The organism is Pseudidiomarina atlantica (assembly GCF_000753735.1).
GTDB lineage: Bacteria > Pseudomonadota > Gammaproteobacteria > Enterobacterales > Alteromonadaceae > Pseudidiomarina > Pseudidiomarina atlantica.
In genome coordinates, this window is sequence record NZ_JPIN01000002.1 from 113,268 (window position 1) to 170,938 (window position 57,671).

General features: G+C 51.5%; 54 protein-coding genes (2 of these 54 cut by a window edge). 33 read left to right on the top strand and 21 right to left on the bottom strand.

Features of this window, described 5'->3' with window-relative positions; genetic code table 11:
* Positions 1-426 carry the 5' portion of a D-aminoacyl-tRNA deacylase gene (gene dtd, locus IDAT_RS03335; protein WP_034730484.1) on the bottom strand. The gene continues 21 nt to the left of window position 1, outside the view, so 426 of the gene's 447 nt are visible here — the first part of the coding sequence; its start codon is at positions 424-426; its stop codon lies beyond the left edge, outside the window.
* The gene (locus IDAT_RS03340; protein ID WP_051986568.1) at positions 386-1,267 is read right to left on the bottom strand and encodes a virulence factor BrkB family protein; all 882 of its coding nucleotides are present in this window, start codon (positions 1,265-1,267) and stop codon (positions 386-388) included. The genes dtd and IDAT_RS03340 overlap by 41 nt, the downstream gene beginning before the upstream one ends.
* Positions 1,268-1,378: 111 nt before the next feature.
* Between IDAT_RS03340 and IDAT_RS03345 the strand changes: the two genes are divergently transcribed.
* From IDAT_RS03345 to IDAT_RS03360, 4 genes are read left to right on the top strand one after another with little or no spacing between them, the layout of a single operon-like run.
* The gene (locus tag IDAT_RS03345; protein WP_034730487.1) at positions 1,379-2,089 is read left to right on the top strand and encodes an SDR family NAD(P)-dependent oxidoreductase; all 711 of its coding nucleotides are present in this window, start codon (positions 1,379-1,381) and stop codon (positions 2,087-2,089) included.
* A gap of 60 nt (positions 2,090-2,149) precedes the next feature.
* Positions 2,150-2,794 (top strand): DUF2959 domain-containing protein, encoded by a 645-nt coding sequence (locus tag IDAT_RS03350; RefSeq protein WP_034730489.1) that lies wholly within the window; start codon positions 2,150-2,152, stop codon positions 2,792-2,794.
* On the top strand, positions 2,791-3,303 hold the full coding sequence (locus IDAT_RS03355) for an NADPH-dependent FMN reductase (protein ID WP_034730490.1): 513 nt from the start codon (positions 2,791-2,793) through the stop codon (positions 3,301-3,303). Before IDAT_RS03350 ends, IDAT_RS03355 begins: the two co-directional genes overlap by 4 nt.
* 7 nt (positions 3,304-3,310) lie before the next feature.
* Positions 3,311-3,817, top strand: a complete 507-nt coding sequence (locus tag IDAT_RS03360; RefSeq protein WP_034730493.1) for an MgtC/SapB family protein — start codon at positions 3,311-3,313, stop codon at positions 3,815-3,817.
* Here IDAT_RS03360 and IDAT_RS03365 read toward each other — a convergent pair.
* The gene (locus tag IDAT_RS03365) at positions 3,814-4,440 is read right to left on the bottom strand and encodes a TetR family transcriptional regulator (protein WP_034730495.1); all 627 of its coding nucleotides are present in this window, start codon (positions 4,438-4,440) and stop codon (positions 3,814-3,816) included. The genes IDAT_RS03360 and IDAT_RS03365 overlap by 4 nt on opposite strands.
* 176 nt (positions 4,441-4,616) lie before the next feature.
* Between IDAT_RS03365 and IDAT_RS03370 the strand changes: the two genes are divergently transcribed.
* The 3 genes from IDAT_RS03370 to IDAT_RS03380 are packed head-to-tail and all read left to right on the top strand — an operon-like array spanning position 4,617 to position 7,977.
* Positions 4,617-4,913, top strand: a complete 297-nt coding sequence (locus IDAT_RS03370; protein ID WP_034730497.1) for a DUF3081 family protein — start codon at positions 4,617-4,619, stop codon at positions 4,911-4,913.
* Between the two features lie 11 nt (positions 4,914-4,924).
* Positions 4,925-5,581: a PAQR family membrane homeostasis protein TrhA gene (gene trhA, locus IDAT_RS03375; protein ID WP_034730499.1), complete on the top strand. Its 657-nt coding sequence runs from the start codon at positions 4,925-4,927 to the stop codon at positions 5,579-5,581.
* Positions 5,582-5,601: 20 nt separating this feature from the next.
* Entirely contained in the window at positions 5,602-7,977 is a 2,376-nt protein-coding gene (locus IDAT_RS03380; RefSeq protein WP_156099474.1) for a PAS domain-containing protein, read from the top strand.
* Positions 7,978-8,025: 48 nt separating this feature from the next.
* On the opposite strand, the gene typA is transcribed toward IDAT_RS03380, so the two are convergent.
* Entirely contained in the window at positions 8,026-9,864 is a 1,839-nt protein-coding gene (gene typA / locus IDAT_RS03385; protein ID WP_034730505.1) for a translational GTPase TypA, read from the bottom strand.
* A gap of 51 nt (positions 9,865-9,915) precedes the next feature.
* The gene (locus tag IDAT_RS12945) at positions 9,916-12,609 is read right to left on the bottom strand and encodes a putative bifunctional diguanylate cyclase/phosphodiesterase (RefSeq protein ID WP_051986545.1); all 2,694 of its coding nucleotides are present in this window, start codon (positions 12,607-12,609) and stop codon (positions 9,916-9,918) included.
* A gap of 165 nt (positions 12,610-12,774) precedes the next feature.
* Here IDAT_RS12945 and IDAT_RS03395 point away from each other — a divergent pair, with 165 nt between their 5' ends.
* From IDAT_RS03395 to IDAT_RS03435, 9 genes are all read left to right on the top strand, one after another.
* The gene (locus tag IDAT_RS03395; RefSeq protein ID WP_051986546.1) at positions 12,775-13,746 is read left to right on the top strand and encodes an efflux RND transporter periplasmic adaptor subunit; all 972 of its coding nucleotides are present in this window, start codon (positions 12,775-12,777) and stop codon (positions 13,744-13,746) included.
* The gene (locus IDAT_RS03400; protein WP_034730508.1) at positions 13,736-16,870 is read left to right on the top strand and encodes an efflux RND transporter permease subunit; all 3,135 of its coding nucleotides are present in this window, start codon (positions 13,736-13,738) and stop codon (positions 16,868-16,870) included. Before IDAT_RS03395 ends, IDAT_RS03400 begins: the two co-directional genes overlap by 11 nt.
* A gap of 254 nt (positions 16,871-17,124) precedes the next feature.
* On the top strand, positions 17,125-18,537 hold the full coding sequence (glnA, locus tag IDAT_RS03405; protein ID WP_211250575.1) for a glutamate--ammonia ligase: 1,413 nt from the start codon (positions 17,125-17,127) through the stop codon (positions 18,535-18,537).
* A 41-nt stretch (positions 18,538-18,578) separates the two neighbouring features.
* On the top strand, positions 18,579-19,163 hold the full coding sequence (locus IDAT_RS03410; RefSeq protein WP_034730511.1) for a DUF4124 domain-containing protein: 585 nt from the start codon (positions 18,579-18,581) through the stop codon (positions 19,161-19,163).
* Positions 19,150-20,232 carry a nitrogen regulation protein NR(II) gene (glnL, locus tag IDAT_RS03415; protein ID WP_244441592.1) on the top strand — a complete coding sequence of 361 codons (1,083 nt, stop codon included), beginning with the start codon at positions 19,150-19,152 and terminating at the stop codon, positions 20,230-20,232. Before IDAT_RS03410 ends, glnL begins: the two co-directional genes overlap by 14 nt.
* Positions 20,233-20,235: 3 nt before the next feature.
* The gene (gene ntrC, locus IDAT_RS03420) at positions 20,236-21,645 is read left to right on the top strand and encodes a nitrogen regulation protein NR(I) (RefSeq protein ID WP_034730515.1); all 1,410 of its coding nucleotides are present in this window, start codon (positions 20,236-20,238) and stop codon (positions 21,643-21,645) included.
* 78 nt (positions 21,646-21,723) lie between these two features.
* Positions 21,724-22,401 carry a response regulator transcription factor gene (locus IDAT_RS03425; protein WP_034730519.1) on the top strand — a complete coding sequence of 226 codons (678 nt, stop codon included), beginning with the start codon at positions 21,724-21,726 and terminating at the stop codon, positions 22,399-22,401.
* Positions 22,402-22,427: 26 nt separating this feature from the next.
* Positions 22,428-23,786: a sensor histidine kinase gene (locus tag IDAT_RS03430; RefSeq protein WP_034730521.1), complete on the top strand. Its 1,359-nt coding sequence runs from the start codon at positions 22,428-22,430 to the stop codon at positions 23,784-23,786.
* Between the two features lie 19 nt (positions 23,787-23,805).
* Entirely contained in the window at positions 23,806-24,849 is a 1,044-nt protein-coding gene (locus IDAT_RS03435; RefSeq protein ID WP_081909733.1) for an alpha/beta fold hydrolase, read from the top strand.
* On the opposite strand, the gene fieF is transcribed toward IDAT_RS03435, so the two are convergent.
* On the bottom strand, positions 24,785-25,708 hold the full coding sequence (gene fieF / locus IDAT_RS03440) for a cation efflux pump FieF (RefSeq protein WP_034730525.1): 924 nt from the start codon (positions 25,706-25,708) through the stop codon (positions 24,785-24,787). The genes IDAT_RS03435 and fieF overlap by 65 nt on opposite strands.
* A 58-nt stretch (positions 25,709-25,766) precedes the next feature.
* On the opposite strand from fieF, the gene IDAT_RS03445 reads away from it, so the two are divergent.
* Complete coding sequence (locus IDAT_RS03445; RefSeq protein ID WP_034730527.1) at positions 25,767-26,231, top strand: tRNA (cytidine(34)-2'-O)-methyltransferase; 465 nt, start codon at positions 25,767-25,769, stop codon at positions 26,229-26,231.
* Here IDAT_RS03445 and IDAT_RS03450 read toward each other — a convergent pair.
* A complete protein-coding gene (locus tag IDAT_RS03450; RefSeq protein WP_034730530.1) occupies positions 26,185-27,471 on the bottom strand; it encodes a winged helix-turn-helix domain-containing protein in 1,287 nt (428 codons plus the stop codon). The genes IDAT_RS03445 and IDAT_RS03450 overlap by 47 nt on opposite strands.
* A gap of 119 nt (positions 27,472-27,590) precedes the next feature.
* On the opposite strand from IDAT_RS03450, the gene IDAT_RS03455 reads away from it, so the two are divergent.
* On the top strand, positions 27,591-29,057 hold the full coding sequence (locus IDAT_RS03455) for a S41 family peptidase (protein ID WP_034730532.1): 1,467 nt from the start codon (positions 27,591-27,593) through the stop codon (positions 29,055-29,057).
* Here the strand turns inward: IDAT_RS03455 and IDAT_RS03460 are convergent.
* A complete protein-coding gene (locus IDAT_RS03460; RefSeq protein WP_034730534.1) occupies positions 29,035-30,501 on the bottom strand; it encodes a type 2 periplasmic-binding domain-containing protein in 1,467 nt (488 codons plus the stop codon). The genes IDAT_RS03455 and IDAT_RS03460 overlap by 23 nt on opposite strands.
* Positions 30,502-30,623: 122 nt before the next feature.
* On the opposite strand from IDAT_RS03460, the gene IDAT_RS03465 reads away from it, so the two are divergent.
* Entirely contained in the window at positions 30,624-32,285 is a 1,662-nt protein-coding gene (locus tag IDAT_RS03465; protein WP_034730536.1) for a type 1 glutamine amidotransferase family protein, read from the top strand.
* Positions 32,286-32,303: 18 nt separating this feature from the next.
* Here the strand turns inward: IDAT_RS03465 and pyrE are convergent, their stop codons facing one another.
* Together pyrE and rph are read right to left on the bottom strand one after the other, a co-directional pair.
* Positions 32,304-32,948: an orotate phosphoribosyltransferase gene (pyrE, locus tag IDAT_RS03470; protein WP_034730537.1), complete on the bottom strand. Its 645-nt coding sequence runs from the start codon at positions 32,946-32,948 to the stop codon at positions 32,304-32,306.
* Between the two features lie 94 nt (positions 32,949-33,042).
* A complete protein-coding gene (gene rph, locus IDAT_RS03475; RefSeq protein WP_034730541.1) occupies positions 33,043-33,756 on the bottom strand; it encodes a ribonuclease PH in 714 nt (237 codons plus the stop codon).
* Positions 33,757-33,918: 162 nt separating this feature from the next.
* On the opposite strand from rph, the gene IDAT_RS03480 reads away from it, so the two are divergent.
* The 4 genes from IDAT_RS03480 (at position 33,919) to IDAT_RS13580 (ending at position 36,837) form a co-directional block, all read left to right on the top strand.
* Positions 33,919-34,782, top strand: coding sequence for a YicC/YloC family endoribonuclease (locus tag IDAT_RS03480; RefSeq protein WP_034730543.1), 864 nt, complete (start codon positions 33,919-33,921; stop codon positions 34,780-34,782).
* 386 nt (positions 34,783-35,168) lie between these two features.
* On the top strand, positions 35,169-35,744 hold the full coding sequence (locus IDAT_RS13285; RefSeq protein WP_211250576.1) for a restriction endonuclease subunit S: 576 nt from the start codon (positions 35,169-35,171) through the stop codon (positions 35,742-35,744).
* A gap of 164 nt (positions 35,745-35,908) precedes the next feature.
* Positions 35,909-36,613, top strand: coding sequence for a virulence RhuM family protein (locus IDAT_RS03490; RefSeq protein WP_244441593.1), 705 nt, complete (start codon positions 35,909-35,911; stop codon positions 36,611-36,613).
* Complete coding sequence (locus IDAT_RS13580; RefSeq protein ID WP_244441594.1) at positions 36,610-36,837, top strand: Fic family protein; 228 nt, start codon at positions 36,610-36,612, stop codon at positions 36,835-36,837. The genes IDAT_RS03490 and IDAT_RS13580 overlap by 4 nt, the downstream gene beginning before the upstream one ends.
* Here IDAT_RS13580 and IDAT_RS13390 read toward each other — a convergent pair.
* From IDAT_RS13390 to IDAT_RS12960, 8 genes are all read right to left on the bottom strand, one after another.
* Positions 36,812-37,126 (bottom strand): class I SAM-dependent methyltransferase, encoded by a 315-nt coding sequence (locus tag IDAT_RS13390; RefSeq protein ID WP_051986549.1) that lies wholly within the window; start codon positions 37,124-37,126, stop codon positions 36,812-36,814. The two genes, IDAT_RS13580 and IDAT_RS13390, sit on opposite strands and share 26 nt — an antisense overlap.
* Positions 37,120-37,380, bottom strand: a complete 261-nt coding sequence (locus tag IDAT_RS13395) for a putative RNA methyltransferase (protein WP_051986550.1) — start codon at positions 37,378-37,380, stop codon at positions 37,120-37,122. The genes IDAT_RS13390 and IDAT_RS13395 overlap by 7 nt, the downstream gene beginning before the upstream one ends.
* Positions 37,377-38,498, bottom strand: coding sequence for a M14 family metallopeptidase (locus IDAT_RS03500; RefSeq protein ID WP_244441595.1), 1,122 nt, complete (start codon positions 38,496-38,498; stop codon positions 37,377-37,379). The genes IDAT_RS13395 and IDAT_RS03500 overlap by 4 nt, the downstream gene beginning before the upstream one ends.
* Positions 38,499-38,503: 5 nt before the next feature.
* Positions 38,504-39,292 (bottom strand): SGNH/GDSL hydrolase family protein, encoded by a 789-nt coding sequence (locus tag IDAT_RS03505; protein WP_034730546.1) that lies wholly within the window; start codon positions 39,290-39,292, stop codon positions 38,504-38,506.
* Positions 39,293-39,306: 14 nt separating this feature from the next.
* Positions 39,307-40,785 carry an SLC13 family permease gene (locus IDAT_RS03510; protein ID WP_034730549.1) on the bottom strand — a complete coding sequence of 493 codons (1,479 nt, stop codon included), beginning with the start codon at positions 40,783-40,785 and terminating at the stop codon, positions 39,307-39,309.
* A gap of 26 nt (positions 40,786-40,811) precedes the next feature.
* Positions 40,812-43,820, bottom strand: a complete 3,009-nt coding sequence (locus IDAT_RS03515; RefSeq protein WP_034730552.1) for a TonB-dependent receptor domain-containing protein — start codon at positions 43,818-43,820, stop codon at positions 40,812-40,814.
* 135 nt (positions 43,821-43,955) lie between these two features.
* Positions 43,956-44,375, bottom strand: coding sequence for a FecR/PupR family sigma factor regulator (locus IDAT_RS03520; RefSeq protein ID WP_034730555.1), 420 nt, complete (start codon positions 44,373-44,375; stop codon positions 43,956-43,958).
* Positions 44,366-44,950 carry an RNA polymerase sigma factor gene (locus IDAT_RS12960; RefSeq protein WP_051986551.1) on the bottom strand — a complete coding sequence of 195 codons (585 nt, stop codon included), beginning with the start codon at positions 44,948-44,950 and terminating at the stop codon, positions 44,366-44,368. Before IDAT_RS12960 ends, IDAT_RS03520 begins: the two co-directional genes overlap by 10 nt.
* Positions 44,951-45,106: 156 nt before the next feature.
* Between IDAT_RS12960 and IDAT_RS03530 the strand changes: the two genes are divergently transcribed.
* Positions 45,107-46,972 carry a DUF885 domain-containing protein gene (locus IDAT_RS03530; protein ID WP_034730558.1) on the top strand — a complete coding sequence of 622 codons (1,866 nt, stop codon included), beginning with the start codon at positions 45,107-45,109 and terminating at the stop codon, positions 46,970-46,972.
* 8 nt (positions 46,973-46,980) lie between these two features.
* Here the strand turns inward: IDAT_RS03530 and IDAT_RS03535 are convergent, their stop codons facing one another.
* Positions 46,981-47,781 carry an SDR family oxidoreductase gene (locus tag IDAT_RS03535; protein WP_034730561.1) on the bottom strand — a complete coding sequence of 267 codons (801 nt, stop codon included), beginning with the start codon at positions 47,779-47,781 and terminating at the stop codon, positions 46,981-46,983.
* Between the two features lie 174 nt (positions 47,782-47,955).
* Between IDAT_RS03535 and IDAT_RS03540 the strand changes: the two genes are divergently transcribed.
* The 7 genes from IDAT_RS03540 to IDAT_RS03570 all read left to right on the top strand — a co-directional run bounded on the left by IDAT_RS03540 (position 47,956) and on the right by IDAT_RS03570 (position 54,008).
* Positions 47,956-48,246 (top strand): helix-turn-helix domain-containing protein, encoded by a 291-nt coding sequence (locus IDAT_RS03540; protein WP_034730564.1) that lies wholly within the window; start codon positions 47,956-47,958, stop codon positions 48,244-48,246.
* Entirely contained in the window at positions 48,233-49,450 is a 1,218-nt protein-coding gene (locus IDAT_RS03545; protein ID WP_244441596.1) for a type II toxin-antitoxin system HipA family toxin, read from the top strand. The genes IDAT_RS03540 and IDAT_RS03545 overlap by 14 nt, the downstream gene beginning before the upstream one ends.
* 87 nt (positions 49,451-49,537) lie before the next feature.
* Positions 49,538-51,688: a TonB-dependent siderophore receptor gene (locus tag IDAT_RS03550; protein WP_034730829.1), complete on the top strand. Its 2,151-nt coding sequence runs from the start codon at positions 49,538-49,540 to the stop codon at positions 51,686-51,688.
* 16 nt (positions 51,689-51,704) lie between these two features.
* Positions 51,705-52,832 (top strand): PepSY-associated TM helix domain-containing protein, encoded by a 1,128-nt coding sequence (locus IDAT_RS03555; RefSeq protein WP_081909738.1) that lies wholly within the window; start codon positions 51,705-51,707, stop codon positions 52,830-52,832.
* A gap of 80 nt (positions 52,833-52,912) precedes the next feature.
* Positions 52,913-53,182 (top strand): type II toxin-antitoxin system Phd/YefM family antitoxin, encoded by a 270-nt coding sequence (locus IDAT_RS03560; RefSeq protein ID WP_034730567.1) that lies wholly within the window; start codon positions 52,913-52,915, stop codon positions 53,180-53,182.
* Positions 53,166-53,441, top strand: a complete 276-nt coding sequence (locus IDAT_RS03565; RefSeq protein WP_034730571.1) for a Txe/YoeB family addiction module toxin — start codon at positions 53,166-53,168, stop codon at positions 53,439-53,441. Before IDAT_RS03560 ends, IDAT_RS03565 begins: the two co-directional genes overlap by 17 nt.
* A 132-nt stretch (positions 53,442-53,573) precedes the next feature.
* Positions 53,574-54,008: a hypothetical protein gene (locus tag IDAT_RS03570; protein ID WP_034730573.1), complete on the top strand. Its 435-nt coding sequence runs from the start codon at positions 53,574-53,576 to the stop codon at positions 54,006-54,008.
* Between the two features lie 3 nt (positions 54,009-54,011).
* On the opposite strand, the gene IDAT_RS03575 is transcribed toward IDAT_RS03570, so the two are convergent.
* Complete coding sequence (locus IDAT_RS03575; protein WP_051986553.1) at positions 54,012-54,509, bottom strand: DUF4411 family protein; 498 nt, start codon at positions 54,507-54,509, stop codon at positions 54,012-54,014.
* A complete protein-coding gene (locus IDAT_RS03580; protein ID WP_034730576.1) occupies positions 54,506-55,651 on the bottom strand; it encodes an ImmA/IrrE family metallo-endopeptidase in 1,146 nt (381 codons plus the stop codon). The genes IDAT_RS03575 and IDAT_RS03580 overlap by 4 nt, the downstream gene beginning before the upstream one ends.
* A gap of 156 nt (positions 55,652-55,807) precedes the next feature.
* On the opposite strand from IDAT_RS03580, the gene IDAT_RS03585 reads away from it, so the two are divergent.
* Positions 55,808-56,179, top strand: a complete 372-nt coding sequence (locus IDAT_RS03585; RefSeq protein WP_034730577.1) for a VOC family protein — start codon at positions 55,808-55,810, stop codon at positions 56,177-56,179.
* A gap of 68 nt (positions 56,180-56,247) precedes the next feature.
* Positions 56,248-57,671: the 5' end (the start) of a DUF3427 domain-containing protein gene (locus IDAT_RS03590; protein ID WP_034730578.1), read on the top strand. It continues 1,693 nt past the right edge of the window; the window shows 1,424 of its 3,117 coding nt (coding positions 1-1,424); the start codon lies at positions 56,248-56,250; its stop codon lies off the right edge, out of view.

Genomic DNA, 57,671 nt, shown 5'->3' on the forward strand with positions numbered 1-57,671 from the left:
CAAGAAGGTGACAGGCCCGTCATTGGTAAGCGACACCTGCATGTCGGCACCAAACACTCCGGTTGCCACCGGCACGCCCAGCCGCTGCAATGCGGCAACGAAAGCCAAATAGAGCGGCTCAGCTAAATCCGGTGCTGCGGCACTGGAAAAACTCGGCCGCCGCCCACTATTGGTATCTGCCGCAAGGGTAAATTGCGAGACTACTAGGGCTGCGCCTTGGCAATCAAGTAAGCTCAGGTTCATTTTGTCTTCAGCGTCACTGAATAGTCGATAGTTAGCGACGCGTTCCGCCAGTTTTGCCGCCAGTTGCGGCGTATCCGACGGCGTGATCCCAAGGAGAATCAACAAGCCCTTGTCAATTTGTCCGACTGTGCTGCCGCTTACCTCAACTCGTGCTGTCGTCACTCGTTGCAACAGTGCCTTCATTTGTTTCCTCTTGCGATTGATCAAAAAATTCTTCGATACTGGCAGTTAACTCGGCCCCGATCAACACAATGGTCCACGACAAAAACACCCAAATCAACAAGATAGGAATCGCTGCCAAGGCGCCGTAAATAGCCTGATACGACGGGAACGCTGCAATATATGCGGCAAAGCCACTTTTGCTAATTTCAAACAGCACCGCTGCTAATAAGGCTCCCCAGAAGGCATGACTGACTTTTACCACGCGATTCGGCATTAACACGTACATCAACATAAAAGCGATCAGTGAGGTGATAATCGGCACCATTCCTAACATCGTGGTGCGCGCACCAGACACATAATCTTCAGCAAAAGCTGCCAACGAAATCAGATAGGAGCTAATCGCCATGCCAGAGCCCATTAACAGCGGGCCTAAGGTTAGAATCATCCAATACACTGCTAACGCCACGACAATACGGCGACGCTTGGTGTTGCGCCAAATGCGGTTCATGGTGGCGTCGATGGTCGAAATCAGATTGACCGCCACGACAATGACAAAAACTACACCGATGGCTGTCATTTCGGAGACGTTGCCAACAAATTCGTTCAGATACTGAGTGATTTCTTCACCCGAGGTCGGCAGCAAATTGGCGAATAAAAATTCTTCAATCTGCTTGCGCAGCTCTTCGAACATTGGGAACGCTGAGAAGATCGAAAATATAACCACCAGCAAGGGCACCAAAGCCAACATACTCACGAAAGTAAGATGGCCAGCAATAATGGTCACTTTGTCGTCAATGCAGCGCTTGCCAAAGTACTTAGCAAACGCGAGTGCACAACTGGCGCGCTCACGCCAAACGGACATTTCAGTCATCTTGAGTCTCTGTGGATAGCGTCATTTGCTGCTCACTATAATCCCAAACTGGAGAGATTGCGTAAAGTAAGGCTAGCATGAAGCACGTAACAAGAGGGAGTTATGCGTCAAACAATTCTGATTATAGGGGCTGGCGGCGGTCTTGGCACTGCCTTAACTGACCATTACTTAGCCGCAGGCTGGCAGGTCATCGGTTGGAGTCGTCAAGCGCCAGTGCGCACCGACAGTGCGTTGCAATGGCAGCAACTTGATGGCTATCAACCAGAGCAACTGCAAGATGCGCAAGCGGCACTCGAAGGTGTTGAGTTGTCAGGAGTGTTGTGCACCTTAGGCATGTTGCACACTGAGTCGCACATGCCAGAAAAGCATCTTGGTGCCTTGTCGGCGGAGCATCTGCGTGCATCCTTCGAGATCAACGCGATTCTACCCATTTTACTGTTGCAGCAATTGTTGCCGTTACTACCGAAAAAGCAGTCCTGCTTCTGGGTGCAGCTGAGCGCCAAAGTGGGCAGTATTACCGATAACTACTTGGGCGGTTGGTACAGTTACCGTGCCAGCAAAGCTGCCCTTAACATGCTATTGAAAACGGCATCTATAGAGCTTGGCCGCACGCACAAGAAACTGATCATTGCCGCAGTGCATCCTGGCACTACCGACACTGCCTTGTCTGAACCCTTTCAGCAACGTTTGCCCGCCGACAAGCTTTACTCACCGCAGCTTTCCGCGGAACGCATTGCGCAGGTGATAGAAAATTTAACTACGGCACAAAGCGGCAAACTGCTACACTGGGATGGAACTGAATTACCCTATTAATGCAAAATAAATCAAAGTAATTGGTGCGCGACGCTGGGGCGTTGCCAAGGAGGAACTCACATGCGATGGTTAGCAACAGCGGCAGTGGTGTTGGTCTTAACTGGTTGTCAGAGTGCCTATTACGGTGCGATGGAAAAAGTCGGCATTCACAAACGTGACATCTTGGTCGATCGAGTTGACGAGGCACGCGATGCCCAAGCGGATGCGCAAGAAGAATTCAAATCAGCACTCGAGCGTCTCGATGAGCTATTGCAATTCGACGGTGGCGAAATTGAAGCACGCTACAACGCCCTCAATGACGACTACGAGTCGAGTAAAGCTGCTGCTGAGCGCGTTTATGACCGCATCGAAGCGATCGATGATGTCGCACAAGATTTGTTCGATGAGTGGCAAGATGAATTAGGTGAATACAGTAATGATAGCTTACGCCGTCAGAGTGAACGCTCACTAAGAGATACTGAACGCCGCTACGCAGCACTGTTGCAAAGTATGGAGCGAGCGGCCGAAACTATGGACCCCGTGCTCGACAAGTTGCAAGACAATGTGCTGTATCTGAAACATAATTTAAATGCCGCTGCGGTAGATGCTATTCGTGGTGAATATCGTAGCCTACAGGCCGATGTGGCGGAGCTGATTGCTGAAATGGAAACGGCAATCGCTGAGTCAGATGCCTTTATCCAAGCCATGCAGGAGGGCAATCAATGAGTTTATTAATTATCGCCGGCAGTAGCCGTCAAGCCTCTATCAATCGTCGCTTACAAGAACGTCTTGCAGAAGTCGCTGAGGCCGATGGCCAACAGTGCTACGTCTATCCACCAGCAGAGCTCGACGCGCCGCTGTATCAAGGCGATTACGAAGATGAGCACGGCGTGCCAAGCAATATTCAAAAGTTGGCAACGGCGATCAATGAAGCTAGTAAAGTCATTGTTGTTACGCCCGAATACAATGCTTCAGTGCCACCATTATTGAAAAATGCCATCGATTGGAGTTCGCGCTTAAGCAAAAATCCGTGGACCGGTAAAACCGTCTTGTTAGCGGGGGCCTCTCCGGGGCAATTTGGCGCAGTGCGTTCGATGGGAGACTTACGCGCGATCTTGGCGAATCTTGGTGCTTGGGTGGCGCCGGCAGTCGCTAGTATTGCTAAAACCGATGCTGATAAGATTGCTGAACTTGATGGAGAGTTCTTACTGAAGTTTATGAGTCAAGGAAGCTAAAGAGTTCATGACGAATATCGATTGGCAGGCGTTTTTTTATATTGCGCCCTTCTCTTGGCAGGCCATAGGCACTGCAGTCCTGTGTGGTAGCTTGGTTGGCTTAGAACGGCAAATGCGCGGTAAGCCAGTTGGCATTCGCACCTCATCGCTAATCACACTTGGCACGTATTTGTTTGTGGTTGGCGCTAGTTCGGTGATGACCGAAGCCACCGATCCGTCTCGTATCATCGGTCAGGTGATTACCGGCATCGGCTTTCTCGGCGCTGGCGTCATGCTCGCGCGCGATGGCATTGTCGTGGGTGTGACCTCCGCCGCCACGATTTGGGTGTTAGCTTCTATCGGAGTGAGCATTGGCTTAGGTCATCTTGAAGTCGCTATCAAGCTGTCGTTTGTGGTGGTAGGCGTGTTGTTTGGCGTCGATTTGTTAGAGGATTACTTTCAATCGCTAACCCGCGGTGTGCACCGCAAATATAAAGGTTGGAAGCAAAGCTTTCGGCGTGATAAGCAGGGTTAATCACCCTGCCGCGTGACGAGCCCCGCCAGATAAATGTCTAGCGTCCGTTCTGCCGCCTCGGTTAAATCGAAATAGTCAGTGTCGAGCAGCCAGTTGTAAAAAAGCCCGTCAATCAAGGCAAAAATACCGACAATGGCGGTACGCGCATCGACATTGCTGCGCACTGAACCCACTTTCTTCGCGTCTTCTAACAGGTTCACGAACTCATCGATACATTCGTTGCGGCCGCGTAGGTGGCGCAAATGGATCGGTAGAGTATCTTCAACATACTCGCACTTGTGGCAGAGAATATTCACCAAGGCGCGCATGTGTGGATCGTTTTGCACTAAGTTGACAATATGCAGACAGCGCTGGCGCAATTGTTGTAATGGCGCGTTGGCGTGCTCTTTTCGCAATTCTTCACGCATTTCGTCAACTGGCAAGCTGACCCGTTCCATCATGGCGTAAATTAAATCGAGTTTGTTCTCAAAGTGGTGATAAATCGCGCCACGAGTGACGCCAGCCGCCTCAGCTACTTGCATCATCGATGTATTAGAAACACCGCGCTCGCTAAACAAACGTTCTGCCGCATCGAGCAGCTCATGACGCGTTGTCAAAGCATCTTGTTTGGTACGTCTTACCACTTTCTACCTCGAGTCAAAACAATTGGGCGCATTATACACGAAATTAAACAAACATTCATGTATGTATGTATAGTCAAGTGTCCTTTTTCTGGCAGCTTTACGTAACAGGGTTGAATGCTTAGTCATCAACCTCACATTAAGGCTATACTGATAAAAAATGAAAAAGGAGCGCATAGATGAAAAATGAGATTGATCAACGATTGGTGCTCGACGCTTATGAGAAAATCCATGAGCATGGCAAAGCCGAACAAGGCAAGCACACCCTCGAAGGAATTACTGCGTACACCGACCACGACGGTTACACGGTGTTTCTAGAAGGGCACAACGTGCAAATGCGATTGGAGTTTCACAATAAGTATCACTTTGATTATGCTAACGAGCGTGACTTTGATTTATTCATGCGTAAACTTGAACAAATCAGTCGTGATTACCATAAACCGGGACGCGAAGATCCGGACGAAAGCCATCATTAAGGACGTCATTTTTGGATAAAAAACACGCTTACAGTATTGCCGAAGAAGTTGCCCACGCGGTAACGCACGGTATTGGCGCCATCGCCAGTATTGTAGGTTTGGTATTTATGGTGGTTTGGGCGCTGGCCTACGGCGATGTGTTCGCTGTGGTCGCGGCCAGTGTCTATGGCGCATCTTTAATTCTGCTGTATTTGGCGTCAACGCTTTATCATGCGTTCCCTTGGCCTCGCCTGAAAAGCTTCTTTCAACACATGGACCATGCCGCAATTTACTTACTCATTGCCGGTACCTACACCCCCTTTGCCTTGATCAGCTTGCGTGGTCCTTGGGGTTGGACCCTACTGGGAGTGGTTTGGGGCATTGCAGTACTGGGCGTGATCTTGGAGCTGGCGTTTGAGAAACTTAAGAAATGGCTCTCCCTAACCCTTTATTTGGGTATGGGCTGGATGGCTATCGTGGCGATTAAGCCGATGCTTACGCACGTGTCCGAAGGCGGACTTTGGTTATTACTCGCCGGCGGTTTAGCTTACAGTCTTGGCGTTATTTTTTATGTTTGGAAATCCCTCAAATACCATCATGCTATTTGGCATGTATTTGTTTTAGCCGGCAGCGTGTTGCACTTTCTCTCGATTTTCTTTCACGTGTTGCCGCAGCCTGAGATGATCTAACCCACAAGGAGACACCGCGCGTGAAGCAACCAAGGAAGATGCGCGACTGGTTATGGCTTGCGTTCTCTCGGCACGCGCTGATTCCATTACTCGTGGTCGAAACGGTGTTAGTGCTCGCCTATTTGCTCAGTGCCAACACGGTCACCGACCGCAATAGTCGTTACCTGCAGTCCACCGCCTTGGAAGAATTAAGCTATAGCTCTGATAGCTATGCGGTGTACTTAAACGCCAAACTCACTAGTATTAACAATGACATTCGTGTGTTTGGCGACGCGGTCACCTATGCGTTAGAGAACACTCAGGGAGCGCAGGCGCAACTGCAGCTTGAGGATCTTCAGCTAAGTGCCGAAGGAGTGTTGCACAATCCTGTTGATCGCGGTGGCGCAGCGATTTTTTATCCACAGCCGCAGCCTGGGCAAGAGCGCTTGCTTGAACATGTAGAGCGAATTCAGGCGGTCGAGCCGTTAATGAAGTCATTGGTCAAACACAATGCCTTAGTCGAGCAGGTGTATTTTAATCAATATGATAGCTTTAATTTTATCTATCCCTACTTTGATGTTGTTGAGCAGTATCCACCTGATGTCGATGTCCAAGACTTTGCTTTTTTTTACCTTGCTGATCCGGAGCATAACCCGAGTCGTGGGGTGCAATGGACCCAAGTTTACTTGGATCCGGCCGGCAAAGGTTGGTTGACCACGGCGACCTATCCCATCTACGTAAAGGGTGAATTTATAGGTGCTGTGGGTTTTGACATTACCATTCGCGATTTGATCGCCGAAGTTGAATCGGTGCAGCTGCCGTGGGAAGGTTTTGCAATGCTCGTTGATGCGGAGCAAAACGTGATTGCCTTGTCAGAGGTCGGCTCTGAGAGGCTTGGTTTATCAGCCCTACCCACCGAGTTAACCGCTGGACCGGTGAGCCAAGAGCTCAATCAAGCGAGCCAACATAATTTGCAGTCCTATCCCAGTTTTCGCCCATTGGTGCGGGCTCTACAGGCGTATCAAGGTGTGCAGCAATATGACCTAAACCGAACGCCGATGATGGTCGGTTGGTCGACTATCGCGACCACGAAATGGAAGCTACTGACGCTCGTTGACGAAGCAACTTTGTTCGCACAAACCCAACGCCTTGATCGTGAAATGCTGAATGTTGTGTACTGGATGATTGCCGGTTTAGTGGTGTTTTATATCCTCTTCTTTATTTATATACGCCAACGCGCGCGAGCTTTCAGTGGCGTGCTGGAAGACGCTACACAACGGTTAAGCGAACGTATTCAGCAAATCGAGCGGGGCGACTATACAGCGAAGCCCAAGTTGGAAACAGAGCTCGATGAAGTCAATCATCTGGGCCAGCAGGTCGAATCGATGGCGAGCGTGCTCGAGGTCCTCGTCGAGCAATTAAGTACTAATGAGCAACGACTCTCTATTGCGTTGAAATCATACGGCGATCTAGTGCTCGACTACCGTGCGGATGACGCACGACTATGGCAACTCGAACCTTTGTGGAACTGGCTTGGTTACTCCGGTATGCCCGATCAACTGCGCGTGGTGGATTTTAGCAAGTATATCCATCCGGAAGACCTTCAACAGGTTAAATTGGCAGAGGTTTTGGACGCTGGACAAGGGTTTGATGTCGAATTTCGTATGCGTTGCCGCGATGAACGTTGGCTATGGTTGCATGTGCGCAGCAAAGGGGTGGTCGCTGATCATAATCAGGTACTCACCGTGTCAAATATCGAACAACGTAAGCAAAGTGAGCTGCACCTTCAGCGTGCCAAAGATACAGTTGAACAGGCGAGTCGCACCCAAACCCAATTTTTAGCGGCGGTAGTGAGTGAGTTACAACCACCGCTGGCAGCTATCGAGACCTTGGCTAAGCACTATCAACAACAAGAAATTGCGGTACGGAGTCAATTCTTGCAGCGCTTAATTGATCATATGTTGCAGCAAAGTGTCGTGGCTAACGATGAGCCACTAAGCGCAGTACAACGCATGAGTTTCACGCAAGTGGTCGAACCGGCTTTGCAGTGGGTAGCGCCATTAGCAGAGGACGCGAATTGTGAAATAAGCGTAGTTGAGGCGCAGTGCTCAGATTTCTACGCGGATGCCGAGTTGTTGGGGCAAGTGCTTACCCATGTTTTGTTCCATGCCATCAAATTTAGTCCTCAGCCCGCGCGCATGTACTTGTCCTGCAGTAACGAAGAAGATTCAGTGCAAATGGATATCCGCGTCGACAGTGCGACGGACCAAGGTGTTGAGTTTCAGGCGGTCGAATGGGAGGGGCGCTTGGGCGTTCAGCTATGTCGCAGATGGATGCAACTTATGCAGGGTGATCTGCTGGTCAGCAGCACTGTCGATCAAGGAGTAATGTTCACGCTGAAGTTGCAGCGCGCATAAAAAAGCCACTGAGGTTTCGCCTCAGTGGCTTTCAAGCTACAACAGCGCTTAGTCGTCTTTACTACGACTCGCACGCTTACGATCGTTTTCGGTTAGCAATCGCTTACGAATACGGATCGACTTCGGCGTGATTTCGACCAATTCATCGTCATCGATAAATTCTAGCGCTTGTTCAAGCGTCAAACGAATCGGTGGTGACAAGGTCAAGGCATCATCGGTACCCGATGCACGTACGTTAGTTAACTGCTTACCTTTCAAACAGTTGACTGTGAGGTCGTTGCTACGGTTGTGTACACCAATGATTTGGCCTTCGTACACTTCGTCACCGTGCGATGCCATCAACTTGCCGCGTTCTTGCAAGTTGAACAAAGCGTAGGTCAGCGCTTTACCGGTGGCGTTTGAAATCAACACACCGTTCATCCGTTGGCCGATACGTCCGCCTTTGTGCGGGCCATAATGGTCAAAGGTTTTGTACATTAAGCCAGTACCAGAGGTCAGCGTCATGAATTCAGTTTGGAAGCCAATCAAGCCACGGCTAGGAACAATAAAGTCGATACGCACACGGCCTTTGCCATCTGGGGTCATGTTGGTCATTTCGGCTTTACGTGTACCGAGTTTTTCCATGACTGGACCTTGACTGATTTCTTCAATGTCGACGGTTAAGTTTTCAAACGGCTCTTCTTTCACGCCGTTTACTTCGCGAGTAATAACTTCAGGACGTGATACCGCCAGCTCGAAGCCTTCGCGGCGCATGTTTTCGATCAACACACCTAAGTGCAATTCGCCGCGACCTGAAACACGGAAGCGGTCAGGGTTGTCGGTCTCTTCAACGCGCAACGCTACGTTGTGCTTAAGTTCTTGCTGCAGACGCTCAAGAATTTGACGCGAGGTAACGAATTTACCTTCTTTACCGGCGAACGGTGACGTATTGACCTGGAAGGTCATGGTCACGGTTGGTTCGTCGACACTTAGCGCAGGCAGAGCTTCAGCATGGCCTGCAGCACAAATAGTGTCAGAGATTTTTAGCTCACCTAAACCAGTGAAGGCAACGATGTCGCCGGCACTCGCTTTGTCGGTTTCGATGCGGTCGAGGCCAAGATAGCCAAAGATTTGCCCGACTTTACCGTTACGCTGTGAACCGTCCGCACCAATAATAGTGACTTGTTGGTTCAGTTTTAGCGTACCGCGCTTGATGCGACCGATACCGATAATACCCAAGTAGCTTGAGTAATCGAGCTGTGAAACTTGCATTTGCAATGGACCGTCACGGTCAGCATCAGGCGCTGAAACGCGCTCAAGAATCGTCTCGAACAAGGGTTCCATGTTGTCGCTGGCTTCCGACGGATCTAAGGTCGCGAAACCATTAAGCGCTGAGGCATAAACAATCGGGAAATCCAACTGCTCGTCAGTCGCGCCTAAGTTATCGAACAAGTCAAAAACTTGGTCGACAACCCAGTCAGGGCGTGCACCTGGACGGTCAATTTTGTTAACGACAACAATTGGCTTCAAACCGTGGTTGAAAGCCTTCTGGGTCACGAAGCGTGTTTGCGGCATCGGGCCATCAACGGCGTCAACCACCAACAATACCGAATCTGCCATCGACAGTACGCGTTCAACTTCACCACCGAAATCGGCGTGTCCTGGTGTATCCAGGATGTTGATACGGTAGTCTTTGTAGTTAACCGCAGTGTTCTTGGCCAAAATGGTAATACCACGTTCTTTTTCAAGATCGTTGCTATCCATGATGCGCTCTTCGGCACCGCCACGGCTCTCGAGCGTGCCGGACTGTTGCAGAAGTTTATCGACAAGAGTGGTTTTGCCGTGGTCTACGTGCGCAATAATGGCGATATTACGCAACTTGGAAAGTTCTGTTGCTTGAATAGTCATTGAAAAAGCCTGTGGAAATTTGAGCGGCGTATTATACGCGTGTGCTGCTGCTTATTCCAACAATTTTAGTAATTCAGCGAGCGGCATGGGTCGCGCGAAGTAAAAACCTTGCAGACGTTCGACGCCTATTTGGCTGAAAATATCTACCTGGGTGGCATCTTCCACGCCCTCGACCACGACTTTCTTCTTCAGATAAATACAGAGTTCGACAATACCGCGAACCACCGCTTGCAGCTCTGGATCGTGAACGATGCCGGCGGTAAACGCACGATCGATCTTAATCACGTCTGCGGGTAAACGGTTGAGATAGGATAAACTTGAGAAGCCCGTACCAAAGTCATCGAGCGCCACGCTACAGCCCATATCACGCAAACTTTGTAAGGCGTTAATGCTGGTTTGGCTCTCGCCGGCAAAAACCTCTTCGGTCAGTTCCAGCGTGAGATTGTCGGCCTGAACTTGATGATGCTTTAAGCGAGCTTGCAAGTAGCTGGCGAAATCATAGCGCTGCAACTGTTGTGGTGAGATATTGACGGCAACCTGAAGCCGCTGCAAGGGCTTATGGTCATGGATATCTTGCAGCACGCGTTCTAATACCTGTTCACCCAGCGGAATAATTTGCCCAGTGCGCTCGGCAATCGGAATAAATTCTGCCGGTGATACGAATTGCCCATTGTGCTGCCAGCGCACCAAGCTTTCGATCCCCACGATGGTAGATTGGCGCGTATCGTAAATAGGCTGATAATAGACTTCTAGGAGCTGCTGCTCGAGGGCCATCTGCAGGGCGTTGCGAAGTTGCAGCTGTTGCTGATAATCGACGGCCATGTGCGGGGCAAAATTACGCACAAGGTTGCCCCCTAAGTGTTTCGCTTCGCTCATAGCGATTTCACCTTGCTGTAGCAAATCAGCTATGTTGAGTTGTCTGTTTTGGGTTTGCACGCAGCCAATACTCGCAGTGAGGTGCACACTAATACCGTCAATATTAAATGGCTTGCGAATCACCCGCAGCAACTGTTGGGCATGAACATCGCAAGACTGAGCTTCGGTATCTTGCCAGAAAATGACAAACTCGTCGGCACTGAAATGAGCAAGAATGGCACGATCTGGCGCAACGGTGCGCAACCGCGCAGCCGTTTCGGCAAGAACTTCATCACCAAATTTATGGCCAAAACTATCATTGATCGGCTTGAAGCCATCTAAGTTGATAAACCACAACACCTGCCACCGCGTTTGACGTTTGTCGCGCTGTTGCTGAATACGCGCATTAAAAGCATCACGTCGCAATAAGCCTGTAATTTCATCGTGGTCAGCTAAAAACTTAAGCTGATTCTGCTTTTTGCTAAGCTGTTGGGCGTTATCCTCGGCCATAATATAGATCAGCAAAAAAGCGAAGGTGAGCCACAGCAGCAACTGATTCAGCTGGGCATTCGTTTTGAGTTCAGAATAATCATTTAATGCACTGTGGAAGACCACATTAGTGGTGCCACTGATATTGACTTGTTCAGATAAAAAGTGTGGGTAGCGCAGCTGCAGTTGTTGGCGACTGATGACCTCAGTCACATCACTCGCAATAGGCAATAACAGGTCTTCCCGTAATTCAAGATAGGTCAACACTTGCTGAAACTGCCTTAGGAATGAGGCATTCACTACCTGCTTGACATCAAATAACAGCACTAAGCGCTGCAGCTGTTGAGCTGGCGTCCGAATTGGAATGGCCATTAAATAGGTAGGTGTCGCGGTGAGCAGTGAACTGCCACTGATAACGATGACAGGTTCTGACGTTGCACTTGCTAACCAGGCATCAACACTTTGTTGCTTTAGTAGTCCACTGCTAACGAGATCATCAGCAGCGCCAAACTTTTGCTCGAGCATCAGTTGCTCGTTGTAAATAAGTGCACCGCGAAGAATTGGCAAGTCACGTAAGTAACTCTCCATGTCGTTACGCAATACCGAGGTAAAGTCATCAGCTTGGGTGATTTTATCCAGTCGCTGTTGTATACGTGTCGCCAAGGCGCGTTGGTGGCTCAAGGTGGAATCAATCATTTGCCCGATCATTTGGATCTTTAAGCGTGCATCATCGCTAGTGCGTTTAAGATCGTTCAAACTCAGGCTGTACCAAACGCCAAAACCGATGGCCGCAATCACAAAGATATTGAGCACCGCTCGCCGCGAAGTGTGCAGCTTCTCGCCATACAAACTGTAGACCAGCAGTAGCGCAACACTGCCAACCAGCAGCAAGATACTCACGAGGCTTAGGGCGGGGAAATTGGCCTGCGTTAGGTTGAACTGTTCCAGTGAAATCAAACCCGAAAAGCTCGCTTGCAACAAGGCAAATACGGCTAGGTCGACTAAGATAACTAGCAACCACAAGCCGCGTGTTACGGGTCGGGTGGGCGGCAAAATAAACAGTAAAGCGGTGCTAGTGATAAGCGGCACGACAATGGGTAACGGCAAGGCTACGAGCCTTGTGGTTTCCGCCACGGCCACAAACCAAATAACTGTTGCCATGACACCGATGAGTGCCGCCCCAAAAAAGCGTGATAAGTGGACTTTTTGGGAGAGTAGAGCAATGAAGCCCAAGGCAACTATGACGGCGGCAATCGAGAGCGAGCTTGGCACTACTGCCATGAGTAGATCGTCTTGATACAGCCAAAACTCGAGTGTACCGACGCTGCCAGCAATCAAGAAAAAGCTAGCAACAGCGAAAACGAATTTACGGGCAGCCGAAGGGCTTAACCGTAGCAACATGACACTCTCAGTTTGAAGATAAATAGCGGGGTTAGCATAGCTGAAAATAAATTGGAGTACACAATAAATTTACAACGATTGCCGACTGGATTTTTATTTTAGAGTTTACTAAAATAACGAACAATTAAATTTTTGCTTGATCAGTGATCGACAGAGGATAACTTCATGAAAAGTTTACAGCGCACGTGGTGGGTGGTGAGTTTGCTTACAGCAACTATGTTGAGCCCGATTAGTTGGGCTCAAGCTGGGCAAACCGCCACCGCACAACAACGCGAACTGGCGGACTATCTGCAGTTACAGGGCGTAGTTGAGGCAACCAATGCAGCAACAGTTTCGGCACAAGTTTCTGGGCGTGTCGAGCGAGTGTTAGTCGAGGTGGGTGACCAAGTTCCAGCTGGTACGACTATCGTGCGGATTGCTTCCGTCGAGCAATATCAGGCATTGACCCAAGCTGAAGCGCAATTGGCGGCGGCTAAAGCAGCACTTACCGCGGCACAGCAGGAGTATGATCGAGTTACCAAACTGGTGGCGCAGCGTTTGGTGTCGGAAGCCGAAGAGGACCGTGTGACCGCGCAGCTTGATAACGCCAAGGCGCAGCAGCGTGCAGCACAAGCAGCGGTGGCGCGTGCGCAAGAGCAATTGTCGTATACCGAAGTGAAGGCACCCTATACCGGCGTGGTGAGTGAGCGTTTGGTTGAACCGGGTGAGTTGGTGCAGCCGGGCACGCCGTTAATGAGTGGCTTCGACCCTGCCGAGTTACGTATTCATGTTGACCTACCTGCGCATCACGGAGCTGGCGCCGCTACTTATCAGTGGGCTCGCGTCGAAGCTATTGAACCGGTCGCGTTTTTGTTGTTCCCGACTGCGGACCAACGTACGGGGACGCAGCGTTTACGCTTGAATTTGCCGGCTAACACCGACTTATTGCCGGGCCAGTGGCAAACGGTCACGGTGCAGGTGGGTGCGCACCAAGGCGTGGTGATCCCGCAAGCGGCATTGTATCGGCAGGGCGAAATGAACCTGGTGAAAATGGCTGACGGCAGCTGGCGCGCGGTGCGCATTGGTGCGACCTATGGCGATGAAGTAGAAATCGTTGCTGGCTTGCAAGCGGACGAGGTGGTGCAGTATGGCAACTAAAATGGGCATCGCCGGCCGCATGGCGGCATGGGGTGAACGTTCGCAAATAACGCCATTGCTGGCGCTGTTTGGTTTGTTGCTTGGCCTGATGGCGGCCATGATCACGCCGCGTGAAGAAGAGCCGCAAATCGATGTTACCATGGCGGATGTCATGGTGGCATTCCCCGGTGCACGGGTGGAGCAAGTTGAGCAGCAGTTGGCAACGCCGCTCGAGCAACATTTTGCGCGTATGCAAGGCATTGAACACATTTATTCGGTATCTCAGCCGGGTCAGGCGTTGGTGACGGTACAGTTCGAAGTCGGTGTGCCGCGTGACAAAGCCTTGGTCGAATTGTTTGACAGCTTGGCCGCGTGGCAACAGCAGCATCCGCAAACCAGCCAGCCGCTGGTGCAAGCACGTGGTATCGACGACGTGCCAGTGCTAGGTCTGACCTTGACCTCTGATAGCCTTGAGTTGAAAGCCGTTGCCGATACATTGCGCGCACCGTTACAAAACGTGGCAGGTGTGCGCGAAGTGCAAGTCATTGGGGCCGAACCAGAGCAAATCAGTGTGGTGCTCGACAGCACTGCGTTGCAGCAAGTCGGTCTTGATATTACCCGTGTGCAACAGGCTTTAGCGGCGCAAAATACCTCTGCGCAAGCCGGTTATCGGTTGCAGCAGGGTAATCTAATTCAGGTGCAAGCAGGTGGTTTCGTTAGCAGCGTGCAACAACTACGCGAGCTGATCGTGGCGGTGGTGGATGAACGTCCAGTTCGCCTCGAGCAAGTTGCGGAAGTGCGTGCCAGTGCAACCCAGCCTTCACGTTATGTGTGGTCGCGCGAGAAAGGTGCCGAAGCGCAACCAGCAGTGACCATGACAGTGACTAAAAAGGCCGGTGAGAACGCCGTAGACGTGGCGCAAGCGGTGCTTGATCGCTTAGCCACGCTGCAACAACAGTGGTTGCCAGCAGACTTGCAGGTCGAGGTGACGCGCAACTACGGCCAAACCGCCGACGATAAGGCCTCGCAGCTCATTCAGAAGCTTATTTTTGCCACCATTTCAGTAATTGCCTTGGTGCTGTTTACCCTCGGCAAGCGTGAGGCCGTGGTGGTCGGGAGCGCGGTGATTCTGACCTTGGCGACGACTCTATTCGCATCTTGGGCCTACGGCTTTACCTTGAACCGCGTGTCACTGTTCGCGCTGATCTTCTCCATCGGTATTTTGGTCGATGATGCCATTGTCGTGGTCGAGAACATTCACCGCCATTTAGGCATGGGCAAATCGCTCAAAGACGCCATTCCACCGGCTGTGGATGAAGTTGGTGGCCCTACCATTTTGGCAACCTTTACGGTGATTGCAGCGCTGTTGCCAATGGCCTTCGTGAGTGGCTTGATGGGCCCCTATATGAGCCCGATCCCAATTAACGCCTCAATGGGGATGCTGCTGTCGCTACTGATAGCCCTTACGGTAACGCCTTGGTTGGCGCGGCACTTGTTAAAAGACGCCAGTCACGGCGGCGCGCACGCTGATGACCCTTTGCAAGCACCAGAGGGACGCTTACAGCGCTTGTTTACCCGCATTATGAAGCCACTGCTGGAGAGCCGTAAAAAACGCTACTTGATGGGCTTTGGTTTGATCGCCTTGATTGTAGCGGTCATGGGGTTGGCGGTGATTCAGGCGGTGGTGCTGAAAATGCTACCGTTCGACAACAAGAGCGAAATCAAGCTGGTACTGGACATGCCGGAAAATACCAGCTTGGAGCAAACCAACGCAGTGCTGATGCAAATGGCGCACAAGCTCGATGAAGTGCCTGAGGTGACGGCTACGCAAATCTATGCGGGCACGGCATCGCCAATTGGTTTCAATGGCTTGGTGCGGCAGTACTATTTGCGCGCTGCGCCGCATCATGGTGATATCCAAGTGACGCTCGCCGCAAAAGGAGACCGCGACCGTGCCAGCCACGAAATTGCGTTAGCGATCCGGCCGCTGCTGACACCTATCGCGGAGGCGGCTGGTGGCAGTTTAAAAGTGGTGGAAGTGCCGCCTGGACCGCCAGTATTAGCGCCGATTGTTGCTGAAGTTTATGGACCGTCAGCAGCAGAACGTGCGGCTGCCGCACAGCATGTACGTGAACAATTGATGGCCACCGACGGTGTGGTGGATGTCGATACCACTTTAGTGGCTGCGGGCAATGAAGAAGTTTGGCAAATCAATTATGCCCGTGCAACTCAGTTAGGGGTGAATCCGCAACAAGCCGCACAGGTTTTGCAAACTGCTTTGAGTGGCCTACCAGTGACCTACTTGGCGTTGCCGGATCAGCTACAACCGATTCCCGTACAACTGCAGCTACCGCCGGAATGGCAGGGCCAACTGGCGCAGCTTGAAGGGCTAACGGTGACCGCACAAAATGGTGCCACAGTGCCGATTAGTGCGTTCATGGAGCGCACTGAGCAGCCATTACAGCAATGGGCCTATCACAAAGATTTGCGTCCGGTCGTGTACGTGACTGCCGATATGGCGGGTAAGGTCGATTCGCCGTTGTATGGTTTGTTCAGCGCAACGGGTGGCATCGATTTGCCGCAGAGCTATATCCAGCAACCAACAGAATGGGATCAAGCCGCAGTTAAGTGGGACGGTGAGTGGCAAATCACTTACGAGACCTTCCGTGACATGGGGCTAGCCTATGCCGTTGGCTTGCTGCTGATTTACTTATTGGTGGTCGGTCACTTTGGTAGCTACGGTGTACCGCTGGTGATCATGGCACCGATTCCGTTGACCCTGATTGGCATCATGCCAGGTCATGCATTGCTCGGCGCACAATTCACGGCTACCTCGATGATTGGCATGATTGCATTGGCCGGCATCATTGTGCGCAACTCGATTCTGTTGGTAGATTTCGTGCGCGAAGCAGTGGCCGCTGGTAAACCATTAAATGACGCCGTAATTCAGGCCGCCGCAGTGCGTACGCAGCCGATCGTGCTGACCGCGATTGCCGCCATGATGGGTGCCTTCTTCATCCTTGACGACCCCATTTTCAACGGTTTGGCTGTGAGTCTGATCTTCGGCATCGCCGTTTCAACCGTGCTGACCCTCATCGTCATTCCACTGTTGTACGCCTCCCTATTGAAGCGCCAAATGCGCTAATCTCCACTCGCAGCATGTTGCACTAGCATAGTGCAACATGCTGCACTATAATGGTGCAAAACCTAGCAGAAAGGGCAGCCCACTTTAGGGGGTGTTTGTCAGCAATGGCGCTGTATGGCGGTTGTTAGCGATCGGGGGGTGCGGCAAAAAGTTGGCATGGGTTTTGCTTGCTATTAGACATGCGAAATAGCCACACTTGGCTATACTCTTTTTAGCAATTTTCGTTGAATGACATACGATTTCCGGAGGAACACATGTCGACACCAGCAGACGTAATGAAGTTTATTGAAGAAAACGAAGTGAAATTCGTTGATTTGCGCTTTACCGATACCAAAGGTAAAGAGCAGCACGTCACCATTCCGGTGTCGCAAATAAATGAAGACTTCTTCGAAGAAGGTAAAATGTTTGACGGCTCTTCAATCAGCGGTTGGAAAGGTATCAACGAATCAGACATGGTGTTAATGCCAGACTGCTCGTCAATTGTACTCGACCCGTTCTCAAACGTACAAACCATGAACGTGGTATGCGACATTCTTGAACCTGACACTATGCAAGGTTACGACCGTGACCCGCGTTCAATCGCCCGTCGCGCTGAAGCTTTCTTGCAAAGCTCAGGTATCGCCGATACCGCATTGTTCGGTCCAGAGCCAGAATTCTTCTTATTCAATGACGTGCGCTTCCACACTGACATGAGCGGTTCGTTCTACAAAATCGAAGCAGAAGAAGCCAAGTGGAACTCAGGTAAAGAATATGCCGACGGTAACTTAGCGCACCGTCCAGGCGTCAAAGGCGGTTACTTCCCAGTACCACCGGTTGACTCGGCGCACGACATCCGTAGCACCATGTGTGAAGTGATGGAAGACATGGGCCTAGTCGTTGAAGCGCACCACCACGAAGTCGCAACTGCCGGTCAGAACGAAGTGGCAACTCGCTTCAATACCTTGACCAAGAAAGCCGACGAGATTCAGGTTTACAAGTATGTAGTGCACAACGTTGCTCATTCATACGGTATGACCGCAACCTTTATGCCGAAGCCAATCGTTGGCGACAACGGTTCAGGCATGCACGTACACATGTCATTGAGCAAAGACGGCAAGAACCTGTTCGCCGGCGACCAGTACGGTGGCCTAAGCGAAACGGCGCTGTATTACATCGGCGGTATCATCAAGCACGCTCGTGCGATCAATGCCTTCGCTAACCCAGCGACTAACTCGTACAAGCGTTTGGTCCCAGGTTTCGAAGCACCAGTCATGTTGGCGTACTCTGCCCGTAACCGCTCAGCATCAATTCGTATTCCGTTGGTAGCAAGTGCGAAAGCGCGCCGTATCGAAGTTCGTTTCCCGGACCCAGCAGCGAACCCTTACTTGTGCTTCGCCGCGTTGTTGATGGCCGGTCTTGACGGGATCAAAAATAAAATCCACCCTGGCGATGCAATGGACAAAGACTTGTACGATTTGCCAGCAGAAGAAGCGAAAGAAATTCCAACCGTCTGTCATTCACTCGAAATGGCACTCGAAGCGTTGGACAAAGACCGCGACTTCTTGAAAGAAGGCGGCGTAATGACTGACGATATGATTGACGCTTACATCAAGCTCAAGCAAAAAGAAGTCATGACGCTGAAAATGACCACGCACCCAATTGAGTTCGACCTATACTACAGTGTCTAATCCAATGCGTGCATAAGCGACATTAAAAGAGGAGGTTTCTCATGTCTTTATCACTTAGCAAATGCTTTGCCTTGGTGGTGACGGGAAGCCTCCTATTGATGTTAGCGACCCCTAGCCACGCCCAGCAAATCTATAAAAAGCGTAACGCTGATGGCTCGGTAACCTACACCGATCAAAAGCAAGCAGGTGCAGAAGAAGTCAAAGTGGAAACGGTCGTAAGTGAATTCGCGACCTTAAAACGCGCTGATTCAGCAATCGATACCAATTCGCTAGAACGCGATGAGAGCGTCACCGCCAGCGTGAGTATTACCAGTCCGCGGCACGAGCAAACCATTCGTGACAACGAAGGTGACGTAACGGTTAGCTGGCAAGATCAGGTGGAAAACCTTGACGGTGATCCACAGTTTAAATTGTATTTTAACAATCAGCTCACCTACGAAGGGCCGGCGAATTCAATCACCATGAGCGGCTTGCCGCGCGGGGAACACCGCCTGATGGTGCGCATGTTCGATGAGCAAGGTGCGACACTCGCCCAATCATCAACCGTGACCTTTTACTTGCATCAAGCATCGGTCTTGAATCCCGCCATCAATAACGCACAAGGTGGTACGGGTGGCCAAAACTGATTGCACCAACTTGGTGCATCCGGATTGGGACCAACTTCTAACCGGCATCGTTCAGCTTGATGAGCAGTTCCATATTACCTACATGAACGCTGCTGCCGAGACCATTCTTGATGGCAGCCGCAAGCGGTTGCTCAACACACCGCTATTTAGCCTGTTTAGTTTTAGTTCGTTGGATCCGCAGGTGCTACGCCATGCCATGCGTGAGCAACAAAGTGTTTCTGACAGTGACGTGACTTGGATTTTCCACGATGGGCAGCGCTTAACCGTTGAGTTCATCGCGCAACCGCTGAGCCAGCAGCAGGTGCTGTTGGAATTGCGCCAAGTGGATCAAATCCGTCGTATTAATCAAGAAAACTCGCAGCAACAACAATTGCAAGCGGCGCACAGCATTGTGCGTGGCCTCGCCCATGAAATTAAAAATCCGTTAGGCGGATTACGCGGTGCTGCGCAATTATTGGCGAGTGAGCTCAACGACAGCGAACTCACGGAATACACCGACCTGATCATGCAACAGGCCGACCGTTTGCGGAATTTGGTCGATAGGATGTTGGGTTCCCATGAGCTGCCTAAGCGCACCGCCATGAATTTGCACGCGGTGATTGAAAATGTCATTGCCATTGCCCAGTTAAGTGCGCCGAAGCAGATTCAGATCCAACGTGATTACGACCCGAGTTTGCCGGAACTTACTATGGCTCCCGATGCAATTGAACAAGCAGTACTGAATGTGGTGATGAATGCGATTGAAGCGCTCAGCGACCAAGCGACTGGCCTGATTACTGTGCGCACCCGCATTTTGCACCAGCAGACCTTATACGGACAGCGTTACCGCCAATGTGCTGTGGTCGAAGTGCAAGACAACGGGCCGGGCATTCCAGAGCAACTTAAAGATACCTTGTTTTATCCCATGGTCAGTGGTCGCGCAGGTGGCACCGGACTGGGTTTGGCGATCACGCAGAACGTGGTGCATCAGCACGCCGGTAAGGTCGAGGTTTTGAGTGAACCCGGCGACACCCGCTTTTTGCTGTATCTGCCGTATATCGAAACCCGCTCGACAGCGACACAGGAGTAAGCCATGCAAAGTGAACAACCGGTTTGGCTGCTCGATGATGATAGCTCGATTCGTTGGGTGCTAGAAAAAGCGCTGCAACGCGCCAATATCGAGACGCGCAGCTTCGCCAATGCGCAGCAACTGTACCAAGCCCTCGAGCACACACAGCCGCTGGTATTACTGACCGACATCCGCATGCCTGGTGATGATGGCCTTGCGGTATTGGAGTTCGTACAACGCCAGTATCCGCAGTTGAAGGTGATTGTGATGACCGCCCACTCCGATTTGGATTCTGCGGTCAGTGCCTTTCAAGGCGGGGCTTTTGAATATCTCGCCAAGCCGTTCGATATGGACGAAGTGGTACACACGGTGAGCCGCGCCTTGCAGCTCGAACAGCAAACCCAAACCGACACCCAAGCGGAGCACTTCGCGAGTGGCATTATCGGCGCGGCGCCGGCGATGCAAGACGTGTTTCGTGCCATTGGACGGTTGTCGCACTCGAGTGCTACGGTGCTTATCACCGGCGCTTCGGGAACAGGTAAAGAGTTAGTTGCGCGCGCGTTGCACCAGCATAGTCCGCGCCAGCACAAACCTTTTATCGCCTTGAACATGGCTGCGATACCGGCAGATCTTATCGAGTCAGAACTATTTGGTCATGAAAAAGGCGCTTTCACCGGTGCCACCCAACGCCGTCGTGGACGCTTCGAACAAGCCGATGGCGGAACTTTATTTCTTGATGAAATCGGCGATATGCCATTGGCCGTGCAAACCCGCTTGCTACGCGTGCTGGCCGAAGGACAATTTTATCCCGTTGGCAGCTACGAGCCGGTGCAAGTGAATGTGCGCATCATTGCCGCAACCCATCAACAACTTGAGCAGCGAGTCGAGCAGCGCGAATTTCGCGAAGACTTGTTTCATCGCCTCAACGTGATCCGCCTACAACTGCCAACCCTAGCTGAGCGCCGCAGCGACATCCCGCAACTAGCCCAGCATTTTCTCAGCAAGGCCGCGCAAGAACTAAACGCCGAGCCGAAGCAGCTAACGCCGGCCGCCGAAGCCGCCTTGCAGCAAGCCGGCTGGCCTGGCAACGTGCGGCAACTCGAGAACACCTGCCGCTGGCTCACCGTCATGGCTCCAGCCCGCCTCGTCGACCTTGCCGACCTGCCCGAACCGCTCAGAAAGGGCAGCCCTTTTTCGGAGGATTTGCCCGCAGAATCAAAAGGATGGCGTTGCGAGATTCGCGATTATGTGCAGCAGCAATTCAACCAAAATGAGGTCAATGTCTTAACTGAGCTTACTGAGGAAATTGAACGAATCGCATTAGAAGCGGCTCTAAAGCATACCGACGGCCATAAACAGCAAGCTGCAGAGTTGCTTGGCTGGGGCCGCAACACCTTAACCCGCAAGCTCAAAGACTTGGTAAAAGATAGGTAAATGGGCTATTAATTTACACTGTCCTTTACATAATGCTTAGTGTGTAAAGAGCTACAAGACAACAACACAGGGTAACTTATGAGCAAAATATTACTTGTAGATGATGATGCAGAACTAAGCAGTATGTTGGAGCAAATCCTGACCAAGGAAGGCTTCCAGTTAACCCTCGCCGCCGACGGTGAAATTGGCCTCGAGCGCGCACTTAGCGGGTCATTTGATCTCATCTTGCTCGATGTCATGTTGCCAGGCATCGACGGCTTCCAGTTATTGCAGCGCTTACGCCAACAGTCGCGCAACACGCCAGTGTTGATGTTGACCGCGCGGGGTGACGATGAAGATCGGGTCGCAGGGCTTGAGCTGGGTGCCGATGATTATTTACCAAAGCCATTCTATCCAAAAGAGCTGGTCGCGCGCGTGAAAGCGCTATTACGGCGCACGCCGAACACCAGTGTGCGTCCCGAGAAAAGTGAATACGCAGGCTTTACCGTAGATCCAGCACAAAACGAAGCGCGCTGCGACAATCATGTGTTGGACCTAACCCCAACCGAATTCGACATCTTGCGCACCTTAGTGCGAGGCAATGGCGAGGTGGTGAGCAAAGATCAACTTTCAGTAGCTGCCTTGGGTCGCTCATTGGCGCCGTTTGACCGCAGCTTGGATGTGCATATTAGTAACATTCGCAAGAAGTTACCGAACGAACCCGAGCGGATCCAAACCGTGCGGGGTCGCGGTTATCGCATCCTGAAACTCGCTTAAGCTAGCCACCGTCGAAAGGGAGCGCCATGCGCTGGTATAACTCGCTGTCGATACGCCTGTTATTGCTATTTTGGGTACTGCTGTTTGCGGTGGCAAGCAGCGGTTACCTGTTGGCGCTCTGGTTCAGCAAACCGGTGGTGCCACAACCGGTGCCTAGCGAGGTGCAATCGTCGCTGGCGCCGATACTGTCGGAAGTTGAAACCTTTCGCTCACTCACCCCGGGGCGCTTAGTCGCTGGTGACTACCGCGTTGCCGCTAGCTTGGCGCCTAGTGGCACCGAGCGCTTGCAGTTCGACCGCAATATTAGCGCTAACTTCCGTGAGTTGATGATGCGACAACTCGACGCCGACCAACCGCAGCAGTTTCCCATGGGTAGCCGTATGTTGATGGGTCCTTTCGCGTTGCAAGACTATCGAATTTTAGTCACGCGCCCACTCACTGTAGATGAGCAACAAGAGCAAGCCACCAACGAGCAGCAAACCCAGCGCGTACAAACCCTGTCACTGTTAGTTGGCAGTTTCGCTATTGCGATTTTGCTCGGTGTTTGGTTGATTCAACCGTTGCGGCGATTGACTCTTGCCACGCGGGAAATCGCCAAAGGCAGTGAGCAGCCAAATTTGCAGCGCTTGCCGAAACGCAATGACGAGCTCGGTGAGTTAGCCCGCGCTTTAAAGACTACCGCGTACGATCTCGCCGTATCGCGCGATGCTCAGCGCCGTTTGTTGTCTGACGTATCACACGAACTGCGCTCGCCGCTCGCCCGCATGCAAGTGGCGCTGATGCTCAGCGCAGACGAAGACGATAGCCAAGCGCGCGACAACCATATGAATCAACTCGGTCGCGATTTAGAGCGCTTGAGTACTATTATTGAGCGCATTTTATCGCTCTCGCGTTTGGAGAACGGCTTGGTGAAACTCCAAGCCGAACCGGTGGATGTCCGGCAGCTGGTTGAGCAATTGGTGAGCGACTTGAACTACACCGATGCTAAGCAGGGGGCGCGCTTGCAAGTGCATGACAGCGATGCTTGGCCGAACACCGAAAGCGACCCAGAACTATTACGGCTCATCATCGAGAACTTTGTACGCAATGCGCTGCAATACACCGACGACGCCATTGAAATCAGTTGTCAACAAGACCAGACTCGCTACACTATCATCATTCGTGACCATGGACCTGGCGTACCACCCGAGCAATTGAGTCAGCTGTTCACGCCGTTTTATCGCGCCGATCCGTCACGTAATCACAAAGCCGGTGTCGGTTTAGGTATGGCTTTAAGTATGCGTACCGCGGCGGTATTAGGCGGTACTGTGGAAGCACGGAATCACCCCGATGGTGGCTTAGAAATAACGGTAACACTTCCGTTGCAGGTGGTGTCAAAAGCATAACAGCCGGTGAGGCAAAACCATGACAGGGCAAATGGACGATAAGCCAGCAGATGATCAGAAGAGCGAATGGCAAGCATTCTACAACGACACGATTCTGCCGTTTTGGCGTGAGCATGCTCAGCAGCTGACCATTCAGCGTCCGAAACAGGTCAAACTCAATTACTACTTGCTGCAGCCGGACAACGCCAAAGCCATTGTATTGATCAGCCCGGGCCGAATTGAGGCAGCGATCAAGTACCCAGAGCTCGCGTGGGAGTTGTGTCAGCAAGGCTACGCCGTGGCGGTCCTCGACCATCGTGGACAAGGTTTTTCGCAGCGCTTGACGCCGAATCCACATCAGGGCCATGTGCATCATTTCAGTGACTTTGTTGATGATTTTGCCGCGTTTGTTCGCGATGTTGAAAAACAGACACAGTCGGCACAAGGCCAAGCGCTCAATCAATATTTACTAGCGCATTCCATGGGTGGCGCGATTGCCGCTTTGTATCTTGCGCGTTACCCCCACCAAGTGAAAGCAGCAGTGTTATGCTCGCCGATGTTTGGCATTCAAACCAGTTTTATTCCGCATAGCGTTGCCGTCGGCATCACCACCCTTGGCGCGACATTGAACCAATGGCTGATGCCAAACAAGCCTTGGTATTTTATCGGAATGAGTGACTATGTTGAGGTGCCGTTTAGCGAAAACCAGCTGAGCCACAGCCAAGCGCGCTATTCGAGCTTCCGCGAACAGTACAAATTACACCCTGAAGTACAGCTCGGCGGACCCACTTTTCGGTGGCTGTCACAAGCCCTAAGAGCTGCTCGACAGGCGATTAACGAAGCCGCCGACATTCACATTCCGGTACTCGTCGTACAAGGTGGGGCGGACGAAGTGGTGGAAGGCAAAGCGCAACGCGAGTTTGTATGTGCGCTGTCGCATCCGTACAGCCAGCTCATGGTGGTCGAAGGCGGCCGCCATGAACTATTGATTGAAAGCGACGACTATCGCCAGCCCGTAATCAATCGCTTGTTGCGTTGGTTTGCTCAGGGCGGGGAACCGCGGACAATGGATCCATGTGAATAATCACGTCGGTATCGGGGAACAGCGCGCGTAATTTTTGCTCGGCACCGTCGGCAATATCATGCGCTTGGCGCAGCGATAGCTCGTCTTCTAATTCGACATGACATTGAATAAAGCGTGTGGGGCCCGATGCACGGGTGCGTAAGTCATGCCAGCCATGAATTCCCGGTGTCTCGACCAGCACCTCAACAATTTTCTCTTTGTCGGCTAATGGCAGTTCTCGGTCCATCAGCCCTTGAAATGCCTCCCAGCCAATCCGAATCGCACCCCAGGCGAGGTAAATCGCAATCAAGATGGCGAACGCACTGTCAGCCCACCACCAACCGTAAGCACTGAGTAACAACGCAACAATAACCGCGCTATTGAGCAGTAAGTCGGATTGAAAATGCAGATGGTCGGCAGCGATGGCTTTGGAATCTGTGTGGCGAATCGCCACCCGCTGCAGCAGCACCAACGCGAGCGTCAAGGCAATCGCAAAGATTGACACGTAAATCCCCAGCGTGGGTTGTGACACGCTGCCGCCTTGCCAGAGTTGCTGACCGCTGTGGACTAGTAACAACAGCGCCGAGCCAGTAATCAAGGCCGATTGTACCAACGCCGCTAAGGATTCCGCTTTGCCATGCCCGAAGCGGTGCTCACGATCGGCCGGTTGTAACGCATAGCGCACCGAGAAAAAGGTAAATAACGAAGCCAAACTATCGAGCATGGAGTCGGTGGCCGAGGCGAGCATACTCGATGCATCGGTCACCAACCAGGCCCACAGTTTCACCACAATCAAGGTCAGTGCTACGGAAACCGACGCGCGCGTCGCGATCTTCACCCAGTAACCATAGTTTTGTTGGGCACTACCGTTTTGCCTCATGCAAATCGCTCCATAAACCGATAAAATCCCGTTATTGACTTTAAACTGAGCCTTCGAGATGTTTCATATTGCACTTTACCACCCCGTGATGGCAGCGAACACCGGCAATATCATTCGCCTGTGCGCCAACAATGGCTGCACCTTACACCTGATCGAACCGCTTGGCTTCGATCTCGAAGAGAAGAAGCTGCGCCGTGCGGGGCTCGATTATCACGACTTGAGTAACGTCTACCGCTACCCAGACTTTACCGCGTTTAAGACGGCAATGGGCGAGCGCACGATTTACGCCATTACCACCAAAGGTACGCAGCGCTACACCGAGGTGCAATATCAAGCTGACGATGTGTTACTGTTTGGCTCCGAAACCAGTGGCCTCGACCCTGAAGTGATGGCACAAATTGCTCCCGAACAACGCCTTCGCGTGCCAATGCAGCCCAACAATCGTTCGCTGAATCTCTCTAATACGGTAGCGATTCTTAGTTATCACGCCTGGTTTCAGCACGACTTTGCAGGCGGCGCTTAAGCACTGTCGCGCAATCATCTGACTGTTTCAGGCGACGCTGCAAGTCACTGCACAAGCGCAAACCACCCGCTTTATCTCCAGTTGTTTGTAGCACCGCGGCAAGGCCTATGGTGGCCTCTGGGTCGAGCGGCGCAAAACTTAACACCGTGCGATACCAAGTTTCGGCGTTGGCATCGTCGTGTCGTTGCCAATAACGGTCAGCGATAAGCACACCCAACTGTGCGTACCAGGGACGAATTTGCACGGGATCTTCGTTGTAACTTAGGGTCATTGCCGCAAACGCTTGTTCTAACGCGGCTAAAGCCGCAGCGTCTTGTTGTTGAGCAGTGTACAGATCCGCCAAATTGATCCACACTGGCCAGGCCTTGGCATCGCGCGCAATGGCGCGTTCATAAAGTTCAATAGCGGCCTGCCATTCGCCTTGCGCCGAGCGCACAAAGCCCAAAGCTTTAAGCGCGATCGCACTGTCGGGCTGCAACGCCAAAGCGCGTTCAGCCAATACCGCCGCGCGGCGCACGTTGGCTTGTGCTGCGGGCGTACTCAGTGCGCCGTTTTGATATTGTTCGGCAATCGATACGGGCTCACCGGCAAGGCGCGGCTCCGACCACCGAAAGGCTTTTTGTACGAGCGCGTTGGCAAGTCCAGCGTAGGCCTCGGCCGCGGCTGGATCCAACTCGAGCTTTTGCTCATAGAGCGCGATGGCCATTTCGTTGTCGGCTAGGCGCATTTGGTGATAATAGTCGTTCGCCCGCTGCAACAAGTCGTTATCATTCGCCACGACGGCGGTCGGCTTCGACGGCAAAGAATAGGCTAGTACCAACAGGACGACCAACAGACCCGCCAGCCAAACGAGCGATTGCCGCGAGTAAGCGCGTTGTGCTCCTGTACTTACAGGTTGTACCGCAGCGCATAATCGGTAGCCGCGCTTAGGTAAGGTCTCAATATAGCGTGGATGTTTTGGGTCATCTCCCAAGCTGGTGCGTAGCCGCGAAATGGTGCGTGCGATGGTATCATCACTAGCATAACTATCGAGCCATACCGCATCGATTAGCTGCTGCTTACTCACCACATTCCCAGCGTGTGTCGCCAACACCGCGAGGACCTGACAAGATTTCGGCTCGAGGCGCACTGGCGATGCTCCTGTAAGAGGTGCCGTTGGGTCGACAGGCTCAGCTAAACCACTGCTAAAGTCGATGCACCAGTCGCCAATTTGTAGTTTTTCTGATTCAATAGTGTTCATCAATTCAGATACTTAGATAGTTGTCAGGTTTTTGTCCGCTAAATAACTTAAGCTTGTCAGGACATTTAGCTTACGGTTGCTTACGCTGCATGCGACTTTTTCAACCGAGGAACACTTTTATGTTATCGCACATCGTATTGGCCGCTGTTCTTTCGGGCAGTAATCCGAACCCGACAGTGCTACCTGCAGAGCAACTGCAAGCGGATTTCCAACAACTGTATCAGCAATTACAGCAAGGCAGCTATAACCTTTTTGCACTGATGCCGAAAGCTGAGTACGATCAACATTACGCAGACTTTCAGCAGCGCCTACAGCAGCCACTGACGCCACTCGAAGCGCGCAAGGTCTTCATGGAGTTTACTGCACTCGCCGACATTATCCATACGCGGATTGATTTTCCCGTTGCTGCTTACCGTAGTTTTTTAGAAAACGGTGGCAAGACGTTACCGTTCGATATTGCCATTGCTGAGCACGGCGTTACGGTTACTGATACCTTTGGTAGCGACAATCCATTGCAGTTGGGCGATAAAATTGTGCAGGTCAATGGCGTACCGGTACGCACTTGGCTGGCGCAGTTACAGATTTTTATGGGCGCGGAGAACCAGCAACTGCTCGATGGTATGACCGCAACCAGTCTTGCGCCTTTGGCGTGGCTCTACGAAGGCGAGCAAGACAGCTACACGCTCACGGTCAAATCTGTCGATAATGCAGAGCTGCGCATCGTCACCCTTGCGACACTCGACTACGATGCACAAGCTGGCGCGAGCGTTACAGCCACGCAAGCCGCGCAAGCGTCGACCCCGCCAGTTGCACCACGCGACTATCGTATTGTGCAAGGCGATGTCGGCTATTTGAAGCCCGGACCGTTCTACAATATTTATGCTGAAAATGTTGACCAGACTTGGGACATCACTGAGTTCCATGGCTTTATTGATGAAGCTTTTAACGCTTTTATCGCCGCAGATGTGGCGCAAGTCGTGATTGATGTACGTGATAATCCCGGCGGTACGAACAGCTTTAGTGATCACATGATCGCGTGGTTTGCCGACCAACCGTTTAAATTCGCCTCGGATTTTCGCGTTAAGGTGTCAGCGGTCTCGCGTGCCGCCAATGACCGTCGTTTGGCGGCGGAAGGGAATATCGGCGAGGCGACGCAACAGTTGGCGGAATTTTACGCCACACATGCCGATGGCGAGGTGATTTCCTTTCCACTGACCACCATCAATCCGCACCCAGATGGGCAGAACATCGCCCATCGTGACATCGATGTTTATGTGCTTATCGACCGCTATTCCTACAGCAATGCCGTGTCAGTTGCGGCGATTGCCCAAGACTACGGTTTTGCCACGATAATCGGTGAGGCAACGGCCGACTTAGCAACGACCTATGCTGCGATGGAACAGTTTACCCTCGACCATTCGGGTATCAATGTGGGCTATGCCAAAGCTCACATTATTCGACCGAGCGGGGATCTCCGCCCAGCGGGCGTAGTGCCCGACATTGCCCTACCGTTCATGGGCGAGTTAGATAACGAACAAGAATTACAACGCGTTGTTGCGGCCATTAAGGCGTTGCCGCCGCAGTAGCTTGCGGCGGTAGATTCAAATACAAAAAGCTGCGCTGTAAGGTGTCATCCGAGAAGTAGTCGCGGATGGCGCCTGATTTCACCAGTTTACGGAATTCGCGGTCAAACCAATCGCGCAAGCGATAGCCGTGCGGCGTTTTCGGGAACGCAACGTGCAGCGGTAGTGCATCGCGCAGTTTGTGCGCGATATAAGGCGCTTCCGACCATTCCGGAACGCTTGTTTCATAGCTGATGACCGCGCCCATGCGGCCCATATCAAGCATCGCAAAACAATCGAGCAAGCTGTCGGCGACATAATAGTTCAGCGTGTTGGGCAACAACTGCTCGTCTTGATAGCCGACCACCTGGCAGACCGGTTGTAGCAAGGTTCCTTCCAACACTTTGCGCATGCTGTCTTGGTCGTTGGTGTAAACATACAGCGGACTATCAAAATCGATGTGGTTACGCGACAAAATTGCATTGTTTGGCAATTGCTTTGCCTGCGCACCAATGAGTGCATCGAAGCGATTATCATCAAGCCCCCGATAAGCACGACCAAAACTGTTGAGCTCGACGTCCAGCTCGGTTGCCACTGGGGCAAAAATATCGCGAATCAGCTGCAAATAAGCTTGATTGACATCACCTTGCGCATAGTTAGGGCGTACGCCTGAAGCGATGCGGATTTCACCAAGGCTAGGTTCGGTATTAAAGCCCTGTGAGGTCAGTAAACGTGCGTCATTGATTTCGATCAGCTCAAGGATACGACCACTGGTGAGCATTTTGCTGAGTTGTGCCTCGACCAAGGGGATTAAATGCGCATGTTTTTTGTGTAGATAATGGTAACCAGTGAACCGCGCGTAGGGCACGAACACGGTGTAAGGGTTTTCGTTGGCTTCGAGCAATTCGGCTTCGAGATCGTTTAAGACCAACGCATCAACGCGGTCATTGTCATACATCAGTTCGAGTTGAGCAAAGCTTGTAACTTGCAAGTTCGGTTTGTTCAGCGCCAACTGTTCCAGCAGTGCTTCCACCGAGCGAGTACCTGCAATGTAGCCGAAACTATCAATTGACTCAAAGCTGCAAATGCCGCAGTTGCGGCGGTCGGCGACCAGCATGACTTCAGAATCGTAAAGTGGAAATTCAACCCGTACTAAGTTCTCATATTCATCGGCGAGCATCGGCACGCGACCGAGTTCTCCAGCAATGCGGCCTTTATTAGCTTCAGTGAGGCTGCGATTGCGTGGCATGTCTTCGAAGCGCAAGGTGATGCCTAGCTCGGCATAGACTTCGGTAAAGAGTTGCACGACAAAATTAGCCACCGGCGAAGGTTCCGCTGTACGGAATACCAACTCTTTGGGATGCTCGATGGTGACTGCAGCCGCATCTTGCTCGTTGGCCATCGCACTGGCACCGAGGCTAGCAGTGATAGCGAGTGATAAAATGACGAGCAGATAAATTCGATGCAACTTCTTCACCTTATCGGAAGTCTACTGACTGGAGTCTTTTGTGTCAGCCAGTATAGCACCTCGGTTTGTGATGAAAAGGTGCTACACTGTCGGGCACAGCATTTGAACGTAAGGAGTAGTAAATGCGCACCTCAATTTTGGCCAGCGCGCTGGCAGCAGCAGCGCTGATCAGCAGCCCGAGCAGCCAGGGCCAAGACGACCAGTTCGGCTTGGTAGTACTCGGTGATGCGCTTGAAGTTTGTTCAAGCATGGCATGGCAACGTTGTGATGACACCGACTGGATTGACCGTGACGCCATGCGTACCGACCGATATGTTAATTTCACTGAGCAGTACGTCAACCCATTGTTGAGCGACGACAACTGGGCGCCGCACCGGCGCGAAGTGCGTGATGACCTACGTGAAGCATTGGATTTGCTACACCAACGCGTGAATCAAGATGTGATTTCAGAGCGTGTGTTCTTAGAAGAATTTACCCGTCGCGCGACGCGTTACTTATACGACATGCTGTCGGAACGTGAATGGAACATGATCATTGACCACATGGAAATGCGGGTTCCTGATGACCGCAGTTTCGGCGTCAACTTAGCCGCGACCAAGGACGATGTCGAAGTAGATTTGTTGCGACAAATAGTGTCGCAGGCAGCCACGGTCAGCAGCGATGAAACGCCTCATGTGGTGGTCGTCACCGCAGCGCAACGTGACAGTCTCGATTTGGTCAATTACTACCTGCAAGCTTTTGCTGGTGCGGGTGCTGATGTTTCGTGGTTACCGTTAGATGCGGCGGTCTTGGCCGCGCGCGCCGATGATAACTGTGCGGAGTTAGATGACTATCGCGCGAGTGAAATGGGTGCCTATCGACGGGCGGAAGTGCACGGTGAACTAGCGGCGAAGCAGCAAGCTTTTTGTGAAGATGGTGATGCCATTACCATGCTCGAAAATGCCGATGCGGTCTATTTTGCCGACGGCAATCCAGACTTGCTGCGCGCGTTGGTGGTGACCCCGATGAACGAGCCGAATGCGTTGGCAATGGCTATCGCCGAACGGGTTGCAGAGAACGAGTTGGTAGTCGCTGCCGCCGGTATGGCTACTAATGTGCTGACTGCCAAAGCAGTGGTGACCGGTGGTAGTAGTCGCGCCGCTTTGAGTGAAGGGGTGTTCGCTAGTCGGGTGCCAGGTTTGGGCTGCCACAAAGAGAACGCGTGTCCGCGTGATTTAAGCGAACACAGTACCACTTACCACCCGATGGGCGGTATGGGGTTGTTCCGTTGGGGCACACTCGACACGCGCATGGGTGAACAGGGTAACCATGGTCGCTTACTACGTGTGCAAGCCACTAACCGCGTGCCGTTTGCCGTGGGTATCGATGCACAAACCGGGATGTTAGTTGATTTGCGTTCGGGCAATTTCCAAATCATTGGTGAGCGTGGCACTTTCTTTGCCGTCGGCGCGCAACAAAATGAGCGCGCCGTAGCTGCGACCTACCATTATTTGATGGCCGGTGCGAGTGGCACCTTTAGTGGTGATGGCATTAGCAATGTGAGCTTCGCCGAAGACGCAGAGTTAGTGCAACTCGAACCAACGACCAACTTTCTTGAAAACCGCGGTTTGTATGACTCGCAGCGCTTGTTGTGCCGTGGGCGTGAAAACGTCGAAGTGAAGCAGAACGAGTTTGTGCTGAATTTGCTCGGTGGAGAAGGTGTCACTAGCAAAACAGCTGGCGCAGAGTGTCAGTTGCTGAATGCGCGCATTGGTTTGCAATACGCGCCATCACAGCGTTTCTAAATAGTTGGCACAACGGCGTCAGATGACGCCGTATTTTGCCCGATAAGCCGTAACCGCCTCGAGGTGCTCAGCCAGCTCGGGGCTATCTTTTAAGTATTCAATGACATCGTTGAGTTTGACGATGCTAATCACCTGCGTACCAAAGTCTTTTTCAACTTCTTGGATCGCGCTCAGTTCGCCCTGACCTTTTTCTTGGCGGTCGAGGGCAATCAAGACCCCCGCCAGCTCGGCATTGTTGGCGTGCACAATTTCCATCGATTCCCGAATCGCGGTGCCAGCAGTGATGACATCATCAACCAACATGACTTTGCCTTGCAGCGGCGAGCCGACTAAGTTGCCGCCTTCGCCGTGGTCTTTTTTCTCTTTGCGGTTGAAGCAGTACGGCACGTCTTTTTGATAAGTGTCGTACAGCGCAATGGCCGCGGCAGTGGCAATCGGAATGCCTTTGTACGCCGGACCAAAGAGCACATCGTAGCTCACCGCGCTGTCTTGCAAAGCGGCGGCATAGAAGCGCCCGAGCTTGGCTAAATCAGCACCATGATTGAACAAACCAGCATTGAAGAAATACGGGCTGGTGCGGCCTGATTTTAAGGTGAATTCGCCGAATTTAAGCACGCCTCGGCTGATGGCAAAGCTAATGAAATCTTGTTGATATTGTTTCATGAAGACACCGTTATTCGTGATTCGTGATTCGTGATTCGTGATTTGTAGCCCGTACTTCAAGTACGGGTCCAACTCACCACATCACCTATGTTGCTTATGCTAACGCTTGTTTTTGCAAATCCATGAGCTCGCGGATGGCGTGGCGTGCGAGGCCGAGCATCTCGTTCATCTCTTCGAATGAGAAGGGTTCGCCCTCTGCCGTGCCTTGCACCTCGATGAGCTTGCCGGCTTCCGTCATGACCACGTTCATGTCGGTTTCCGCTTTTGAATCTTCAGGGTAGTCAAGGTCAGCAACCGGGTGGCCGTTGTACATGCCGACCGAAATCGCTGCCACTAAGCCCTTCAATGGATTGGTTTTCACTAAGCCTTCTTTGCGCATCCAGTTCAGCGCGTCGACCAACGCCACACAAGCACCGGTAATCGAAGCCGTGCGCGTACCGCCATCGGCCTGCAACACATCGCAGTCGATAGTGATGGTATTCTCGCCTAGCGCCGCTAAATCCACACAAGCGCGCAACGAGCGACCGATCAAGCGTTGAATCTCAACCGTGCGACCACCTTGTTTACCACGTGCCGCTTCACGATCCATGCGGGTGTGCGTCGAACGCGGTAGCATGCCGTATTCCGCCGTGACCCAGCCTTGCCCCTTGCCTTTTAAGAAGCGCGGCACATTGCGGTCGACACTCGCCGTACACAGCACCTTAGTGTCACCAAACTCAATCAACACTGAGCCTTCAGCGTGGCGCGTGTAGTTACGGGTAATGGTCACCGGACGAATCTGTTGGGCAGTACGACCACTTGGACGCATGGGCTGGCTCCTGTTTGTGCTTACTTGTGCTTAAGAATGGTCGCCGATTATAGCAGATGTGAATGTGAAATTCTGTCGCTAGCGCAATCTTGATTGAGCTGAATTTTGCCAAACGCGAAACAATGCTAAACTAGCGGCAATTCAAGTTAAGAGAGCATCGTTATGATTCAAAGTATGACCGGTTACGCACGCCTCGAACACAAAGCCGAGTGGGGCACCATTACGTGGGAACTGCGTTCGGTAAACCAGCGCTTTTTGGAAACCTTCTTCCGTATGCCGGAGCAGTTTCGTGGCATGGAAAACATGCTGCGCGAAAAGCTGCGCAAGCAATTGCAGCGCGGCAAAGTCGAATCGAATCTGCGCGTTAGCTTCAACGAGCAAACCGAAGGCGGTTTGCAGCTGAATGAGGAGCTGGCGAAAAGCGTCATCTCAAGCGCCAATTGGATTGCCAACCAGAGCGTTTCAGCACAGCTGAACCCGCTAGATGTGTTGCGCTGGCCAGGCGTAGTTGCGCAAGAAGAAGCCGACATGGACGCTATCCAAAATGACGTCGCAGCTGCTTTTGATGCCGCCGTTGCCGAGTTCGTCAGTAACCGCCAAAGCGAAGGTAAAGCACTCGAGCGTTTGATTGAAGAGCGCCTCGAAGGCGTTTCCGATCAAGTGTCGATTGTCCGCAAGCGCATGCCAGAAGTGCTCGAGTGGCAACGTGAGCGCTTACTCACACGTTTGGCCGAAGCGCGCGTCGAACTCGACCCACAGCGCTTAGAATCAGAAATGGTCATGCTGGCGCAAAAAACCGACGTCGCCGAAGAACTCGATCGCCTCGACACCCACGTCGTTGAAACCCGCAAAATCCTGCGCAAAGGCGGAGCCTGCGGCCGCCGCCTCGACTTCATGATGCAAGAATTCAACCGAGAAGCGAACACCCTCGGCTCAAAGTCGATTAGTACTGACATTACGAATGCGGCTGTGGAGTTAAAGGTGCTGATTGAGCAGATGCGGGAGCAGATCCAGAACATCGAATAATGTTCCAAGTCGAAGCACATCGGTAAACATGTCCTCACGTAGCCCGCACTTCTAGTGCGGGTCTAGCTAGCAATAAACACCTATCTCCTGCCTAAGACATCGCTCCAATAACTCAGGTTCCTAAGCCAAAAAATTGAGTTTTCGTGTGACAGCCCTTGCCTCAAGATTGTGGTATCTTTTAAAGCATATTAATAACACGCTCAAAATGGATTAAGGCAGGGATATAAAAATGACAAGTACCCAACAGCGCGCCGCGCTTCAGCGCCAAATTTGGCAGATTGCCAACGACGTTCGTGGCTCAGTAGACGGCTGGTGTAACTACCGCGATAAATTGCTCAGCTTTGACGGACGTGAAGTTGAGTGGAAGACTTTGGATGAAGTAGCTCTTGAATTTGGGAGAGGAAAGTCCAAAGATCGACCACGAAATGATGAAAAGCTGTACGGCGGCAACGGTACCTTTTATCCAAACAGGAGATATCAGGAACGCACCACATGTTATTTCAAAGTACAGTCAAACCTACAGTGAGCTTGGTCTAAGGCAGAGTAAGCTGTGGCCAAAGGGAACGCTTTGCATAACAATTGCCGCCAACATTGCTGAAACAGCGATACTGGGCCTCGATGCATGCTTCCCTGATAGTGTGATTGGATTCATAGCTGATCCAAAGAAGACAAGTTCAAGCTATGTGGAATATCTTTTAACGTCATTAAAGTCGAGTTTAGAAGATAAAGGGCAAGGTAGTGCGCAAAGCAATATAAACCTAGGGACTTTTAAAAATTTGAAGTTGCCATTTCCATCGATAGAGGAACAAGAACGATTAGTTGCTACTCTTGATAAGTTTGAAGCACTGATAAATTCGATTTCCGAGTGCCTCCCTCGAGAAATCGAGCTGCGGCAAAAGCAGTACGAGTATTACCGTGATTTACTGCTAAGCTTTCCAAAGCCAGATGAGCAGGCAGCTTAAGATGTTAATGTTGCAACGTAAGGGAATCCAGTTAAGCGTTGCTTACCGAGCGACTGAGGCGTTTAGTTATAGAACAAATGAGCCTCTAACCGCAACTTGTAAGAGTTTCTTACCTGTTCAAGTCAGCTGTCGATTAAATGATATTCAAGGAAAAGGAATTCCCAATGACTAACCATATTGAGATTTACCAATCTGATGACGGCAAGCTAGAACTCAAGGTTGCGCTTGAGAACGAAACAGTTTGGCTTTCGCAGGCGCAAATGGCCGAGCTTTTTGGTACAAAACGTCCAGCGATTACCAAGCATTTAAGCAACATCTATAAAGCCGCTGAATTGGTCGAGGCAGACACATGTTCCATTTTGGAACATATGGCAGATCACGGGCAAACATACAAAACCAAGCTCTACAATCTCGATGCCATTATTTCCGTGGGTTATCGTGTGAACTCAGCGCGCGCAACACAGTTCCGCCAATGGGCTACGAGCACACTCAAACAGCATCTCATTGAAGGCTACACGCTTAATCAACGTAGGTTGCAAGAGCGAGGTGTTGAGTTCGAGCAAGCGATCGCTTTGCTTTCTCGCACACTGGCAAACCAACAACTGGTGAGTGATGAGGGCGAGGCGGTGCTTGCGGTCATTAACGACTATGCGCGCAGTTGGAGCCTGTTACAGGGGTACGACGAACAAAGCCTAAAATCGCTAACGAAAAAACAAAATGACATGCTGGCGCTGGAGCTAGACGATGTACTTGTCGCCATTGCCGAACTTAAAAAGATGCTTATTGCAAAAGGTGAAGCGACTGAGCTGTTTGGCCAAGTGCGTGGTGACGGCTTGGCGTCCGCGCTGCGCACCTGCTCTACTTTGTGATTAAGAACCACCCGCTTGCCGACGGTAATAAGCGCACCGGGTCATTTTTATTTTTATGGTATTTACGAGTAAACCAACACTTATTGGCAAAACCTGTCGAACAGCTGATTAACGACAATACGCTGGTTGCGCTGGCATTATTAGTTGCTGAAAGCTTGCCCGACCAGAAAGAACTAATGATTCGTTTGGTTGAGCACTTCATATTGCTGAAATCGGATAGTTGAGGCAACTCTTTCTAAATTGGAAACAGTTCGATAACAATAAAAATAGTTGCTGGCGATTCGCCAATCGTTGATAACGGATTATCATCAGCAGTAAAGCTTGAATGGCTTGGTGTGAGGGCAAGTCAAAGGTGTAGGTCAGGCGCTGTTCGGAAGCTAAGCGCCACTGGTCGGCGGCTACGGGCAGGCGCTCTGGCTTGTTGTGCACCTCGTCATAGATGACGTGCTTGAGTTCAGCGAGGTGTTCGCTGCCGGGGTCGATCATCAGCAGGCGCCCGTCAGGCTTTAGCACCCTTGCAAACTCGCTTTCGACGGGGAAACCAAACACGCATAACAAAGTATCGATGCTGGCGCTTGCACCATGGCTTTACTGTCGCCGGGGTCTTTCGAGCGTTTGTTCTGCACCGGCAGCAGGTTCACGTAGCCTTGCTTGGCGACGTCAAAGCTGTGACCTTGAGAGCAGCGCCAAGCGCTACCCACCAAGGTTAATGGCGATTGATCGAGTGGGCAGCAAAGCTGTTCAAAAGGGTGGATACCTGCCGTCATTTCATCAGCAGCATGAGTTCGTGCGCACTTTGTTGGCCGATGTGGCGCACCAGCTCGCGCGGCGTGTTGTCACCGAACTCGAAGGTCACCGCATGCACGCCATAGGTGCGGCCAATAAAGTGCGTAAACACGTTCGAGTCTTCTCGATAGCTAGCGCGCTCGCGCACGGTAAACGAGCTCAGGCGACTCTCCTTTAAGGCGTCGAGCCACTGAGTGACAAAATCAACGGGTTCGGCACCCGACTCAGGCGCTAGGGTGTAGAAAATATCTTGTTGGGTGGAGTGAAAATCTAACGCGAAAGCGAGGCGTTCATCGTCACCAAGCTGTTGATTCAAATAATCAATCACCGCCTTAGTTTCGGGCTGGCTGAAGACACCCCAATCACGATTAAGGTCTTTGCCACCGACGTTGTGACGCCAATGGCCGTTGGCAACCCCATCGGGGTTGACCATGGGGACGACTAACACGTTGTAGCGCTCAAAAAAGCCATTCTGTAACGCGCCGTCGGCCGCCAAGTAATCAACAAACGACAGTAAGCCAATTGCGCCGGTTAATTCAGGTGGATGCTGACGCCCAATCACCAACAACCATTCTTTGTTGTCTTCGGCAACGGCTTGCATGGCGACGATATCGCGACCTTGCACGGACTTGCCAATGATCTGAGTGGTGAAGCGTTCAGCGCGCACGTCAGTGGTCATCCACTGCTGATAATCAGCGCCGGTCCATAACTCTTGGCCAGCAACGTACAGTGGCTGTTCGCCAAGCGCCAAAGAGAATTGAAATTGCTGATCAACCACAGTAAAAGGCAGGGTTTGCCAAGTGTCGCCATCGATACTGACTTTTGGCATGTAGCGAGCGCGGCCTTGTTCGGCCACCAGTTCAATCGCAATCTCTTGCGCGCCTGCTTTCGATTCCACCTTGAAGGCATACCAAGGGCTGGGGTTAATCGGGTAGTTCTCAGCGACCGTCGTCAGGCGATAGTGTTTATCACCGAGCTGTTCACATTGACTGAGCTTACCGCCCTCAAATTCCGCGCTGAACACCACCTCTTCAAAATCACATGCACTTGCTAGGGTTGGCAAGCACAGCCCTACTATCAACCACCAACGTGCCATCATTGTTCTCACTCCTGTTCCGTTGTCGTCAACGCAAAATAATCCGCCACCACCTGCCAACTCAAGCGTTGCAATGTGCGCGCGGTATCCGCATCTAAGTCGGCGGTAAACAGGTTACCCTCCGGGCTGCGATGATACAAACTTGCATACATGACGCAGGCGGCCAAATAGGTGCCTGCCATGCTTGGATGTTTGATATCGCGACGATAAAGTAATTGCTCGTTAGTTGCGCCCCGCACATCCTTCACAAACAAATGAATGTCGGGGTGCTGTTCGGCCGCGGCGGCAAAGGCGACACCAACTGGCACCACCAATGCGTCGTGGCGCTTACCTACACGCTCATAGGCCGCTTGCAGTTTGCGACTCATCGACGGCTCATTTTGATAGCCCCAAGTCATCAACAGCAGCGGTTGTATGTCGCGTTCGCGCAGCGCTTTAATCATCAGCTCCATGGCTTTTTCAAAGCGTGCCGACTTTTTCTCGTCAATCGGCTCGTTGCTGTGGCCTTGTAACACCACCGCGTGCCAATCGTCGTCGCCGCTGCTCAAATAGCTGTTGAGCAGCCGGCCGGTTTCGTGAATATGACCACCGGATAAAGTCAGCAGTCGTACGCGATTTTCACCCGCTTGCCACGCACCTTCAGCGCGCAGCAAGTTGGCGAAGTGATTGTGAATTCCATTGCTGTAGAAGCTGAAACTATTACCAACAAACAACACGCGCTTGGGTTCCTCGTCGGCCTGGGCTGGCGCAATCAGCGCCAGTGCACAGAGCCAAGCTGCTAACAGTTTACCTACCATGACAAGACCCCTTGTTAGTTAAGGAACACCATAGGTGCTAACCAAATCGAGACAACGGTTAACAAAGCCATGCCGATGACGTTCAGTACAAATCCCGCGCGCACCATGTCAGGTATAGTCAGCTTACCCGAGGCAAACACAATCGCGTTGGGTGGCGTTGCTACCGGTAGCATAAAGGCACAGCTTGCCGCCAAGGTAACGGGAATACACAGCAGCAGCGGCGATACGCCAAGCTCTAGTGCAACCGCACCGACAACCGGTAAGAAGGTTGCCGCGGTAGCGACATTGCTGGTGAGTTCAGTCAGGAAGATCACCAAGCCTGTGGCCGCTAAAACCAACGCAATCACACCAAAGGCGCCAAGCGGCATCAAGTTACCGCCAAGCCATGCCGCCAAACCAGAGTCTGAAACAGAAGCTGCCAGACTCAAACCACCGCCAAACAGAACCAACACGCCCCATGGCAGTCCTTGCACGTTTTCCCAGGTCAACAGTTGCGCTTGCTTTTGCGAGCCGCTTGGTAGCAAAAACAGCAACAGCGCTGCAGCCATGACGATACCGGTGTCGGTCAGAAAATCGATACCGAGCCACGCGGAAATCGGACGGCGCAAAATCCAGAAGGTGATCACCAGTAAAAACACCGCACCTACGCGTGCTTCGGCTTTGCTCATAGGCCCTAAATCAGTCACCATTTTTTTGATGTGATCGTTGACCTCAGGGTTGGCCGGAATATTCACCTTGTAGGTAAAATGCGTCAGCGAGTACCACGCCAATGGCAACATCAGTAACATCACCGGCACACCCACCAACATCCAACTGGCGAAAGTGATGTGGATATCGTAATTCTCGATCAAAAACGCGGCTAACAAAGCGTTTGGCGGTGTACCGATCAAGGTTGCGAGGCCACCGATAGTAGCTGCGTAGGCGAGACCCAATAACATCGCCTTTTGAAACGACTTGAGCTCACCGGCGTTGAGATGACTATTCTCCTCGGCGATCATATTGGCCACCGACAAGGCAATCGGCATTAGCATCATGGTCGTTGAGGTGTTGGTCATCCACATCGACAACAGCGCTGCAACCGCCATAAAGCCGGCGATGAGGAACTTGCCGTCGGTACCGGTTACCGACAAGATCGACAACGCAATGCGTTTATGTAATTGCCACTTTTCGATGGCAATGGCCAAAATAAAGCCACCCAAATACAAGTAGATAGTGGGGTTCGCGTAGTGTCTGCTGGCGTCGGCGATGGTGGTCACATCCAAAAACGGAAACATGATCATCGGCAAGAATGCGGTGACTGGCACCGAAACCGCCTCAGTCGCCCACCATGCCGCCATCCATAGCCCTACCGCAGCAACCCGCCACGCCGCTGGGTCCATGGTGGTTTGGCTGCGATCGAACAGCATCATTACGAAGAATAAGATGGGCCCGAGTAACAGCCCAATATTTTGATAACGCGCCCGCTCTGGGGCGCGTGTTTCAGTTGCGTGCATGATTACATCCTAATTAAGAAGGTTAATTAAAATCGTGCACTTACGTCTAGATAGAACTGGCGACCATAGTCACGATGGGCATCTGAGAAGAAGCCAAAGTAACCATCAGCAAGTGGCGCGCGCTCGTCAAATAGATTCACGATACCGAAACGGAAGCGCGTATCGACTTCATTTATCAGTGTCGTGTAATCAAAGGTCGCGTTGTACGTGGTCATGGCAGGAATCACATAGAGCGTGCCATCATCTAGGGTCAAGCTGCTTTGGTAGAAGCTGCCGATGCGGTTACCCGTTAGTGACGCTGCATACGCATTTTTGCGCCATGAAACGCGAGCAGAATGACGCTGCTCTTGGTTGCCATCACGACCAATCAAATCGGCGAAGCCAGTGACTGGGAAGGATGCAGGCAGTACGCCACTTTCTTGTGCTTCAACCAATACCGCGGCATCACCACCGGCGCTTTGCTCAAACTTCTCTAGGAATGAACCGTTGTATTTGAAGCTAAAACGACCCACTTCAGAGTCAAGCGTGTAGTAAATGCCAATATCGAAACCTGCTAACTCACGGGTATCGAGGTTAGCGTACTGGTCGGTGATTTGCGAGATCGTGCCTGCTGGACAGATACCTGCAGCCTCGTAAAAGCCAGCGGTACCCGGGTCAATTTCACCACGCTCAACGGCAGCGTTGAAGGTTGCGCTGTCACAGTTGTTCAGGCCGTTTTCTAAACGCATCACTAAGTCGAGTAAGGTGTGGTTTTCTTCACCGAACAAGCCGATGGTGTTTTCCTTCTCGATGGTCCAATAGTCAACGGTGAGCGTCAGGTCATCGATTGGATTGAAAACGATACCGAGGTTAGTGTTGGTGGATTCCTCAGGAACCAACTGATCGCTACCCTGGGCGACCCGTTGAATCGAATTACGGCAATCCAATTCGTCTTGGTTCGGGTCACCGCCAAACTCTGCTGCATATAAACACGCATAATCGGTGCGCGTGTTATTACGGGCAACAATGCTCTCGTTAATAGTGACGAGGTTTGGTGCACGGAAGGCTTCTGACCACGAGCCACGCAACATGAACATGTCCGTTGGCGACCAACCGAAGGCGACTTTGCCAACCGTAGTGCTGATCGTATCAGAGAAGTCCTCATAGCGAATCGCCGCTTGCACGTCGAGCGTTTCCAGCACTGGGATTTGGAACTCGGTGAACAACGAGGTGACATCACGCTCACCACTGCTGTCAGGAGTTGGGCTCGAGTTCACCACGTCGGACACGAACGGGTAGGTATCACCTTGATAGTCGGTAAAGACAATGGTGCCGTCTAAGCGCGGATCACGGTCATCTTTAAACGATTCTTCACGATATTCGACACCGGCAACGAAGCCAACTGGCCCTGCAGGCAGTTCATAAATTGCTGGATTCGCCATTTTGAAATCGAACATGGTCAGTTCAGTTTCGCTTTTGCGATAAACATCGATTAACGCGCGTTCAATGTTGCTGTTCACGCCGCCGCTGAACGGGTTATAGGCGTTTGGCGTTGGGTCAAACAGCGCTTCGGCCATCAGGTTATTCGAGACTCGGTTAGAGGTGAGGTCGTCTTTGGTGGCTTTCGAGTGGGTAAATGCACCCTCCCAATCCCACATGCCCCACACGCCACGGAAGCCTTGCAAGAAGCGATACGAGTCACCGTCGTTGTTGACGATACGTGGAATTTCCGCAAACCGGTAGTTATCGATTTCGAGTTCAAGACCGCTGCACGGCACGCCCGGAATCAGCTCGTCAGGGAGGCGGTTCGGCGAACCACACGGACCCAATGGGTTGTAATAGTTCTCGGCACCGACCCGCAGTTTAACGGCGCTAAACGGGGCTGTCGGATGGCGGCGTAAGTTGGTGTTTGACTCGTAGTACGAGACTTCGGTAAAACTCTCGACGCCATTGCGGAACTCATGATTCACGAACAGGAACAAGTTGGTGCGGTCCATTTTCGAACGTAAATCACGGTCTGCGTTTAAGTTGTAACGATACAGACCTTGGCCATCGACCGCACCGCAAATGTATTCGTTAATATCGTACTGACAGCGTGGGTCGCCGACCGGGTAGGTCTCAAATTCCCCAGCGTTATCGGTAATGGTGCCATTTACGCCAACGCCCGATGCCCGCGTGATGAGGTCAAACTGGCCGTAGAGTGAGTTGGCGCTGTCGTTACGGAAGCGCGTGTCACCGGCCCAAGGTGAGCCTTCTGGAATGCGCCAGCGGAAATCTGAATCCGCCCAACGCTCATCATCTTGTGAGTTAATGCGGTCACGCTTGTAGAAGCCACCGAAGAAGCTGACGTTGGTGCGGCCGTCATTAAAATCTTGGCCCCATTCGATTTGCAAACGTTGTGCTGGGCTCGAGAAGTTCTCAAAATCGGAGTAGCGCGCTGACACATTAAAACCAACGAAATCGCTTTTCACCACGTGGTTTACAACACCGGCCACGGCATCCGCACCGTAAATTGCCGAGGCGCCGTCACGTAAAACTTCAACCTGGTCGAGGCCAAATACTGGGATCATATTGACGTTAGCCGAGTTCACCGGCACGAAACTACCGCCGACTTCCTCGGTTTGATAGGTTGCGGAGTTCACCATGCGGCGACCGTTTAACAAGATCAACGTGTTGCCGGTACCCAGGTTACGTAAGTTGTAAGAGCCCACATCGCCGCGGGCAGAGTTGACGCCACCGGAAATATTCTCGGCCTCACTCATAAAGTTCTGACCGTTTTCTGGAATCAGCTGGAGTAGATCATCCAGTGACTCAACGCCTAACTCACCGATTTCTTCGGCGCCAATCACCGAAACCGCCAGTGCTTCTGACACTTGCGCGTTTTTGATGTTGGAACCGACTACCGTAATGCGTTCAACAGCTTTGTCTTCTTGGGTTGCTTCGGTGTCGTTTTCAACTTGTTGGGCAAAAGCTTGTGACGACAAGACCAATGCCACAGCGGTTGCGACTTTGGTTAACTTCGCCTGAGTCGATACTGATTTATTGTATTTATTCATGAGCAGTCTCTCGTATGTTTATTAACTGACTTCTGTAGTTCAAGTAATAAACGCACGAGATCAGAAATCCCCCTATCGCAAATGAAACTTTTTTTACGAGGGACTTTTCGACGGCTCTTCCGGAGGGTAAAAAACTTACAGCAAGAACGGGATCAAGGTGCCTACCACAACCAAGCCAATCACTACGTTGTACATCCAAGCTGGCGCTGAAAGGGTGTCGTGATGGTCGATAAGAATGGGGCCGGGTTCAACGTCAAGCGCAGGCGCCGCATGCAGGTTTGGAAATTGAATGACTTCGGATTTGTCGATCAGATGCTCCATGTGCCGCAGCATCGATGACTTCGCCCACATCTCAGACAATTGTAAAAAGGCAAGTTGATGCAAATGGTCACGGTTCAACCAGTCATAGAAATCTTGGCGCAACAGTGTTGCCGATGGACAAGCCGCGGCGAAGGCGTCGTCGTGCTCAAGCTTGTCTAACTGCACAATCCAGTCAGATGCTTGGTCGATGACGTCATCGGGAATGTCGTGAACAATCCAGTCTTCTATTTGCATACTGTTGAATCCATACGGCTTTGCTGAGACTCCTCGTTGACCGACTCAATCATGTATTGGCGGCATAGCTTCATGCCTTTTGCGAGATGATTTTCGACGGTCTTCACCGATATATTAAGCTCGGTGGCGATATCTTGATAGCGCTTGTTATGAATTTTTCGCAAGATAAAGACGTTACGGCAGATAGCGGGAAGACGATTGATTGCGGCCAGTAAATGGCGGTTCATGTCTTCGTTAATCACACTTTGTTCGGCGTTGTGGGTCGCTGCCATACTCAGTTGCATGCGCTGCTCTTCATGATACTGCCAGCGGATTTTGAGATGCCGCGCGCGTGAAATCACTAAGTTTTTCGCGATGGTGTAGGTAAGTGCGGCTAAGTTTTCATCTGACCATTTTTCGTTTCTGGCGCGCGCATCCTGCAAGCGCTGATACACTTTAAGCAATGCTTCTTGCGCAATTTCTTCGGCTTCTTGCTTCGGTACTTGCGCGCTCAAAAAGTGAATGAGCTTCGGAAATAGCTTAGTGTGCAAGCGATTAAAGCGTTGTTGCCAGATAAAGGAAAGTTTTGATGTCATCGTCACATTCTCTCGGTGTCTTTTATTCAGCGCAGGGCTATTTGCAAAGATAGGTCAAAACTTATTCTGTTGTAAATGATTTTGTTGGGTACGTGCTACTACGTACGCGAGAAGTTGTGTAGATTAGGGGGACTACAACTACAACAGGAGAGAGCCGTGAACAAAGCTAAATTAGCCGCTGCGATTTCGTTGGCGTTATTGGTCAGTGCATGCTCAGAAGCACCAAGCAATGACGACGCGCAAACGCAAAATCAGCAAGCCCAACAAACTGCACCAGCCGCGCCTTCAGCCGAGGTTATCGCCGCTGAATCAGAAAAAGCCAATCAGTTATTTGAAGACATTTTCATGGAAAATGTCATGCGCAGCCCAATGTTCCAAACCCGCCTAGGTATCGAAGATGACCAAGACAAATGGGACGATATTTCCGAAGCCAGCGCCGCTGAAGACCTCGAGCTTACCAAGCAACACCTCGCCCAAATCAATGCGATTGACCCTGCCAAGCTGAACGAGCAAACGCGCTTGAGCTGGCAGTTGATGAAGCAAGAGCTCGAAGAAGAAATTGCAGACTACCAATGGCGCCATTACAACTACCCAGTCAATCAAATGTTTGGCATGCACTCAGGCGTTGCGTCATTGCTCATCAACCAGCATCGCATTCAAGATGTGGACGATGCACAGGACTATATCGCGCGCTTGAATGGCCTACCTGAATTGTTCACACAACTCGAAGATGCCCTCAAGTTACGTGCAGAAAAGGGCATTATCGCACCTAAGTTTGTCTATCCGTACGTGATTAGCGATAGCAAAAACATCATCAGTGGCGCGCCATTCGATGACGGCGAAGCCAGTGCCTTGTGGGAAGACTTCAACACTAAAATCGGCAACCTCGATATTGAAGAAGCGCAATTCCAAGAGCTGCAGTCGCAAGCGCGCACAGCAATGCTGGAATCGGTTAAACCTGCCTATGAAAGCCTGATTGCTGCGGTTGAAGAGCTGGAACAGCAAGCCGATACCAAAGACGGCGCCTGGAAATTCCCAGACGGCGAAGCGTTTTACAACAATGCGTTGCAGCGCACTACCACCACTGACCTCACCGCTGAAGAAATTCATCAAATCGGTTTGAGCGAAGTCGACCGCATTCACAATGAAATGCGCGAAATCATGGCGAAAGTGGGATACGAAGGCACCTTGCAAGAGTTCTTCGTACACATGCGTAATAACCAAGACTTTATCTATCCGGATACCGCAGAAGGTCGCGAACGATACCTAAAAGAAGCGACCGCGCTGATTGATACCATGCGGACCCGCCTCGATGAACTGTTCATCACCAAGCCAAAATCCGACATGATCGTCAAAGCGGTGGAACCCTTCCGTGAAAAATCAGCAGGTAAGGCGTTCTATCAGCGTCCGTCAGCGGATGGCACGCGCCCAGGCATCTATTATGCGAACTTGTACGATATGGCCTCGATGCCAACCTACCAGATGGAAGCTTTGGCTTACCACGAAGGGATCCCAGGGCACCACATGCAAATCGCCATTCAGCAGGAGTTAGAAGACATTCCAAGCTTCCGCAAATTCGGTGGCGTGACGGCATACTCTGAAGGTTGGGGCTTGTACACCGAATTGTTACCGAAAGAGATCGGCTTCTATGAAGACCCTTACTCTGACTTTGGTCGCTTGGCGATGGAACTGTGGCGCGCAGTGCGTTTGGTGGTCGACACTGGTATTCACGCCAAACAATGGACGCGCGAAGAAAGCATCGATTTTTACGTGAACAACACGCCAAACGCCGAAGCGGACGCGCGTAAAATGGTCGAGCGCCACATTGTGATGCCAAGCCAAGCAACGGCTTACAAAATTGGCATGAATAAGATCTTGGAACTGCGTGAGAAAGCCAAAACCGCCCTCGGTGATGACTTTGATATCCGCGAATTCCACGACGTGGTGTTAGCGAACGGCCCAGTACCTTTAAATGTACTTGAGCAGTTTGTTGACGACTACATTGCCGAAAAGCAGGGTTAATTTCCTGCTTAAGCGCGCGCCAACCAGCGGTTGATTGCACGTACCAGCGAGCTCGGCGCGAGCTTGCTGGCCAGCAGCATCCGTTTGGTTTGGCCGCCGACCGGCCAATGCACGCGGTTGCCGCGATAGTAGGCCATGCGCACTACTGTCTCGGCAACATCCTCGGGGGCTAAGCGCACCCCCAAACGCCGCATGGTCGGCGTGGTTTCACCTTCGACCATGCGTGTTTGTACGAATAACGGCATGACGTCGAGCACGTTAATGCCTTTGTCTTGCCATTCAAGGTTCAGTGCTTCGGTGAGGCCGCGCACGGCAAACTTGCTGGTCGAATAACTGACCAGCGCCGGTTGTCCGTATATGGCACTGGCCGAACTCATATTAATCACCCGCGCACCAACGCGGCTACCAGCAGCGGCTTCGAGATGCGGTAAGGCGTGATAGCAGCCGGCGAGTACGCCCTGCACATTCACCCGTAACAGGCGTTCATGGTCTTCAATAGCAGTCGCGGTAAAATCCCCCGAGCACAACACTCCAGCATTGTTAAACACCACATTAATGCCGCCGCCTTCAGTGGTTTCGGCGAAGCGTGCTAACGCCGCGCACCACGAATCGTTGTCAGTGACATCGAGTTCACCGCGCATAAAGTTGCCATAAAAGTTGACGGGCACATCACCGGCGAGCTGCTCGAGCGCGGCGCTGTCGATATCGAAAGCTCCCACTCGCCAGCCCTCATGTAAAAAGCGTAACGCCGTTGCGCGGCCAATTCCGGCAGCCGCACCTGAAATGAAAATACTGGGTCGAGCGGACATATAAGTTCCATTTATTGAGTATCAAGTCGTCATTCATTATCAACGCCTTTGCAACAAGAGGTCAACGACTGTGCACAATTAATTCGAAACTTTAATAGGTAAAATATGACGAAATAATTGCTAAAACGCCAAATAATACTACTATAGAGGCAAGTCATAGTGAGAGTAACAGTCATGCAAGTAGTGAATGAATTTCATCAGGTCGTTGGCGAGCTTATCAAGCGCCATCGCGCGCAACGTATGGATCAGCGTGAGTTGGCAGCACGTATTGGGTGCAGCCAGCGCACTTTGACCCGTATTGAACAGGGACAACCGGTCAACTCAGAAACGTTATTCACGGCTTTAGCGGTGCTAGGGCAACTTGATGCATTTATGCAAGTTGCGGATGAAAAATTGCGCGCCGCCAGTCATTTGCCAGAGCGCAAACGCCAAACCGCCGATAGTGAGCTTGATGATGATTTCTAGTGCTTATGTATTTATCGAGGGACTTGCGGCAGAGCCTATCATCTGTGGGCGTATCGAACTGGATGCTACGGCGAACATTGGGCGCTTCATTTACGGTCGCTCCTACCTTGAACGCGCGGATGCTTTTGCCCTCGACCCAATTCATTTACCACTGACCAGCGGCACTAAAACCTGCACTTTACAGCATGGCCTATTCGGAGTCTTGAGCGATGCGGGCGCAGATGCGTGGGGACGCAAACTGATTTTGCAGTTGCACTCCACACAACCGCACAATGAACTCGAGTTTTTAATCGTGGGTGCTGGTATGGGGGTGGGCGCCATTAGCTTTAGCCTATCGCGCGACAAAGCAAAGGCTAAGCAGTCACCGAATACGCTGCAAGATATCGAGCTTTTGTTACAGGGTAAAAATAAAATCCTTGCGGCTGAAGACGTATCAGATGCCGTTAAACAAGCTTTCATTTACGGCTCAAGTATGGGCGGCGCACGCCCCAAAACTCTACTTACCCACCAGCGCAACGATTACCTTGTTAAATTCAATCGCCCGGACGATATCTACAATGTGGCGCGCGTCGAGCACGCGACCATGCGTATGCTGAGTGAGCTAGAAGCTGTAACCGTAGCACCAACGCAAGTGGTCACCAGCGAGCTCGGCGAAGATCTGTTGCTGGTCGAACGTTTTGACCGTTGTGATCACAAGGTCAGCCATCATTTTATAAGTGCCAATAGCCTACTTACCGACAGTACTGTGACGCAACGAAGTCTAAAGACGTGGTACAGCTATGCGCAACTGGCCGAGTTTTTACGTCAACACAGCAGCGTAGCAACCGACGCACATGAGTTGTATCTGCGCATGATATTTAACGTACTCATCGGCAATACCGATGACCACGCCCGTAATCACGCCTGTATTTATGCGCTACCCGGTGCGAAGGGGCCAGCAGGTTGGCGTCTATCACCAGCGTATGATGTGCTTCCCATCAGCGCATCTGGCCAACATGCGCTTGGCATTGGCGAACACGGGCGAGCGGGAACAGTCGACAATATAGTGTCGCAAGCGCGTCGCTTTGGCGTGCAGGAGTTCAAAGCACGTAAAATGCTACAGCAAGTGAAAGACCTCGTTGCGGAATGGCCGCATTACATGGCGAACGAAGGTGTGCATGAGGGTGATATACAGCGCTTAAAAAGCATCATTCCTAAACTCTAAAAAACGGTATTGCGAACTATTCGCATTTGCATTAAGATCCCCGGCATCCAAAATGAACAGATGCCAAAGAGGATCTAAGTTGTGAAAATGCTGTCTCGTGTTGCCGTAGCCGTAAGTATCGCCCTGACACCACAAGCTTTTGCTGCCGAATTGCCAGAACCGCAAACGGTGGAAGCCATGGAACGCCTCGAAATTCGTGGTGAACAACAAAGTGGCTATTTATCGAAAGACCAACAATCTGCCTCGAAGCTCGATTTGAGCATCAAAGAAACGCCGCAAACTGTTACCGTTATTACCGCCGAAAAACTGAAAGACTTTGCCCTTCACGATTTGAACAGTGCGTTGGAAAACTCCGCTACCATTAACGTCGAGCAAGTCGAAAGCGACCGCACCTACTACACCTCGCGTGGCTTCGCGGTGAATAACTTTCAAATCGACGGCTTAGGCTTACCGCTCGTCAATGACAACACCCACGGTCGCATCGACGCCGCCTTGTACGAACGGATTGAAGTGGTGCACGGTGCCAATGGCGTGATGACCGGTATCGGTAGTCCGTCGGCGACGGTCAACTTGGTCCGCAAACGTCCACAAAGCGAAACGAAAGGCTATGTGAGCGCCACCGCGGGCTCGTGGAACAGCTATCGTTTAGAAGCCGATTATTCAGCGGTGGTCAACGATGCGCTGCGCGTGCGTGCAGTGGTGGTTGCTGACGACCGCGAGTCCTACCTCGACCGTTACGCCAACGCTAGCCAAGTGTTCTATGCCGTTGCGGACTATGCGCCAACGCGTGACACCTTGATCACCTTTGGCCACAGCGAAACCAATAGCGAAACCGACGGCAACCTATGGGGCGCATTGACCCTTTATTACGGCGACGGCACGCCCACCAACTTCGAAGCCAGCACCAACATTGCCGCCGATTGGTCAGAGTGGAACGTGAAAGAAAGCCGCAGCTTCATCGACATTGAAACTGCATTAAGCGATTACTGGAACCTACGTGTTGCTTACAACCGGGTGCGCACCGACGAAGACAGCTATCTGTTCTATACCTACTTGGCAGACCCAGCGGCAGGACTCGACCCAGAAACCGGCTTGGGCTTAATCGGCTATGGCAGTGAATACGATCTTGACGACAAACAAGACACCTTCGATGCCTACTTAAGCGGAACCTTCAGTGCCTTTGGTCAAGAGCACCAATTGGTAGTGGGCGCTAACTACGCACGCTTGGACTACATCGACACAAGCCTGTATGACTTTCACACCGGCAATGGCTTTCCAGTCATGCCAGCATTAGAGGACTGGAACGGCAACACGCCATTCCCAGAATTCACCGATGGCCTAGCGGGAAGTGATATCGAGAACACGCAAAAAGCAGTGTACCTGCAAGGGCGTTTCTCGTTGACTGACGACTTGAAAGTACTCGCTGGTGGCCGCTACAACAGCTTCGAAACCGCAGGGTTTGGCTACGACGTTGACCAAAGCCGCGACGAGAGCGAGTTCGTGCCTTACTTTGGCGTGACCTACGCGGTCAATGACGCGCTTACTGTTTACGGCTCGTATACCGAAACTTTTATGGCGCAAAACTTGCGCGACGAGAACTTTGAACGCTTACCTGCGTTGACCGGTAAAAACAGCGAAATCGGCTTTAAAACTGACCTGTTTGACGGCGCCGCATTGCTGTCGGCGGCCTACTTTAATGTACAGCAAGAAAACCTTGGCGTGGGTGCGGGCGATGTCGTGAATCCAGCCACTGGCGTACCGGAGCCGGTCTATCGTGCTGTTGAGGGTATCGAAAGCAAAGGCTTCGAGGTTGAGCTCGCTGGCGAAATTCTCCCAGGACTACAAGGTAACGTTGCGTTGACCTCGTTTGCCGTCGACGGTGATCAGTTGGTTGAAGACTACACCCCTGAGAACCTGTTCCGTAGCTCGCTCACCTACCGTCCGACGGGCTTCGACAAATTAAAATTGGGCGCCACCTACATTTGGCAAGACACTATTTCGCGGGTGCAAGGCACTGTGGGTGAGATGTATGCCAACGCTGGTGACACTATTGTCACCACCCAAGATGCCTATGGCCGCTTGAATCTGATGGCAAGCTATCAAGTCACCGACGCCATGCTGGTGAGCTTCAACGTCAATAATGCAACGGACGAAAAGTACCTGAACAGCTTACTCTGGGCGCAGGGCTACTACGGCGCTGAACGTAACTTCTCAGCTAACCTAACGTACGCATTCTAAGGACTTTATTAGCGTTATGAGCATACGAAAATCACTGCATAAGTGGCATGGCTGGTTGGGGATCATTTTTATGATCCCCTTTCTGCTTATTTGCCTGACCGGAAGTATTCTGGTGTTTAAAAAAGAACTCGACAGCGTGTTGTTGCCTGAGGTCGCGACTTTAGCGCCGTCGGACGCGCCCCGTTTACCATTTGACACCCTGAAGAACCGCGTCAATGAACAGTTACCTGACTATGAAATAGGCAGTTGGGAAATCTTTCCCGCTGGGCATGACGAAGCCGATCGTGTTTTCGTAATCAAAGAAGGCACCGACATTTGGCACAAGGTGCATTTGAATCCATACACTGGCGAGTTACAGAGCCAACCCACCGAGCCGAGCCACTACTTTACCGACTGGCTGGTAGAGCTGCATTACACCTTGTTATTGAACGACATTGAGTGGCTTGAATTTAACTTTGCCACTGAGCACTTAGGCCTGCTCATCGGCTTAACGCTGGGGCTATTTTTGTTGTTTATGGGCGTGTCGGGGCTGATCATGTACCGCCGTTTTTGGGCACGCTTTTTCACCCTGCGCTGGAACCAGCGCATGTTAGTGGTATTTAGCGATCTGCATAAAATGGCCGGCACCTTTGCCTCACCTGTGTTACTGGTGCTAGGTATTACTGGCGTCTATTACAACGGCCTGATTTTTTACGAAGAGTGGACCGAACATGGCGGCGGCCAAGCCCATCACATCATGACCGAACGCTTGTATAGCGATCAGGTCAACATTGATGAGCTGGTGGCCGATAGTCGTGAGCGCATCGAGGACTTTAAACCGACGTACTTGCTGTTCCCGTTCGAACCGGAATTGCCGTTCACGGTGTTTGGCCGCGCGCCTACCGCGAACCCCTTGCTCAGCAACTACGGCAGCGTATCGAACTACGATGCCTTTAGCGGTGACTACCTGAGCACCTATAACCTGAACGAGCAGGGCGTGGGCATGAAGACGCTCGATGCCTTCCGTCGTCTGCACTTCGGCACTTGGGGCGGACTTGCGGTGAAAATTTGGTATAGCTTTGTTGGCGTACTGCCGCTACTGTTGGCGATTACCGGCACCTATATTTGGTGGCAGCGCCGCAACAAGCGGGCGCGCAAGCGCTAAAGAACGGCCGAGACTCACATTGCTTGATTGTACAATGTTCAGTACAATGATTGTGTTATTCGCTAGCACAAGGCATGTTTATGACCGTTAAAGTTATCACCTACAGCGAAGCGCGAGCAGCGCTTAAAGGTCACATGGAGGCCGTTGCCGAAGACCATATTCCAACGGTGATTACCAGTCAGCGAGGGCGTCCAGTAGTGATGCTCTCATTGGAAGACTATACCAGCATGGAAGAGACCATCCACCTGCTTAGCTCGCCTGCCAACGCTAGCCGTTTGGCAGAATCCATCGAGCAATTTAAGCAAGGTAAGGCTTCGCAGCGGGGCCTTATCGATGACCAAGAAGACTGAGTGTTTATTAAGTTGGACGCCACATGCTTGTGCAGATTACCTGTCTTGGGAAAAGCAGCCGCAAAAGCGCAAAGCGATCAACAAGCTGATCAAAGAATGCATGCGCACCCCTTTTGCCGGTTTGGGCAAACCCGAACCTCTGAAGGGCAGCCTCACGGGCTTCTGGTCACGCCGTATCGACCGTGAACACCGTTTAGTCTATCACTACGAAGAGGGGCATTTGACGATACTGCAATGCCGTTATCACTATGAAAAATAAATTACTGTGTTGGCGGATACCCTCGAGCAGGAAGAAGCATTGGCGGGCGACATTCGCATTCGCTACACTGACTATGACTGGTCGTTGAATAGCCCTGAGAATGCGGGGCTCTAGCGCTTTTAGGAGGCAATCATGTGGCGAGCTTTGATAGTGATATTGGCGATGAGCGCGCTGGTCGGCTGCGCGTCGCCCAGTACGACCAACATGATTGGCACCGCCCGCGCGCCGCTGACAGCCGACCAAGTGACCGTATATTTACAAGACCCCGCTTGCTTTGAAGCCATCGCCTTGTTGACCGCCACCAGCGACGCCTCGTTCACCTTTAGCGAACAAGCCCAAATGGACGCTGTGTTGCTGCGCTTGCGCGAAGCCGCCGCTCGAGTGGGTGCCAACGGCGTGTTGTTGAAACGCACTGGCGAACAACGTGATGATTCGGTATACGTCGGTACTGGTGTCGGTGGCTATGGCGGCAACGTCGGCTTCGGCATCAACATCGGCAAATCGTTCGGGCTGATGGACAAAACCGCCGAAGGCGTGGCGATTTGGGTGTTGGAGAACTGTGATTAGGAGCTAGAGAATAAACTGATCGCCAGAAGCTTCCAGCACGTCAAAGATGTCAGTCGTTGGAACATGGAACTGTTTGGCAACATTTGGGATTTTTACTTTGGTGCTAAATTCATCTGTTGGTTTCTCATGAGTAACAACCGTGGCATTCAAAGTCATAGCTTTTGCGATTAGCCAAGGATCTGCTCCATCTAAAAACCTTATCACTTCTGCTTTTTTGTAGCGTAAGTGAGTTGAAACGTAGTTCGCAATAACAGCGAAGTTGCTCTGGTCAACTTCACTTTTTGAATCTCCGAAAAAGTGCTTTTGTGACTGCGACCACAAGTGTAAGTCGTCACCATTTTTTGATGAACGTGTAAGTTCGTTGTAGACCTGATCAATACTTTGCAACTGAAATTTTTGATGTCGCTTCAGTAACCAATCCCAATAGGCAGGAACAACTTTCATGCGGTAATGCCGTGATTTTGCCTCAATGAACGAGTTTGCATCTAAAAGATAAATCACCAGCCCAACACCTTGTCAGCAAAGTTTTTCAAGCTATCGGGCTTTACGCCGATAAGATGATGAGCGTCACGGAGTAACATACGTCCGCTGAGCGCCTCGCTAGCTACTGCGCGAGCTAATTTGCGACTATATCGCGTACTTATCAGCTGGTAGTAGGATGGCCCGCCAGCTTGGTCTTGCTTCTTTTTGTTATGTGCGTTCAGCACCTCTCGGTAAAAGGTCCAGAAAGTGGCGCTATCAATGTAATCAAATTCAAGAGCGCGGCGTGCTATCACCCACTGGCTTACATGGAAGTGCAAGGCAAGGTCGGGCAGGTTGCGACGCCAATCCTCGAGTTCATGTTGCCAAACTGCTTGGAACTCGTTAGACGGGACTAAAAACTCGGCAGCGATGCGATTACAGAACTTCTCAACGTGGTTCGTGTTTTTGGGGCTTAGGTCGGACACGCCAGACTCACCAACCAGCAAGTGAGCAAATTCGTGGATAAGCGTGAAAAGCTGCGCTTGCGGAGCATCGGACGCGTTAATAAAAATGACAGGGGCATAGTCATCAGTGATGGCGAAACCGCGAAATTCATCAGCACTCAGGTGACGTGAGGTACTGTTACCGACAACGCTATTGCGCATTACCAGTGCGCCGATATCTTCAATGCGATGAATGAGTTGGCGAAGGTACTCCTCAAACTGACGTGGACGCTCGCTGAACTGGCTACCGAGTAGCATTTGAGTAGTGGCCAAGGTACTTACGAGGTCATTTATACTACAGCTATCAATCCAATCAATTGTGTCGCGAGCTTCGCTGAGACAGTAGTCGCGATACCAATCCTGACGCTCGGTCGCAATAAGAATAGTATCGCGTAATTCAAGACTGTAGCCACCAAGTGGATGGTCCCCAACGGTACGAAGATCAGGCAACGGTAATTGTTCTTCTGGTGGCGCATCAAGAAACAAAAAACCAAATGGAATATAGGTCTTGGCGGCAAACTTCTGTGCGGCGCTGAAAGATGGTTTTTGCAGACCGCTCTCCCAAGCATCTATTTTTTCAGCTGGAACCTTGAGTTTGCTCGCAATGTCAGCCACAGCAAAGCCTGCTCGTTGGCGAGCCCAGCTCAAAAGTTGCGGGTTGACGAGTGCTTCAGCCATGTTGCTCCACCGGTATCGTGTATATGTAGAGTGAGAGTATAACGCAATTTTTTTTGGTGTGAATGGTGAAAAATTAGACACTCATTGTCAGTCTGATGCTAACCTCTAGACAGATTATTTCTCATCATCACGGATGTGTAAGAAAGGAACGTAGTTATGAACTTAGGCGCATTTTCAATGAGTTTGGCAGTCAAAGATTTGACCGCATCCTTAGCTTTTTACAAAAAACTAGGCTTTGAACCCCTTGCCGATATGAGCGAACAAGGTTGGGCCATTTTAAAGAACGGCGACCACGTGATCGGCCTCTTTGGCAAGTATATCGACGAAAACATTCTCACCTTTAACCCAGGCTGGGACCAAAGCGGCAAGAACGTTGAGCCCTTTACCGACATTCGCGAGCTGCGCGCGCAGCTAGAAGCTGCTGGCATCGAGGTTTTTAATGCCAACCTTGATGGCCCCGATAGCCGCGGTAGCTTGATGATTCGCGACCCGGATGGGAATGCGATTTTGTTGGACCAGCATCGGTAGGTTGCTTGCTCGGATGGTCAAAACCTGGCACTTTAGCTTACAAGCATGAAAGCTAGGGATGACAGGTAATGAAGGAAGGATTTTACGAGCTTCTGAAAAATGATGCGCTGGCGCAAAAGATTGCAGATTCAGGTTTAGAAGAAATAAGCGAAAGGCTAGATCTAACAACGAGTAGTCGTCATTTAGCCGAAGTTTTCACCGAAGAAATATCCAATGCTTTAGCAGAACTGCAAAGCGACGGAAGTAAATCTGATCAGCGTCTACATCGTCAAATTGAAATTCTAAACGACTTAATCGTCTACGCACGTCAGCTTGCGAATATCGAACCGCAATCAAGTTATCTTAGTCCTCCTGAGGTTCTGCGAGCGCTTCACAAACCAAACCATAGCGTGGACCTGCCGCAGGTTGGTATGGCACAACCGTGGCTGTTTACCTCAGGAAAAGACTCACCTGCTTTATTTCATGAACTCAAAGCTGAGCTTTCGAGTTGTAAGCATGTCGACATTTTGATGAGTTTTATCACCGTGGCAGGTGTTCGCAAAATCATCAATCTGCTGCGGGATATAACCGCGGTCGATGCGCAGCAAAACTCGCGCACAAGTTTAAGAATTATTACGACAACTTACACCGGTGCGACCGATCTTAAAGCAGTGCAAATGTTGGCTGAGTTACCAAACTGCGAAGTTAAGGTTTCCCTCGATGGCCGTCGTAATCGTTTGCACGCGAAGGCTTGGATCTTCGAGCGTGAAACAGGTTTTGGCTCCGCTTATGTGGGGAGTGCTAATCTTTCTGGTGCGGCACTAATGGGCGGACTCGAGTGGACGGTAAAGTTCACCGAAAAAAGCCAAAACTTCCTGTATCAACGCGCCCGTGCGCATTTCGAGACCTTGTGGCAAGACGAGGAGTTTCAGACCTTTGATCCACATAATGAGACTCATCGAAACGAGCTACGAGCCGCGCTAGCTAGAGAAAGTGGCCAGCGTGATTATGGTGACAACGTTATCACCACATTTTTTGATATCCAGGCAAAACCGTTCCAGCAAATTATTCTCGATCAGCTTGAAAATGAGCGTGCACATGGGCGATACCGCAACCTCTTAGTTGCTGCCACAGGTACGGGAAAGACGGTGATGGCGGCGCTGGATTATAAGCGACTTTGTAAGCAGGAGGGCGGCGAACCGAGACTGTTATTTGTGGCGCACCGCAAGGAAATTCTTCAGCAGTCACTACAGACATTTAGACATGTCATGCGTAACGGAAACTTTGGTGATTACCTAGCGGACGGATATGAACCGGAGTCCTACACTCATTTGTTTGCGACCATCCAAAGTTTGAATAGTCGGGAGCTGGTTGAAGAGCTCGGCTCTGATTATTGGAATATGGTTATCATTGATGAGTGTCACCACATCGCTGCTCCCTCCTTTCTTCAACTAATAGAGGGTCTTCAACCGAAGTATCTTTTGGGCTTGACCGCAACGCCTGAGCGTACTGA

What these genes read in the sequence shown, in the direction of transcription:
- IDAT_RS03490 (WP_244441593.1), top strand. Translation starts at nt 35,909, where the DNA reads ATGACTAACCATATTGAGATTTACCAATCTGATGACGGCAAGCTAGAA.
- IDAT_RS03555 (WP_081909738.1), top strand. Translation starts at nt 51,705, where the DNA reads ATGAGCATACGAAAATCACTGCATAAGTGGCATGGCTGGTTGGGGATC.
- IDAT_RS03550 (WP_034730829.1), top strand. Translation starts at nt 49,538, where the DNA reads ATGCTGTCTCGTGTTGCCGTAGCCGTAAGTATCGCCCTGACACCACAA.
- fieF (WP_034730525.1), bottom strand. Translation starts at nt 25,708, where the DNA reads ATGAGGCAAAACGGTAGTGCCCAACAAAACTATGGTTACTGGGTGAAG.
- IDAT_RS03445 (WP_034730527.1), top strand. Translation starts at nt 25,767, where the DNA reads ATGTTTCATATTGCACTTTACCACCCCGTGATGGCAGCGAACACCGGC.
- IDAT_RS03510 (WP_034730549.1), bottom strand. Translation starts at nt 40,785, where the DNA reads ATGCACGCAACTGAAACACGCGCCCCAGAGCGGGCGCGTTATCAAAAT.
- IDAT_RS13395 (WP_051986550.1), bottom strand. Translation starts at nt 37,380, where the DNA reads ATGACGGCAGGTATCCACCCTTTTGAACAGCTTTGCTGCCCACTCGAT.
- IDAT_RS03535 (WP_034730561.1), bottom strand. Translation starts at nt 47,781, where the DNA reads ATGTCCGCTCGACCCAGTATTTTCATTTCAGGTGCGGCTGCCGGAATT.
- IDAT_RS03545 (WP_244441596.1), top strand. Translation starts at nt 48,233, where the DNA reads ATGATGATTTCTAGTGCTTATGTATTTATCGAGGGACTTGCGGCAGAG.
- IDAT_RS03500 (WP_244441595.1), bottom strand. Translation starts at nt 38,498, where the DNA reads ATGATGGCACGTTGGTGGTTGATAGTAGGGCTGTGCTTGCCAACCCTA.
- IDAT_RS12945 (WP_051986545.1), bottom strand. Translation starts at nt 12,609, where the DNA reads ATGTTGCTACGGTTAAGCCCTTCGGCTGCCCGTAAATTCGTTTTCGCT.
- IDAT_RS03585 (WP_034730577.1), top strand. Translation starts at nt 55,808, where the DNA reads ATGAACTTAGGCGCATTTTCAATGAGTTTGGCAGTCAAAGATTTGACC.
- IDAT_RS03340 (WP_051986568.1), bottom strand. Translation starts at nt 1,267, where the DNA reads ATGTCCGTTTGGCGTGAGCGCGCCAGTTGTGCACTCGCGTTTGCTAAG.
- IDAT_RS03580 (WP_034730576.1), bottom strand. Translation starts at nt 55,651, where the DNA reads ATGGCTGAAGCACTCGTCAACCCGCAACTTTTGAGCTGGGCTCGCCAA.
- IDAT_RS03355 (WP_034730490.1), top strand. Translation starts at nt 2,791, where the DNA reads ATGAGTTTATTAATTATCGCCGGCAGTAGCCGTCAAGCCTCTATCAAT.
- IDAT_RS03560 (WP_034730567.1), top strand. Translation starts at nt 52,913, where the DNA reads ATGACCGTTAAAGTTATCACCTACAGCGAAGCGCGAGCAGCGCTTAAA.
- IDAT_RS12960 (WP_051986551.1), bottom strand. Translation starts at nt 44,950, where the DNA reads ATGACATCAAAACTTTCCTTTATCTGGCAACAACGCTTTAATCGCTTG.
- IDAT_RS03430 (WP_034730521.1), top strand. Translation starts at nt 22,428, where the DNA reads ATGCGCTGGTATAACTCGCTGTCGATACGCCTGTTATTGCTATTTTGG.
- IDAT_RS03515 (WP_034730552.1), bottom strand. Translation starts at nt 43,820, where the DNA reads ATGAATAAATACAATAAATCAGTATCGACTCAGGCGAAGTTAACCAAA.
- IDAT_RS03505 (WP_034730546.1), bottom strand. Translation starts at nt 39,292, where the DNA reads ATGGTAGGTAAACTGTTAGCAGCTTGGCTCTGTGCACTGGCGCTGATT.
- IDAT_RS03465 (WP_034730536.1), top strand. Translation starts at nt 30,624, where the DNA reads ATGCGCACCTCAATTTTGGCCAGCGCGCTGGCAGCAGCAGCGCTGATC.
- IDAT_RS03520 (WP_034730555.1), bottom strand. Translation starts at nt 44,375, where the DNA reads ATGCAAATAGAAGACTGGATTGTTCACGACATTCCCGATGACGTCATC.
- IDAT_RS03435 (WP_081909733.1), top strand. Translation starts at nt 23,806, where the DNA reads ATGACAGGGCAAATGGACGATAAGCCAGCAGATGATCAGAAGAGCGAA.
- IDAT_RS03345 (WP_034730487.1), top strand. Translation starts at nt 1,379, where the DNA reads ATGCGTCAAACAATTCTGATTATAGGGGCTGGCGGCGGTCTTGGCACT.
- IDAT_RS03425 (WP_034730519.1), top strand. Translation starts at nt 21,724, where the DNA reads ATGAGCAAAATATTACTTGTAGATGATGATGCAGAACTAAGCAGTATG.
- pyrE (WP_034730537.1), bottom strand. Translation starts at nt 32,948, where the DNA reads ATGAAACAATATCAACAAGATTTCATTAGCTTTGCCATCAGCCGAGGC.
- rph (WP_034730541.1), bottom strand. Translation starts at nt 33,756, where the DNA reads ATGCGTCCAAGTGGTCGTACTGCCCAACAGATTCGTCCGGTGACCATT.
- IDAT_RS03410 (WP_034730511.1), top strand. Translation starts at nt 18,579, where the DNA reads ATGTCTTTATCACTTAGCAAATGCTTTGCCTTGGTGGTGACGGGAAGC.
- IDAT_RS03400 (WP_034730508.1), top strand. Translation starts at nt 13,736, where the DNA reads ATGGCAACTAAAATGGGCATCGCCGGCCGCATGGCGGCATGGGGTGAA.
- ntrC (WP_034730515.1), top strand. Translation starts at nt 20,236, where the DNA reads ATGCAAAGTGAACAACCGGTTTGGCTGCTCGATGATGATAGCTCGATT.
- IDAT_RS03450 (WP_034730530.1), bottom strand. Translation starts at nt 27,471, where the DNA reads ATGAACACTATTGAATCAGAAAAACTACAAATTGGCGACTGGTGCATC.
- IDAT_RS03540 (WP_034730564.1), top strand. Translation starts at nt 47,956, where the DNA reads ATGCAAGTAGTGAATGAATTTCATCAGGTCGTTGGCGAGCTTATCAAG.
- IDAT_RS03360 (WP_034730493.1), top strand. Translation starts at nt 3,311, where the DNA reads ATGACGAATATCGATTGGCAGGCGTTTTTTTATATTGCGCCCTTCTCT.
- IDAT_RS03370 (WP_034730497.1), top strand. Translation starts at nt 4,617, where the DNA reads ATGAAAAATGAGATTGATCAACGATTGGTGCTCGACGCTTATGAGAAA.
- IDAT_RS03350 (WP_034730489.1), top strand. Translation starts at nt 2,150, where the DNA reads ATGCGATGGTTAGCAACAGCGGCAGTGGTGTTGGTCTTAACTGGTTGT.
- typA (WP_034730505.1), bottom strand. Translation starts at nt 9,864, where the DNA reads ATGACTATTCAAGCAACAGAACTTTCCAAGTTGCGTAATATCGCCATT.
- IDAT_RS03570 (WP_034730573.1), top strand. Translation starts at nt 53,574, where the DNA reads ATGTGGCGAGCTTTGATAGTGATATTGGCGATGAGCGCGCTGGTCGGC.
- IDAT_RS03395 (WP_051986546.1), top strand. Translation starts at nt 12,775, where the DNA reads ATGAAAAGTTTACAGCGCACGTGGTGGGTGGTGAGTTTGCTTACAGCA.
- IDAT_RS03480 (WP_034730543.1), top strand. Translation starts at nt 33,919, where the DNA reads ATGATTCAAAGTATGACCGGTTACGCACGCCTCGAACACAAAGCCGAG.
- glnA (WP_211250575.1), top strand. Translation starts at nt 17,125, where the DNA reads ATGTCGACACCAGCAGACGTAATGAAGTTTATTGAAGAAAACGAAGTG.
- IDAT_RS03565 (WP_034730571.1), top strand. Translation starts at nt 53,166, where the DNA reads ATGACCAAGAAGACTGAGTGTTTATTAAGTTGGACGCCACATGCTTGT.
- IDAT_RS03455 (WP_034730532.1), top strand. Translation starts at nt 27,591, where the DNA reads ATGTTATCGCACATCGTATTGGCCGCTGTTCTTTCGGGCAGTAATCCG.